Origin of the sequence: Thermosynechococcus sp. B3, assembly GCF_030323045.1 — a bacterium.
Lineage (GTDB): Bacteria > Cyanobacteriota > Cyanobacteriia > Thermosynechococcales > Thermosynechococcaceae > Thermosynechococcus.
The window spans coordinates 2,204,772-2,262,442 of sequence record NZ_CP097584.1 but is presented as its reverse complement, the minus strand read 5'-3'; the positions used below and the strand labels follow the sequence as shown (position 1 = coordinate 2,262,442).

Here is a 57,671-nt window from a genome sequence, read left to right as displayed (position 1 = left end):
GGGTGGGGGTTCTGAGGGCGGTTTCATAGGCTTGGATGGCTGCCGGCCACTCACCGCGTTCGGCATAGAGATTGCCCCGTTGATAGTGGAGTTCGTAGGCAACGGCGGGGGGGACGCTTTTGACCTTTAGCCCCTGCTCCAGACAGTGCTGAGCCTGCTGCCAAGCTCCTTTAGCCAGATACACCCCTGCCAATTTACTCCACAGGTAGGCATCCTCAGGGTGCTGCTCAAGGTGGCGGCGCATGATCCGCTCCGCCCGTTCCTGCTTTTGTTGTCGCTGGGAACCAAGGTAGCCACTGTGCACAATGGCCACACGGTTAACTTGACCAATTTGCCAATGGGGTTCCCGCTGTTGCAGGGCAAGAACGCTGTCATCAATCGTTTCGTGGTACGGACGCTGAAAAAAGAGGTCGGGATGGTGACGAAAGAGGCGCGACACATAAGTATAGGGGGGCACAACGCCCAATTCCTGCCGCAGCAATATCACCACCAGCCAATTCGGTTGTCGACAGATCTCAGGCAGCACGGCGGCAAAGGACGGTGTCAGCGTTTCATCCGCATCGAGAACCAGTACCCACTCGGTAGTGACATATTGCAGGGCAATGTTGCGAGCGGCAGCAAAATCCTCTTGCCAAGGAACTTCATAGACCCGTGCTCCCCACTGGCGGGCGATCGCCACCGTTTCATCCTGTGACCCCGTATCCACAATCACCGCCTCATCCACCACACCAACCACACTGGCAAGGCATCGGGGTAAGCGTGCCGCCTCATCCCGGACAATCATACAGAGGGTAATGGCCATAGCAACTAGGCAAAGTCACCAATCAGCTTCACTTCCGGCTGCAACCACACGGACCAGTGATCCGCAACAGCAGCTTGTACATGGCGAATCAAGCGATAGACATCCATCGCTGTTGCGCCGCCACAGTTGAGAATAAAGTTGGCATGTTTTTGGGAAACTTGGGCGCGGCCAATCTGGTAGCCCTTCAATCCCGTTTGCTCAATCAACCAACCGGCCGCCTGCTGCTGAGGATTGCGAAAGACACTGCCACAGTTGGGGAAGTCGTAGGGCTGCGTCCGCAGGCGATCGCTCAGGTGTTTTTGGGTGTCTGCTTTGACCTGGGCTGGATCATGTCCCGGTTCCAGCTGCCATGTGGCCTGCAACACCAATCGCTGGCTGTTCTGAAGACAAGAGGTACGGTAGCCATAGCCCAACTCCCGTGCCGCCACCACCGCCAACGTGCCATCGGGTTCTAAAATCACTGCTGACACCAACCGCTCCGCTGTACAGCCGCCGTGGGCACCCGCATTCATCACCACTGCCCCGCCTACGGTACCGGGAATGCCAACAATCCACTCCAGACCGCGCCAGCCCAGTTTTGCGGCATAGTGAGCCAACTTGGGCAAGGGATACCCCGCACCCACCGTCAGTTGTCCAGTTTCTAGATCACTTTTGAGATAGCGCAGATGCTTGGTTGCGATCACAAGACCCGCCACACCGCGATCGCTCACCAGCAGATTAGACCCTGCCCCCAAAACCGTAATTGGCAGTTCCTGTTCCTGCGCCCAAATGTAGGCTGCCTGCAATTCAGCGACCGTACGCGGTTCCACAAACCATTCAGCACAGCCACCCACATTCAGGGTCGTAAACTCGGCAAGGGAGATGTGGCGTTGCAGAGGGCACTGGGTTTGGGGCAAGCAGGGCAAGGTCATAGGGCGATCGCCTCAGTGAGGGAAGAGACACTTAATTGTTCTTGATCCGCCATTACAGACGGAATCAGTTGATTGAGGTTGCCAGCCCCAAGAAAGATCACCAGATCCCCAGGTTGCAGCAGATGCGCCAAGCGAGTTTGTACCGCTTCAAGGGTGGCGCAATAATCCACTGCAGCATGATACTGACGGGCACAGGCGGCCACATCGGCACCACTAATTGTGCCGGGATTGGGTTCACCCGCACTATAGATATCCGTCAAGATCACGTGATCCGCTGCGGTGAAGCACTGGCCAAAGGCCTCGAGAAAGGTTTGGGTGCGGCTATAGCGATGGGGTTGAAAGACTGCCACGATCCGTTGCCAAGGGGCGTGCGTACCCACCTGCAGGCGGGCTGCTTTTAGGGTAGCTATAATTTCGCTGGGATGGTGGGCATAGTCATCAATAAAGCGAATCCCATTCACCTGTCCCCGTTCTTCAAAGCGGCGGCGGGCACCGCGAAACTCCAATAAAGCAGCAGCAATGGTGGCAAAGTCAATGCCAAGATAACGTCCCACTGCAATCACCGCCAGAGCATTTTGGAGATTGTGGGCACCTAAGACACTCAGTTGCAGAATGCCAAGGGACGTGCCCCGCTCCCAAACCCGTGCCGTGGTGCCCTCAGAGGTGTATTGAATATGATCCACACAGTAGTCCACCGTCGCTTGTCGCTGAAGGCTATAGGTCAACAGGCGCGGATGATGCAGGCGATCGTGGATATTCGGACAATCGGCACAGCCAATCACAATGTCTGCCTGATCAGCAAACTGCTGAAACGTGGCCACCACCTCTTCCAAGGAATTGTAGTGATCGGGGTGGTCAAGCTCGATATTCGTAATGACGCCAATATGGGGATGGAATTTGCGCAGGGAGCCATCGGACTCATCCGCTTCAGCAACAAGGTAAGGACCTTGACCCACGCGGGCGTTGCCCTGCCACGCCGCCACTTCACCCCCGACGATAATCGTTGGATCCAGCCCGGCTTGCAACAGCAAATAGGCAATCATGCTGCTGGTGGTTGTCTTACCGTGGGTACCGGCAACGGCAATACTTTGGTGACGGTGCATTAGGGCAGCCAGCAGATCGGAACGATGAAAAATTGGACAGCCCAATCGTTGAGCCGCTTGATATTCAGGGTTATCGCTGCCAATGGCAGTGGAGGAGATGACTTGAGGCAGCGGGGCAAAGGGATACCTTTCAAGGTTGGCCGCACTCTGACCAATAAAGATCTGCACACCTAACTCAGCCAGTTGCTCGGTCAAGCGGTTGGGACGCAAATCGGATCCAGACACCCTAAAGCCCTGCTTGGCGAGAATGTAGGCAAGGGCTGACATACCAATACCACCAATGCCAATGAAGTGGAATGGACGCTCACTAAACTCCATCACTGGCTGATTTGCCACAAACAACTCCTTTGCTCCACCAAAAAGAAATACGTTAATCAATAATTAATATCAATAGATTAGTATCAATAGGCATAAATCCTTAGGCTCATCATAGCAGGTCACCCTCAATCCTCATGGGCTAATACTGGCAGATCCAAGGCAAATATGTCACTCTGAGCCAAAAATTTTTTGCAAACAGTTTATTCAGCCCGTGGCACCCTCTTCCTTGGGGATCAGCAGTTCGACAAAGAATAAACTCTAGCAGAGACAAATTCAGTGCGGTGTAAGGTAGAAGGTTGATACCGCCTTGTCGGTGTGCCGTTATCTTTCTGAGGACTGGGAATGCTGACGAACTTGCTGGCTTGGAGTATGGCGATCGCCAGTTTAGGCTTGTATCTGTTGGGGTTCTTCCTGCCGGAACTGTACCGTAGGTTTGATCTGGTGGCCAGTGGCGCGGGATTATTCTTTGCCCTGACTCTGTGGATCTATGGCGATCGCATTGGCGGTGGATTGCTCCTAGGAACAGCAGCCGCAGTGGCCTTAATTCTCTGGTTGGGTTGGCAGACCCTCAGCTATCGCTGGCAACTCACCTACCCGGGCGATCGCACCGACACCCAAAAAGCTCAAGCCCTCTGGCAAAAAGTCCAGTCTCTGCTGCCCGAAGGTACCTTTGCAAAAATCGGTGAGCAACTGCAAGGCTTCATCAGTAGCTTGCGCGATCGCCTCCAGAAACAGCCGGATCGCCCCCAGCTTCCTGTGGATACCCCACCACCGCCGATGGATACTGGCGACATTAAAGAAGATCTGTGGACAGGGGAAACCAGCACCCCCAGTACCGTTGCCGAACAACCCACCCCAGCCACTGAGGAAGCTGCCGCAGTCCCAGAAGAATCTGCTGAACCAGCGCCAGTCGCAGAAACAACAGCCAGTCCCACCGCAGACACTCCTACAGACGCACCGGCTGATCTGCCGTCCGAAGGGGTTGCCGAAATGACTCCCCCAGAAACCCCTAGTGTTGAAACGCCGCAGCCGCCCACTGCCAGTACCCCAGAGGAGTCAGAACCAGCAACGGTTACTGCTTCAGAAGAACCAGCTCCTCCTGAGACAACAGTTGACGCTCCAGAACCCACAGTGACCGCCGAAGCACCAGAAGAGCACGCATCTCCTGAAACGGCAATTGAGACTCCAGAATCCACGGTGACTCCTGAGGCAGTGGCAGAACCAGCCCCTCCTGAAACGGCAGCAGTGACGCCCCCTGAGACAGTCGTTGATGCCCCAGAACCCACGGCAACTCCTGAGCCAGTGGCAGAACAGGCAGTTCCTGAAACAGTGGTTGAGACTCCAGAACCGACGGCGACCTCTGAAGGAGTGGTTGAACCGCCTCTAGTCTCTGAATCTGCTCCCGATGCTGAACCGACAGAAACGCTGCCTCCAGTGCCAGAATCGCGCACCGCTGCCGCCGATCTCCTAGGGGATATTCCCGAAAGTAGTGATATTGAGGATGAGGGAATATCAGAGGGGACAACCATCGAAAATCCAGAACATACTCCCCCTGAAGATGATGACTGGCCGCCCCCTGAAGCCCGTCTATGACCTCTCACGCCATCGGGTACAGGGCAGGACTTATCGCTCCGCGAATCCCGCAAAAGTTAATAAAGTCATGAATCCCTGACTTTTGCTGCTTTTATTTTCTCTGAAGCGAACCTTAATAGAACCTTAATTTTCCCCTAACTTTCCCCAAAAATTCCCCAATTTTCCCAAGGTTTTCCACAGATTGGGGCAAAGTTTTCCACAGGCCTTGACGGTGTGATCGGATTTCAAGACATTTCTGGGGATAACTGCTGCTGGAGCCTTGGGGAAAATGCAAGGAGCGCCAAAAGTCCGGAAACGCTTATTCTGTCGTGGATTGCGATCGCCAAGATGGGTGAAAACAAGGATTGACAGACCCCAAGACAACCCAGACAATGGAGTTCCACGGATAGAGATTCACTTGCTCTGAAACCTTGTGAATGTAGGGCTAAATCCCGCTCTGAGTCAGGGGTCTGGGGATTTGGTCAGAACTTTTATGGGAGTTTTCCACAGGTTTACCCAGGGCGAGCTGATGGCGCCTGCAATTTTGTCTTGGTTTTATTGAGGTAACTCACGGTATGAACGCTCAAGCCACGATTAGTATTCTTGCCGAGATTCCAGAGGAGCTACACGAGACCCTGAAATACTACCTCGAGCGGCATCCCGATTGGGATCAGGATCGCGTCTTTGTGGCCGCACTGTCCCTCTTTTTGCTGCAAAATGGAGAATGCGATCGCCGCACGGCACGGGTCTATCTCGACTCGTTGTTCAAGCGATCCTAAACACGTTGGAGGGTAGCAAAACGGGTGAGTGAAGTAGATGTCGCAATTGTGGGTGGTGGCCTCAGTGGCCTAAGTCTGGCTTGGCGGTTGCAGCAAAGCGCCCCCCAGTACAGTGTGGTTCTCCTAGAGGCCAGCGATCGCCTTGGGGGGAATATTACGACACAAGCAGCGGAGGGCTTTGTTTGGGAACTGGGCCCCAATAGCTTTGCACCGACCCCTGCCCTGTTACAACTCATTGCTGAGCTGGGCTTGCAGTCGGAACTGATTCGGGGCGATCGCCACCTACCGCGCTACATCTACTGGCGGGGACACCTCTACCCCCTAGAACCCACCCGTCCCCTTGCCTTAGCCACCTCAAATCTCCTCAGTCCTTGGGGAAAAGTGCGGGCAGCCCTTGGTGCCCTTGGGTTTGTGCCCCCCTATCTGGGCAGTGGCGATGAATCAGTTCATTCATTTTTCCGTCGCCATTTGGGGCAAGAGGTGGCTGAACGGCTGGTGGCGCCCTTTGTCTCTGGGGTTTATGCGGGTGATCCACAACAACTGAGTGCCGCTGCTGCTTTTCGTCGTATTGCCCAACTGGAAAAACTCGGGGGTGGCCTCATTGCTGGTGCCCTGCGCCTACGGCGTCAACAAGCCCCTAAACCGAAGCCGCCTACGGGTGTGCAGATGCGACCGGGGGAACTTGGCTCCTTTAAGGAAGGCTTGGCTGTGCTACCTCGGGCGATCGCCCAACAATTGAAGGCACCGATTCACCTGCAAACCCCGGTTCAGGAAATTACCCCAGAATCCAAGGGTGGCTACCTGCTGCGCAGTGGTGAGCAAACGTGGCACGCCCGCAGTGTGGTCTTGGCAACGCCCGCCTATCAAACTGCAGAGTTGGTAGCACCTTTTCAACCAGCGATCGCCCGTGTTTTGGCTACCATCCCCTATCCCACCGTGGCCTGTGTGGTCTTGGCCTACCCCGCTGGACTCGGGCGCAGTGTCCGCCCCGGCTTTGGGGTACTCATTCCTCGCGGTCAGGGCATCCGCACCCTTGGCACCATTTGGTCGTCCTGTCTCTTTCCCCAACGCACTCCCGCCGGTTGGCAAGTCTTTACGAGTTTTATTGGCGGTGCCACGGATCCTGATTTGGCTAGCCTCAGCGAAGAAGCCATTGTCCAGCAGGTGCAGCAGGATTTGAGCCGACTCCTTGATTTACCTGCAGCCAAGGCACGCTTACTCGGTATGAAGGTTTGGCGACGGGCGATTCCCCAATATATTGTCGGCTACCCTGAGCAGTGGCAGCAGGTGACCCATGCCCTCAGTCAAACCCCCGGCCTTTTCCTGTGTAGTAACTATGCTGAGGGTGTCGCCTTGGGCGATCGTGTTGAACATGGCAATCGAACCGCTGCTGCTGTTGCTGCCTACCTTTCAGGAGGCCAGCCCTAGGGATGTCGCTGTCGGACTATATGAATGCGGCTCTTGAGCGGGCTATCTATCACTTCAATGCAGAGGATGGACTGATTTACGGTGAAATTCCAGACCTTGAGGGGGTCAAGGCCCATGGCAAGACAGTGCTTGAATGCCGCGAGCATCTCTCCGAACTCTTAGAGGATTGGATCTACTTCCATGTCTCGCGGGGCATTGCCGTACCCGTGATTAACGGCATTGAAGTTCCCGTACGGGAGATTTTTTGAATCTCACCCTCTTTGGGTACCCCTTATCTATAGAACAAGGACTGTATTCTCAATAGGCCAGCGATCGCTCCCCTGTAACATAAACGAGCAAACATAGCCTAAGATTATCGGTAAGGTTAACGAAGCGATACATCCGCTCTACTAAGGAGGACATAACCCTATGGCACTCGTACCCATGCGCTTGCTGCTCGATCACGCAGCCGAAAATGGTTACGGCATTCCCGCCTTCAACGTCAACAACATGGAGCAAATCCAAGCCATCATGCAGGCGGCCCATGAAACCGACAGTCCCGTGATTTTGCAAGCATCGCGGGGTGCCCGTAAATATGCTGGGGAAAACTTCCTGCGTCACCTGATTTTGGCTGCGGTGGAAACCTACCCCCACATCCCCATTGTCATGCACCAAGACCATGGTAACGAGCCTGCCACCTGCTACTCCGCCATTCGCAACGGCTTTACCAGTGTGATGATGGATGGCTCCCTTGAAGCCGATGCCAAAACCCCCGCCAGCTATGAGTACAACGTGGCCGTCACCAGCGAAGTGGTAAAAGTCGCGCACTCCATTGGTGTTTCTGTGGAAGGGGAACTCGGCTGCCTTGGTTCCTTGGAAACCGGTAAAGGGGAAGCCGAAGATGGTCATGGGTTTGAAGGTGCCCTCGATCACTCAATGCTGCTCACTGACCCCGATCAAGCTGTGGACTTCGTGGAGCGTACCCAAGTGGATGCCCTTGCAGTGGCCATTGGTACCAGCCACGGTGCCTATAAATTTAGCCGCAAACCCACGGGTGAAATCCTCGCCATCAGCCGCGTGGAAGAAATCCACCGTCGTTTGCCCAACACCCACTTGGTGATGCACGGTTCTAGCTCCGTACCCCAAGACTTGATTGACATCATCAACCAGTACGGTGGCACGATTCCTGAAACCTACGGCGTGCCTGTGGAAGAAATCCAAAAAGGCATCAAGAGCGGTGTCCGCAAAGTGAACATTGACACCGACAACCGCCTAGCCATTACCGCTGCGGTGCGCGAAGCTCTCGCCTTGGCACCCAAGGAATTTGACCCCCGTCACTTCCTGAAGCCATCCATTAAATACATGCAAAAAGTCTGTGCCGATCGCTATCAGCAATTTGGCACCGCCGGCAACGCCAGCAAAATCAAGCAACTCAGCCTTGATGACTATGCTGCCAAATATGCCAAAGGCGAACTGAAACAAGTGACTCAGAAAACCGTGGTGGTCTAAGCACTCTGCGATCGCTGAGCAACGATAAGCAACGTGATAGAGGGTGGCTACGGTCACCCTTTTTGATTTGAATAAAAAATAATAGCTCTATAGTTTTATTCAGCTTTACTCAACGGGCTTGGAGGGACTCGAACCCCCGACCTGCTGATCCGTAGTCAGCCGCTCTAATCCACTAAGCTACAAGCCCAAGTCAAGAACAATATCCTAGCATGAATTCCCAGAGAGATCAAAGGGGCGAAAGGAAATTTGCGCACGGGTGTGTCATAGTCGGGAGCGGAGACCCTTGACTCAAACGGATAGATGCTGAAGAAACTCCACCGCTGGTTCTTGACCACTCCTCATCTGCCGCGATCGCTGGTGGCTTTTGGTCTGAGTCTGGCTGCCCTTGCCCTCTTGGATAGCAGTGCTAATCTTGTCCTCGCTCATCTAAAAGCAACTGCCCCAAGGTTCTTTGCTGGCTTGGTTGCTGGTACCTTTGACACTGGCTTTGCCCCAGAGGTGTGGCTCTCGGTGATTGGCCTCACCCTCGGCACGTTAATCATTGTGATTTCCATTGCGGCGCAAAATATCCCCAAAATTACTGAACTGTACATGCAGGACTGGACGAGCCTGATCTATGTCTGGTGTCTGGTTTTGGGGGGTGCCCATATCTTCTACATCAAGATTTTGCAGGACTTGGGCAGGCATCCTGTGGGTAGCATCCTGTTGAATTTATACGGCCTCTTGCCCTTGGCAATTTTGACGGCACTACCCTACATCTTCTACATCCTCAAGTCCATCCAGCCAGAAAGTGTGGCTCAGCAAATTTACCGCCGCCAGTATCACTACATGAGTCGACTGGGCATTGTTCTCAAGGATGGGGTGTCCTATCAACCGCAGTTTTTGCGCCGTAGTCAGGCTCACCTGATCGCGGGATTGAACCAATTGGATGATTTGCTGGCCTATGTGGCGTTTCGCGGGGCGCAGGCTGAAATTATTGGTGTAGTCAGTGAACTACTGCAGCACTACATCAGTTGCAAACCCAGCTACCCGGCCTATTTCTTTCGCCTCAGCGGTGCGGTGATGGGGGATATTGCCTTCAAGACCATGTTTGATCAATTTGGTCAAATTGAAGAGAACCATACCTTCTACGAGCAAAAGTGTTTTCGGCTCCTTGGGAATGCCTATGTGCGCTTTTTGGAGGAGGAGCAGTTTCCTCTCGCGTCGCTGTGTGGCTCTGAGATGTGCGCGATCGCCCACCGCATTCTCAGTAGGGGGGATGACATTTTACTGGACCTAATCATTATTCGCTTTAATACAATGATGCGCTTTGCCATTAAACACGGCAGTCGTCACAACGAGGCACGCAATCTCTATAACTTGGCTTTTCACTATCGGCGGTTTATTGAGAGTCTGGTGCATTACCAGCGACCCCACCTCACCCAAAAGTGTGTGAATTATCTACGTGCCTACGGGAATGAAGTCTATGAGTTAGCACAGAATAGTCCTGCACTGTATTTCATTGTTGATGTCTTTGCCGCTGAGCTAAAGAAGGTCTTAATCTTGGTGAACGAGCAGCAGTGGGAGGAGCGACTGCAACTGGAACTCTTGGAGGAAATGCTGCGCCTAGATAATCCGCCGGAACTGCGGCAACCCCAAAATGGCGATCGCCCCTATGGCAAAAGTACAGGGGTTCGCCTACTACAAATGGGACTCGCCCTCTTTTACTTGGCACGGCAGCAACCTCAGTTTGCGCAGCGGATTGTTGAGGATATGGTGGAGGATGCAGCGGTTCTCGGCTTGGCGGGGTTTAAGCGTCTCTTTCAGCAAAATTGCGATCGCCTGCGCCAGGCTCAGCCCAAGTTTTGGGAGGACACCGATCGCGGCAATGCCAATTTGTACTACTCAGAACACACCGAGCAACTGCCTGCCCTACAGACCCTTGTGGATCGCGCTTGTCACGCTCTGGAGATAACTCAGTCGTCCTAAAGCATGGTATAGTAATAAGTCTGAGGGCGAGTGGCGAAATGGTAGACGCACTACACTCAAAATGTAGCGGGGGTTCCCCATGTCAGTTCGAGTCTGACCTCGCCCATTGACTTAGCCGCCACCAAAGACTTGGATATTGGCAAAGGCACACACCGGTGAAGCGTGACCGACACGAATGGCTTGGTTGGGTTCTCCCTTGCCACAAAACGGTGTACCAAAGATGCCAAAGGTGGAGACATCTCCCACCGCAATGAGGCTGTGCCAAAATTCAGGCGTGGTGCCGCGATAGTTGGGATTGCGCAGGGTTTGGGTCAGGCGGCCATTTTCAATGCGCTTGGCATATTCGCAGCCAAACTGAAATTTGAGGCGATAGTCGTCGATTGACCAAGAGCGATTGGACTCCATGTACACCCCTGACTCGATGTTGCCGATAATCTGATCAAACGATTGTGTGCCCGGCTCGATATTCAGATTGGCCATCCGGTCAATGGGGGGACGATTCCAAGAACAGGCACGGGCATTGGCAACTCCGGCAACCCCGGCTCGCTGCTGACTTTCAAGGCTGCCCAGACCGCGCAGGAGGCGTCCTTCCTTGATGAGATAGATGCGTTCAGCCGCCACCCCCAAATCATCAAAGGCATAGCTGGCCAGTTCACCGGCAACGGTCGGATCAAACGTGACGTTCAAGAGGGGGGAGCCGTACTGCCGCTGCCCAAAGTCCTCAAGGCGAATAAAGCTGCTGCCGGCATAGTTGCGCTCATCCCCCAAAATGCGGTCTAGCTCTAGGGGATGACCAATGCTCTCGTGGATTTGCAGCATCATTTGATCGGGGGCAAGTACCAAGGTTGTCGTTGTTTCTGGGCACTCTTGGGCACTGAGGAGTTCAACGGCCTGCTCGCCAATGTGATGGGCGCGATCGCTCAATTGATCAGCCGTCAGCCACTCTAGCCCCCCTTGATAGCACCGCGCTAACCAACCATGATCGGTTCGCTGCTGAACCACCCCTGCCCCCTGAGCCGTGGCGCTCATATCGGTGAGCACTTGATAAAATTGCTGTTCAATTTCACCGCCATCACTGGTGAACCACTGGCTAGTGGTCTCGACGGTCTGCACAAAAGCACGGGTTTGGACAATATCGTCACTAACCTTGAGCCAATGGCAAAGGTCTTGGAGTAAGTGATTCAATTCAGCGGCTGAAAGTTGGTCAAAAGGTTGCCGCTGGGGCGATCGATAGTGTCCCTTGCCCTTGCCCCGTGCCGCTGGCGTAAAGTTAAAGACTCGCCAATGGGCAGCGGTTTTCGCCTGTTGATAGGCCTGCTGAATCGCCCGATGGATAGCACTGGGTTGCAAATCTGGGGTTGCTGTATAGGCAAATTGACCATCGACGAGCACCTCAACCATGACGCCCCGCTGGCGCGATCGCTGGTTCATTTCAGGATTTCCATCCCGAGCACTGCGAGTCGTGACAATCTCCTCAACGTAACGCAGCCCTAGCCAATCGAGGGGTAAATCAATCTGATTCAAGATGGCAGTGAGATTCGGTGCAGTCATGACAGCGTGCTACTTTAAGGAATGGTAAAGTTTGAATCCTTTCCTATGCTAACGGCTTTTACTGCGGGGCTGTCCCTCATCGCGATTTCTGAGCTGGGAGACAAGACCTTCTTTATTGCCATGGTTTTGGCGACCCGTCACAGCAAGCGGTGGGTTTTCCTAGGGTCATGGGCGGCTTTAATTGTGATGACACTGCTTTCAGTGGCCGTGGGCAAGGTCTTTCAACTTTTACCGCGAGAGTTCACCTTCTATGCGGCGATTTTGCTCTTCACCATTTTTGGTCTCAAGATGCTGATTCAAGGCTGGCGGATGGGGGATAGCCCCTGTGAGGAGGAGTGTGAAGCGGCAGTGGAAACCGTTGAAAAGGCGGAAGCCAATCTCAGCCGTTGGGGCAGTAACCCTGCTTGGGCGACTTTTGTGGAGGCTTTTAGTCTCACCTTCATTGCTGAATGGGGCGATCGCACCCAAATTGCCACCATTACCCTTGCTGCCACCAGTCATGCCCTAGGGGTTGCCCTCGGCGCGCTTCTTGGTCACGGCATCTGTGTGGCGATCGCGGTTCTAGGCGGCGGCCTGATGGCTGGACGCATCTCCGAACGGACATTGACCTTGGGCGGTGGTGCCCTATTTTTAATCTTCGCGATTGTTACCGCCTTGCAAGGGGTGCCAAGGGCTTCTTGAGCCGCTTCTGAATCTAGAATCCAATTGGTTATAGGAGGCGGCCAGAGGTGGCAAACTCCTGCACCGCAGTGCGAATAAAGTCTTCAAGGGAGCGCACCCCGGCTTGATCCTCGAACACCTTCGGCAGATTGTTTTGAATTTTTTCGCGGATAAATTGGCGATACTCAGCGCTTTGACCCAGTTCAATGGCTTTTTGAATATAGGCAGAAACATCTGGCGCAATTAATTCCGGTAGCTCTAGGAGTGTGAGAATACCAGCGGTATGCCGCCCCCGCATAAAGCGTCCTGGTGTGGTCACCATAGGGACTTGGGCATAGTAGAGGGCTTCAAGGGTAGAATTTCCCCCTGACCATTCAAGGCTGTCTAGGAAAACATCGAGACAATGCAACATGGAGGTAAAACCATAGAAGTTTAAGGGGCGTGAGAAAAAGCAGTACGCCCTATAGTCAAGGTTTTTGGCAGCAAAAGCTCGTTCTAGACGTCCTTCAAACCGCTGGCGGCTGTTTTTGGTCATAAAGTGGGTAATAAAAACAAATTGGCAATTCCCGACTGCTGCGGCAATTTCGGGGTAGATGTGGTCAAACTGTGGCAGGTACTTAAAGACACTTTGCAGGCAACCGTAGATAACGGCATCGCTTTTGAGGCCGAATTCCTCCCGCGTAATGGGCGATCGCGGATCGGGTGGCGGGGGACTAAAGGCAATCCCCAGATTTTTTAGCCTGATCAGCTTTTCTGTGTAATGCGTTTCGCCATCAGGGGGTTCCATCAACTCACTACTGAGGAAATAATCAATTGTGGGTAAGCCAGAGGTGTCGGGATGCCCCCAAGACATACATTGAATCGGCGCTAATTTCAGAGCGGCAATCTTGATCAGTTCCAGATCCATGCCCAGTTCGGGGAAAATCACTAGATGTAATTGATCGGCACGAATCTGCTCAAACCATTCTTGAGGCGATTTAGTGCCCATGACAAAGCGATGGCAATAGCTCTCTGCGGCCCCTGTCCAGCGATCGCGATAATCTCGCACGTAGTAGCCATAAAGCTGAAATTGTGTTTTATCAAGATGTTTAAGCCAGCCGTGGAGCAGCAACTTCCAAACCGTATGCGCACGAAAGTGCCCTGAAACAAACCCAATCCGTAGGGGTTCATTGACCTTCACTGGTGGCATTGGGGGGTGTTCTTTGGCGGCTGGAATCACACTGGTCATGATTTCGTAGATCATCTGCCCGTACTGTTGTTGGACATCGCGGGTTTCTTTCCCTTGATAGGGCAGTAAAAATGTGTTCACATTCCCCAGCCACTCAGAGAGATATTGTTTCTTATCTAAAGAGAAACTTTGAAACGTTTGATAGAACTCGGCAACGGATTCTCTGATTTTTTGACGGCAATCCTGTAGCTCTTCTACATCTTTATAAACGTAAATCAAGTACCTCGTACACTTGAGAAAGTCAATGCCAATTTGCCAGTCAGGTCTCAGTTCAATCGCTTTTTTGTAGGCTGCTAGTGCCTGTTGTAAATCACTATCAACACCACTGATCATGCCCAACAGGTACCAACATCTTGCCATGGTGGGATCCATTGCTAAGGCATGGTTGAGGGCTGAGATCACTGCTTGATACTCATTCATCCTCCACTTATCAATCGCCAGTTTTTCCCACCCCTTGGCAAAGGCAAGGTGGCCTTTTTGTTGAGTCGTTCTTGCAATGAACTCTTCGATACACCCCATAACCTGAAACTTAGCAATCCCGACGGTATAAGCGCATGTATTTGAGGATAATCTCCCGTGCCTTCGGGCGTAAATCCCGTTTCAGTTGCGGATTTTCATCCACGTGATTCACCGCTTGCCAGACTTGACACCAACTGACATCAAAGAGGGTTTGTGCTTCCACAAGGCCGCGTACCATCGCGATCGCATAGCTTTCGGGGTCACGTTCCTGTGCCATATTGAGAAAAGACATCCCCCGCTGTGGTTGAAAGTAGTTGTCCATTGCTGTGAGATACCCTAGGGCCATTAACTCATCGGCGGTAAGGCTTTCCAGCGGGATATTTTCAGGGGTCGTACCCTGTCTTAGGGCAAGATAGGCGCGGTAGGCTTGACCATTGGCTTTGCCGTTGAAATCCCAGCCGAGGGCATTGATCAGGGCAGCTTTGTGATCTGTGGGAACCTGCGGCGAAAAGAGCCACTCCGACATTTTCAGATCAAGGCGGCCACTGCGCTTGGCTCGCATCACCATGGGGACATCGGTATAGGCTTCGTAGAAGGGGGTGGAGGTCAAGGGCGAATCTGCTCGCCCACTGTACTGAAGGCAGACCACCGTTGTCAGGGCAAGGGCAGTCGCTAAAAGAGGAGATTTCATGGACTTGGCCTCCAAAGAGTTATTGGGTTTGCAGTTGCGATAGACCCGCCCCCGGATAGTAGGTGCCTAAAATTTGCAGGTGGTTATAGCCGCGCTTGCCCAGTTCATAGGCACCTGTTTGGCTCATGCCACGCCCGCCAAAGACATCGCGCACAATGTCGTCGGTTGCTGCATACATCGAAACCATCACTCGTCCACTTTTGGTGAGGACAATGCCCCGCGTGGCTTGGACTGCCGCTTGAGTGGTGTTCCACTCGGTTTCAATCCCACGATACACCTGCCAACGCTCGTCGTTCCCCAGATCAAAAAAGCGGCTAGCGGGTTGAAACATTTGGGCAAGGGCATAGGAACGGGCGGCGATCGCCTGGGCTTTGAGGGTTTCCATTGGCCAGTCGGGATAGACCTCTGAACCCACGACACTGACGAGGTATTGTTCCAAGTCCACTTGATTGACGGCTGTAACCGTGTTTCCTTGGGCAATGAGGCGCACCACACCGCGATACCATTTATCGCCAACAAACGCAAGTTGATTGCTGGGGCGAATCCAGAGGGAGGGGGCAAGGGGTTGGCCATTCCAGAGCAAAAAGCCATCGCGGGCTGTGACCACGACCCCTTGGGAAGGGGTAAGCTGCGTCATCACTTGCTGTTGATCATTGGTGACAGCGGTAGCTACGGCGGTGCCAACGGTCAGTTGACTTTGATCGCGGGCGATCGCCACCCGCACTTGGGGTGCAGGACCTTGGCTCGGAGGCACGGGTTGCAGAGCAGGAGGGGGCACTGTGGGCAACATTGCCTTGGCGTGGGTAGAGGTAGCCGCTGATGGTTGGGGGGCTTGATTGGGGACAGTTGCTAATAGGGGATCGCGGCCATCCAAAATCGGCCGGGGCAGAGGTCGTTCAAGTTGAACTGGGTCAGGTAAAGGCATTGGTTCTGAGAGAGCCATCGGTGTTGGGGACAGGCTCCGCAAAAACCAGAACCCTAGACCCGCACTAGCGATCGCAGCCATCGTAAAGGAAATGAGCAAGGGTGAGTGTCCTCGCTTTGTCCCTTGGAACAGAACCCAGCCCATCCAAGTGTCATCTCCACTAGCACCTTGCCTATTGTATAGGGGAGCACGGAATTTGCCATGCAACATTTGCTGGTTTAGGGCAGAGAGGAAACTGCTACCCGTTGTAGCCATTGCTCCACCCTATCCCCATAAACAGCTAAGCTATACTCCTGTTCCGCCTGCTGCCGACAGGCCGCCCGATCAATTTGATCAATCTTGCCAATGGCAGCAATTAAGGCCTCGACAGAATCCGGGGTAATGAGAAACCCGGTTTGACCATCACGGACAATTTCACTCGGCCCACCGCGATCGTAGGCAATGACGGGAACGCCACAGGCAAGGCTTTCGATGACCACATTGCCAAAGGCTTCAACCCAGCGGGAGGTGAGTAGGAGAGCACGACACCGCCGCAAGCGTGCCTGCATTTCCTGAGTGGAGAAAAATCCCAAATATTCAATGGGGGCATTGGGGTAGTTGGCTTGAATGCGCTGCCAATAGTCTATATCTTGCAGTTGCCCCATGATTTTCAAAGGGGTGCGGGTGACATTGACGGCGGCGACAGCATCTTCGAGTCCCTTTTCGGGAGCAATGCGTCCCAGCCAGCACAGGGAATCCTCTGGCTCTGCACAAAAGTCATAGAGGGAAAGATCCAGACCACTGCCCAAACACACACAGCGATCGCCAAAGGGGAAGGTGGCCGCTTGGGTACGGGTATAGACACTAATGGTTCCCGGATAGTCATCAATGACACGGGCGATCGCCTGATCCATCACGTCTGAAACCGAGGCCATGCTCACCAAATGCCCCACCGGCCGACTCAAAAAGGGAGTGAGGTAAAAGGGCAGCCAGTCGTAGGCAAAGTTGACAATGACATCAAATTCCTGTTGAAGCTGCCGCACCCGTGCCCACATATTGGCTAACACACTATTGGCCGGCAGGGTAATGGGTTGATCGCGGCTTTGATGCTGCGCTGGCACTTGAAGGGCACCCGCTACTGGTTCAATGGTTGTCGCCACTGGCAAGTGGGAACCCTCGGGGGCCAGGATGTGAATGGTATGCTGGCGATCGCCCAAGGCCTGAGCCATATTGAGGATCGTCAATTCAACACCGCCCCCTTTTCCTGTGCCTAGAGGGCCAACCGAAGTGGAAACAAAAAGCAGCTTCAGAGGTCAACTCCTAGCGCAGAGCCTCAGCACCCGCCACCACTTCGAGAATCTCTTGGGTAATGGCGGCTTGACGCGCTTTGTTGTAGGAGAGGGTGAGGGTCCCAATCAGCGCTTGAGCATTATCGCTCGCGTTATTCATTGCTGTCATCCGCGCTGCCAATTCCGAGGCGGCGGCCTCTTGCAGTGCCCGTAGCAACTGGTTATTCAAGTACAGGGGCAGCAGGGCATCGAGAATTTGCACGGGATCCTGCTCAAAAATCATATCGGAGGGCAAAGCGGGCAAGGTTGAGGTGACTTTCTCGCGGTTAACTTCCAGATGCGAACCCCGCGTCGTCAGCCGAAAAATCTCATCATCGGGCGCCTCTAGCCCTTGGGGATCGAGGGGGAGCAGGGTTTGGACAACGGGCTTTGAACTAATGAGGGAGACAAACTTGGTGTAGATGAGTTCCACCCGATCCACCGTTTCCGAAAGAAAGAGGGAAAGCAGTTCACTGGCAATTTGACCCGCTTCACTGGCGGAGGGGATTTGCTCTAGGCCAGAGTACACGGCATCAATGGGATAATTACGGCGCTGGAAGTATTGGGCTGCCTTGCGACCGACAATGACAAGAATATACTTGACGCCCTCGGCTTCCAGTTCTTGGGTACGCTCCTTGGCACGGCGAATGACGTTGGTATTGTAACCGCCGCACAGACCGCGATCGCCCGTCACCACCAGCAGCGCCACCGTCTTCACAGGACGCTTGGCCAATAGCGGTAAATTGGCATCCTCAAAGCGCAGTCGGGTTTGCAAGCCATAGAGCACCTGGGCTAAGCGATCGGCAAAGGGACGGCTCGCCATGACCTGCTCTTGGGCACGGCGAACTTTTGCTGCCGCCACGAGGCGCATAGCTTCAGTGATCTTGCGGGTATCTTTGATTGTTTTGATGCGATCGCGAATAGCTTTGAGATTGGGCACGGTAATCTAGACTCCTAAGCAAAGCGTCCCTGCCCTAAGATTTTAGCCCAGAGGGGGATCGCCTAAGCAGTCTTTTCACTTGACCCACCCCTACCAACCAGCGTTGTGATCACAGGAACTGCCAAAGCGGCGACAGGGGGAATGATGCGGCCAATGGGCTGCGGCAGATTTAAGCTGACGCTCAAAGCAGAAACCACCGTTGCCGCAATGCCACTGATCCAAAGCACGGTGTCACGCCGCCGTTGTTGTCGCTTTAGTTGGCGATTTTCTTGGGCAGCAAGGGTGAGTTCAGTGGGGACAACGGTTGCGGATTGGTTGCGCAGCACCTCTAAATCGTGCTGCAGACCGAGCAGTTCATTTTGCGCTTGGGCAAGTTCCTCTTGCAGGCGATCGCGCTCCCTTTCCACTTGGGTGAGTTGCCGCGTTATCTCCGCCAGTTGTTGGGCAAGGCCGGCGTCTGGGGGATTACCGAGAAGGGCGGTATCCTCCAAAGGAGCGGGTGGTGAAGCAGCCAATACCGCCTGAAGTTGTTGTTCGAGAGCTGTTTTTTCTGTTTGCAGTGAGGCAAGTTGATCTTGAAGTTCTTGAATTTGTGAGACTTGGGATTGCAGGGTTGCCACTTGACTTTGCAGTTCCTGAATCTGGGAGGCTTGCAGTTGCAGTGTCACCAGTTGCTGCTGAAGTTCATCTTGCTGAATGAGAGCCTGGGCCAGTTCCTGTTCAAGATTTTGCCGCAGGCCGCTCAAGGTGGCATTTTCTTCCTGGAGGCGAGCAAGGTCTTGGCTCAGTTGATCTCGCTGCTGTTGAACGTTGTGCAGTTCTGCGGTGAGCTGGCTAATTTGCTCCTGTAGGGCTTGGTTTTGGGCGATCGCCCGCTGTTCTGCGGTAAGGGTGAGTGACTCCAATTCAGCCGTCAGGGAGTTGAGATCAATATCCTGTGCGGGAGGCTCGTCCAACTCACCCAAATCAGTAATGATGTTTTCTAGGAGATCGTCGGGTTGGTTGCTAGGGGGTTCTGGACTGGCCATGATCCTGATACCTGCGCGCGTGCTAAGAATTGCTCCAATTATAGCGATCGCCGTCCCTATCCTCTAGGCTAGAAGGCGTTCGTTCCTAGACCGACTCGACTAAAATGCTCAAACGCGAATTGGGGCTGTGGGGCGCCACTTTAACAGGTCTAGGTTCCATGATCGGTACGGGTCTGTTTGTCAGTTTAGGCATTGCCACCGACCTCGCTGGCCCTTGGGTGTTGATAGCCCTGATCCTAGCAGCCGCGATCGCGCTGTGTAATGGCCTCAGTAGTGCCCAATTGGCTGCCTCCCATCCTGTGAGTGGGGGCACCTACGAGTATGGGTATCGCTATCTTTCTCCCCCTTTCGGCTTTACAGCGGGGTGGATGTTTTTACTGGCCAAATCGGCTTCTGCAGCCACTGCTGCCCTTGGCTCTATGGCCTATCTCTTCCAATGGCTCGGCCTAGAGGACAATAGCGGGCGCTGGCAAATCATGGCTGCTCTGGGGCTACTGGCGGTCTTGACCTGTGTGGTGCTTTTGGGCATCCGGCGATCGGTGCAAGTGAATCTGGGGATTCTCCTAGTCACGTTCACCAGTTTGTTGCTCTTTGTCGGCATTGGCCACGTCCAACAACAGGGAGGGCTACTTTGGTCGGCAGCATCGCAACCACTCTCGCTCAAGAATCTTCTCCAAGCAACGGCACTGCTCTTTGTCGCCTATGCCGGCTATGTCCGTATTGCTGTGCTGGCGGAGGAGGTCAAGACTCCTCGGCGAACCATTCCACGAGCCATTGCCCTAGCCATTGGTATTGTTGTTCTGCTCTACTTCAGTGTTGCCTTGATTGTTCTGGGGAGTCATGGCTCTGGGAAGTTGACCACGGCTGCCTCTTTAGAGATTGTCGCCAGTGAATTGAGTGTCTCTTGGCTGCCGCCTCTGATTACGCTGGGGGCGATCGCGGCCATGGTGGGGATTTTGCTCAATCTGTTGCTCGGCCTCTCCCGTGTGGTGTTGGCAATGGCGCGACGGCGAGATTTACCGGCAATTTTGGCTCAGATTCCAGCCCAAGGAAAACAACCTGTTGCTGCCATTCTTGCGGTGAGTGGGGGGATTGCCCTCTTGATCCTGATTGGCAATGTAAAAACTACGTGGTCTTTTAGTGCCTTTAGCGTGCTGATTTACTACGTCATTACCAACCTTGCCACACTGCAACTGAAGGAGCCACAATTTCCCCGCTGGCTTGCGGTTGCAGGTTTAATCGGCTGTCTAGGGCTGGCTTTTTGGGTCGAAGTCCAAGTGTGGCTGTCGGGGTGTGGTCTCATTCTTCTTGGACTTGCTTGGCACTACTGGGTGCGGAGGGCAAAGGCCGTTTGAAAGTCTTGCCGGGTCATTGGTTGCGTCACCTCTAGCCCCTCACCCCCTAGGACGCGCAGGGGTTCACCCCCAATGGAAATCCAAACTGGCGCATTGGGATTACTCACTGTTGCTGTGTACAGTACCTGTCCTAGGCGTGCTTGCATCGAAGCACTTCCCCCCCCTTTGGTAAACTCTGGGGAGAGATCCACATGGATGCCATCGGCCTTGACTTCTACCCGATTGACACGGGTATTTTCCGGAATGCTGGTAGTGACATCTTGATTGGCAGGACCCGCCAAAAGCCGCTCGAGACGAGATTGAATAAAGAGTTCTGGCCGCGTTGCCGGGGTATTGATCCGTACCGTAGAGGGCACTAAAACGAGGCTATCCCCTTCATTCTTGACCCAAAAGATTTGAGTTTCCTGCTGCTGGGCAACTTCCGCCGGATTAGGAACCGGATCTCCCTGCCGGGGGGGACTCAAGGTTAGCCATGCCGCTGTGCCAGCCGAGGCAAGGCCAATAACCGCCAGCACAATCAAGGCGGGGCGGGAGCGGGTGACTTTTGCTACCATCACGATCTCTCCTTGGCGGGATGCACCTGCCTTTACCTTAGACGCTATGATTCAAGGGTAAAGTTCCAGTGCCTGTGGCCTTAGGGGCAGTTGCCCACTGCTTAAACTAGAGGATAGTTCTCCCCTTAGATCAAGTTTAAGTCATGGTGCAAACGACTCCCCGTGCAGAAGAACTAGCCACTGCCCTCCTTGATGCGGTTAGGATTGCTCCCCAAGATTGGCATCGCCTCAAAGGAAATCGCCGTGCCCGCGCCCTCGAACAGGCGGCTGCCGCTCTGGTCTATCTCCTCAAGGAAAATGATGCTGAGGCACTGGCGCATCTCCAACAGGCAGTGGGTTGGCTCGATCGCTCCATTAGTGCGCCGCCTTGCCCTACGCACCACCATTAGCGGTGCCAGCGTCGCCACCGAGAAACCACCAGATCGCTGGTGACATGAAGCAGTGCCGATAGCTCTAGGCCAAGGGCGATCGCAACTCCCCAGCGCCAGTCAATTCCCGGCCAACGATGTAGCCATTCCTGCACAAGGGAAAGGTGGCCTGTGAATGCGGCGACCCCGGCCACAAGACCCAGTCCTAACCCCAACCAAAAGCTGAGATAGAGCAACCGAATCACCGTGCCCACCACTGGGCCATGGGTCCAAAAGGAACGATGGTGAAAGGCTTTTTGGTAGGGTAGCCATATTGCCCGCAACCAGCCCCAACGGTAGTAGGGTAAAGAGGCGGTATCGAGGTCTGGACTGAGGAGAAAGCCGCCAATACCAAAGCTACTGCTGGCAATTGCCCCCCAGATCCAATCACGGGTGAGGGCACTGGCGGTGAAGCCCACAAGGGGCATGCCGATCCAAGTCAGGCGATCGTGGGTAGGGCCACTGGGCATTGAGGATTCCGCAGATATTTCCTAGGGCAAAGCTACGGCAAAACGGGCTAGATCATGCAATCGGAGAACTCATTGGCACCCGTGTGCGTCTAAGTGGACTTGAACCAAGCTGAAATTTGAATCTGATGAAGGGCGATCGCGCAAAACTAAATCGCAGGGTGTGCCAGTTCACATACCTGTCCCCGATCAAGTATGCTGAGCACGTTTGAGCGAGCGGCTTGGCTAGCCAACTCGGCAGTGTATTGTGCATCGCTGGTGGAGGAAGCGTGAATGGATCAACCGTGGCGTTCTTGGCAATTTCGAGCTGTAGTGAGTTTGCTATGGGCACCTGCCGCTGCACTGGTCATGGCTCAGCCTGCTTCAGCCAGCCGTCTACAATTGTGGCGACTTAACCCTGCCACCAATCAACTAGAAATTCGCACCGAACGCGCTGTTCAGCCCCGTGCTGAGTTGGTCTATAACCCGACCCGCCTTGTCATTGACTTGCCGGGTGTCGTTCTCGGTAGCCCCCAGATCAGTCAAAACTACAGTGGTGCCATTCGCCAAGTGCGGGTTGCTCAGTTTGACCCCCAAACGACGCGGATTGTGGTGGAATATGCGGCTGGTTTTACAATTGACCCGCAGCAGGTGCGCTTTCGGGGAGTCACGGCTAATAACTGGTTGGTGCAACTGCCTACCCCCCAGCAGCAAACAGTTTCGCTACCGCCGCCACCCCCACCGTCTCCTCCTTCTGCTCCTCCCGTAACGCCCACAGGGCCGCTGCAAGTGCGAAGTTGGCGGGCAGATGCCACAGGTTTTCTAGTGCTAGCCGATCGCCCCCTGCCCGAAGGAAGCTACACTATTCGCCGCCCTCGGCGCGATCGCATTGAAATTCTCCTCAGCAATAGTGAATTGATTCGCAACTTTAGTCCGCGGCGCTTGGAACTGCGCCGCTTTGGTCGGGATCGTGTCCGGGCAGAGGTACGGACTCAGAGCAATCGCCAAGTCCAAATTACCCTCGACATTGACCCTCAAGATGCCGATTGGCAAGTGACGCCCCGTAATGATGGCTTTGTGATTGTGCCTTCAACCACGGCCATTACACCCCCACCTCCGCCACCGTCCCAACGCCCTAGTGTGATTCCTGCAGCCAGTGCTCAAACTCCTGTCACAACGATTCAGCGCGTTGACTTGGGGGGACGAGAGTTGCTGATTCAGGGCGATCGCACCCTTTTCTATAACGTGGGCTGGGAAGGCAATCGCTATCGCATTCGCCTACGGCAAGCACAGTTGGACAGTAATCTGCGCGAACCCCGCCTAGTTACCGGTAGTCCCTTAAGCAACATTGAATTTCGTCAAGAGGATAACCAAACCGTCTCGATTCTGCTCACCCCAGCGCCCAACTTTCGCATCCTTGGCCCTCGTCCCCTGTCAGCTGAAGCGTTTGTGGTGCAAATTCAGGGAGCAAATGACCCTCCGAGCAGTACGCCCACCCCAATTGATATTCCCCCCACAGCAACCCCTCAGCCCCCCAATCAGCCCGTCCCCCGCGGCCGGTTTGTGGTGGTCATTGATCCCGGACATGGCGGACGCGATCCCGGTGCCATTGGTATTGGCGGCATTCGTGAAAAGGATATTGTTCTCGATATCAGCCTGCAAGTTTCCCAATTTTTGCAGCAGCAAGGTGTGCAGGTGATTATGACCCGCACCACAGACATTGACTTAGACTTGGCTCCTCGGGTCGCCATTGCGGAACGGGCACGGGCAAATGCCTTTGTGAGTATTCACGCCAATGCTATTAGTCTGGCTCGCCCCGATGTCAATGGTTTAGAAACCTACTATGCCCCCGGACGCTCCAGTCGTTTGGCATCTGCCATTCACAATAGTATTCTCAATTCCTTGAACATTCGCGATCGCGGGGTGAGGGCGGCACGATTCTATGTGATTCGCAATACGTCAATGGATTCTGCCCTTGTCGAGACAGGATTTGTCACGGGCGCAGAGGATGCCGCAAACTTTCAAAATCCTGCATGGCGGACGCAGATGGCACGGGCGATCGCCCAAGGCATTTTGAACTTTTTGCATGGAAGATGATGGAGCTGACGGGAGTCGAACCCGTGTCCGCCCTAGCTATTCATCGACTGCTCCTTCACAGGTTTAGCCTTTCTGACCCTCAGGCGGGAACTGTTCCTTATCCCGAACAGTAGGATGCTCTGGTAGAGTCTTTGCTAAACAGCCCACCAGAGAGAACTGCCTAGCGCATCCGTTGGGGTCAACCCGCTGCCCTTAACGGAGTCGGACAACGAGTGCTCGAACCTGTTTAGAGGTCTTAGGCTACCGCAGCAGCTTTACGAGCGAAAGGAACGATGTTGTTCGCAGTTACTTTTGGTTTGGACTCTGGATTAACGAGAGATAGCCCACTCTCGACCTGCATCACAGCCCAACTTTCACTAGGACGTCGAAGCCGTTTCAGCCCCTTGTGTAGAGCTACTCCTAAGTTAGCGCATTTTTTTGGAGTTGACAACGGCTAATTATTCAAGCGATCGCCGGCCAATGGTTCGCGGTTTAGGACGGGGTGCCGGGCCTGCCATTGCCACCATGCGATCCAACTGTTTGTGGTGGGCAAAATACTCTTGCCACAGGGCAGGGGCATCCAGCGTGTCACCCCCATGAGTTGTTAAGCGTTGCCGCACGCGACAGAGGACAGGCGTATTCACACAGGCACCCGCAATAATCACTTGCCCCTTACTCAGGGCAGGGAGTTCCTTGAGCAGATCTCGGCCAGCGGCTTCGACCCCATGTTTAAGGCTCTCTTGATCGACAGGGTTGACAATCCGCAGCATAAACTGGCTCATACACTGGGAGAGCACATCGCTATCCAGTTTGCCAGGACGCTGGGTAATCAGGCCTACCCCAAGGCCAAATTTACGGCCCTCACTGAGAATCGTGCGCAGTACCTGCTTACATTGGGAAGATTCATGGGCGGGGGCAAAGCGGTGCGCCTCCTCAATTAAGATGAACACCGGGTAGGGGAGGTACTGCTCATCCCCCTCAAAGACGCGGTCTTTTTGGGTATTCATGCGGGCATGGTTGGTTTGGCGCAAAATTGCCGTGGCAATCACCTGCTGCTCCTCAAGGGGAATCTCATTCATTTGCAGGATGGTGACTTGGCCGGGGGCAAACAACTCGCAGGGGGGCAAATGCTTGTAGGCATGGAAATAGTCAGAGCGCTGCATTTTTTCCAGCTTCCAAGCCAAGGCATCAGCCGAGGAACCCTGCTTGACATTGCCCTCTTCATCCTCAACGCGATCCACAGCATAGACCGCTGCAATCAAGTCTTCGGTACTCCAACGGCCATCTTTGAAACGACCGCGTACTTCGTCATAGGCTTTTTTGAGAATGGCCTGCTGGCGATCGCTCATCGGGGGGAGCAGCGTCAGAATATCGTAAAACTCTAGGGAAGAAACACGAATTTTGACCTCTTGGGGCGTAATAATTCTCACTTGGGGTTGATAGCCATCCGCCCCTTGAAAAGCGGGGTGTCCCCTCAGCTGCGCCAGCGTGTGGTATTCACCATGGGGGTCGAGGATCAGCACTGCGGCGCGATTTTTCGGCGACAGCAATTCCTCCACCAATACCCCTGCGGTATAGGATTTCCCGGAACCTGTGCCGGCTAGAATGGCCACATGCGTACTCACCAGTTCCTTGACATCGAGGGCAATGGGCACAGCACCCTCCTGCCGCAACAACAGTGAACCGATATGGGCAGCCCCCACCTCCTCTGGCTTTTTCTTATTGAGGACATGCCGCAACAGCGCATCGTCAGCTAAATAGACCTTGGCACCCGGCAGGGGAAGCCGCCGCAAATTATTAAAGCCAAAGACCTCATGAAATTCCCCCATCACTTCTACGGTCATTTCGTAGAGTTCCGCCGGTTCACAGGTAAAACCAATCAGGGCAGCCACCGCACCGGGATTCAGTTCGTGATCAGCAAACATCCGATCCGGTAGATGCTCAATCAGACGGCAGCCAGTAATCTTGCCCAAGACTTGGTGAACAGCAGCAGCATGGGAGTTTGAGGCCACACTTGGGGAATGGCTCAACTCATAATAGACAAATTCACCCATTCGCACAGGCTGGGCATCGGCAGTAATAAAGACGTACTCGCTACCGCTGTCTCCGGGGCCTTTGACAATGCCGACAATGTGACGCGAGGAATGATGACTATTCATAGCACGGGACGGGTTCCCCAACCAAGGGTGTAGTGTAGTTAACCCCAATCCTACGCGATTTTCTGATCAAGGGTCTGCAAGGTGCCTATTCCTCAAGCACTGGCGGCGGCCCACTGGGGGCAGGAATTAAAAAGGCAACAATGGCACCCAAGGCAAAACCAGCAACATTGCGCAGAACGGGTAGCCATTCTTGGGTGCGCACTAGAACAGGACCAAGGCCAAAGGCAAAGAAAAGCATCCCCCACAGGGGCGAAAAGAGGAGAATCCACGTCCAAGCCACTTTTTGATCCGCACGGCGGGGACGAGCCACAAAGCCCAAAATGATGCCGCCAAAGATGGAGGTGGCAAGGGTGAGAAGCCATTGCTCTTGGGGTAATCCCGGTACGGCACGGCACCCCCCTTGGGCAAGGCAGGTTTCAATGGCATGAAGCGATTGCAGGATGGCCTGATCTTCGCCGTTGTCACGGACAAAGTATTGATTGCCAAAGCGGGTTTGCAACTCAACCCAAAAGGTGCGCTGGAGGACGCGGTAGGCGGTGTCACCAACATTGAAGTTCAAAAGATTGCCGCCGCGCGTATCGGCCACCAGCAGAATACTGCGATCGTCTAAGTCCCAAAAATCCCGCACTGCTAGGCCGGGGGTGCGATCGTACTGGGTGAGGACGCGCAACTTCCAGCCCGTCTGTGCTTCAAATTCTGCCAGTTCGCTGTCAAGGCGTTCCTTTTGAACGGGTGTCAGAATCTGCGCTAAGTCAACGACATTGGTTGGCTCCGCGGGCAACAACTCTGGATTGTTGAAGCTGTGGGCAGGGGCGATCGCTCCCAACCAGCAGAAGCTCACAAGCACCATCACTAAACCAATTTGGCGAAACCAGCGCCGAACTTGTTGAAGCATCGTAATAAAAATTTACAAATAGGGCATCTTTTTTAATTATCTTAAGGGTATGCTGCGAAACATTGCAATCAGCCTCGGCGTCTTCTCAGATAATATGCAGCTTTTGTTAAACTCACCCTATCCTGAGAATCCCATTGCTATACTGCAAGTCTAAAAGTTTTGTTGTCCCTGCCTCATCAGTCACTCCTCACGTGCGATGCCCTACTCTCCTCAACTACTGCAATACCTTGAACAGGAACTGGCACTGCCGCCAGAGAGTATTGCGATGGCTTTGCGTCAGTGGCAACAGCAGCGCGGATCTTTGCCGATTATTCTTTGGCAGTATGGCTTCATTACCTTGGAGCAGTTGGATCGGATTTTTGAGTGGCTGGATCAAACGCGGGGCGATCGCCTGCCTAAGGCTCCGTAAGTGGCAAACTAAGTTTTCGACAACAATCCTCGGTGCCGTAGTAGAGGTTCAGTAATGGGTTCACGGCCGCGGAAGGCTTTGAAGATCTCCATCGGGGGTTGGCTGCCGCCAAGGGCAAGCACGGTTTCGCGATAGCGTCGTCCCATTTCAGCAATGGCTTGCTCGTTGTCTAGGCCTGCTTCCTCAAAGGCGGCAAAGGCATCGGCACTGAGAACTTCTGCCCACAGATAGCTGTAGTAACCCGCAGCATACCCCCCAGCAAAAATGTGGCCAAAACTACAGAGAAAGGCATCCTCGGGCAAGGGGGGCAAAATGGTTGTTGTCTGCGCTAGGCGATCGCGCACCTGTTGGGGGGTTTCTCCTTGCCCCGGTTGATAGCGATGGTGCAGTTCTAAATCTAACAAACTAAAGTGCAACTGCCGCAATAGGGCACTGCCTGCGCGATAGGTACGGGCAGCAACCAGTTTTTCATAGTAGTGTTCTGGCAGGGGTTCCCCCGTTTCATAGTGGCGTGCCATGCCAAAGAGCGTTGGCCGATGGTAGCACCAGTTTTCCATAAATTGACTGGGAAGTTCGACGGCATCCCACTCCACATTGTTGATGCCCGCTGCCCCCGCTTCATCCACCTGCGTCAGCATGTGGTGCAAACCATGCCCAAACTCATGGAAGAGGGTTTCCACTTCGCTAAAGGTCATCAGGCTGGGCTTGCCATCCACTGGGGGGGTTTGATTGCAAACCAAGTAGGCAACGGGTAAGCGGGTGCGCCATTCCCCCTGAATGCGATATTTGGCACGGCCAAGGCAATCGTCCATCCATGCCCCACTGCGTTTTTCGGCAGGACGGCTGTAGGGGTCAAGGTAAAAGTGGGCGATCGTCAGATGATTTTCATCGAGGATGGCAAAAAAGTGCACATCAGGATGCCAAACGGGTACTTGACCATCCGCAGGCACCACCGTCACCCCAAACAGTCGCTTCACTAGGCCAAATAAGCCCTCCAGCACTTGGGGGAGAGGAAAGTAGGGACGCAGTTCCTCATCATTGAAGTCAAAGAGCGCCTCCCGCTGCCGTTCAGCCCAATAGGGAATATCCCAGTGCTGCAGATCGGTGGCTTCGGGTGCCCCTTGGGCAGCAGCAAAGGCTTTCAGTTCTTCCAGTTCTTGCGCCGCCGCACGATAGCTGACTTGCCGCAGTTCCTCGAGGAGCTTTTCCACACTGGCCACACTATCGGCCATTTTGCTGGCAAGGCTGAGTTCAGCATAGGTGTTGAATCCCAAAAGCTGTGCCTCTTCGACCCGCAGGGCAAGGATGCGCTCAAGAATGGGACGGTTATCCCACTCACCACTGCTGGCACGGGAAATGTAGGCGCGATAGAGCTGCTCCCGCAAATCCCGCCGTTGGCTGTGCTGCATAAAGGGGCCAAAGCTGGGGAAGTCGAGGGTAATGTGCCATGGCCCTGTTTCGGGGGTGGCGGTCTCAATGCCATCTTGGCGAGCGGTTTGGGCAGCCAGCGCCAGTAGGCTGGGGGGAAGTCCAGCCACTTCATCGGGTTGGGTGAGCTTGAGGCGAAAGGCCTTGGTGGCATCCAAAAGGTTATTGGAAAACTGGGTGGATAGCTCGGCCAATTCCAGTTGAATGGCATTAAAGCGTTCCTTGGCAGCACCCGTTAGGCTGACACCACTGTGTTCGGCGTTGCGAATGGCGGCTTCGACAATGCGTTTACGCGCAGGGGAAAAGGTTTGGAACTCAGGACTGGCAGCCAGTGCCTTAAAGCCTTCATAGAGGGGGCGCGATTGACCCAAACGGGTGTAAAACTCCACTACTTGGGGTTGAACGGCTTCGTAGGCTTGACGCAATTCGGGACTATTTTTGACGCCGGTGAGATGACTGACAATGCCCCATGTCCAACCGAGGCGATCGCTCAAACGTTCGAGGGGTTCCACTAGCCCTTCCCACGTGGGCGTGAAGGATTGCTCGAGGGTCTCTAATTCTTGGGTGAGTTCCTGCAACAGTTGGCGCACGGCTGGCTCAACATGGCTCACCTCAATCTGATCAAAGGGGGGAAAACCATCGCCCCGCAAGAGGGGATTATCGGTGTGAGGGGAAGTCGCAATAACCATCGGTATCCTACTAACTGCGATTCGATTGCTGACGCGCTTGGGCGATCGCCTGCTTTAACTGTGCTAAGGCCAATTCTAACCGCGCTTCGGGGGCAACGGGAATCAACCCCTGAGCCGTCATCTCATGGATTTCAAAATGCAGGTGCGGACCTGTGGAGTTGCCAGTACTGCCGACAAGGCCAATAACATCCCCCTGCTTCACCCATTGACCGGGATTGACAAAAAGCTGTGAGAGGTGGGCATAGAGGGTTTGGTGCTGTTCTGGCAGGTGTTGCAAAATGACGGTGAGGCCATAGCCCCCCAGCCAGTTCGACTCAACCACACGACCATCAAAAACTGCCAACACGGGTGTCCCTTGAGGAGCGCCCAAATCGGTTCCCGAATGGAAGCGGCGATCGCCAAAAATGGGATGGATGCGCCAGCCAAAAGTTGAGGTAATGGGCACCGGAAACGGCAAGGGAAAGAGCATTTGGCCATTGTTGACCTTTAGCCAACGCAAGGGATTCGGTCCCGGAAAGGGCTGGCGTACATAGGCCGGCGCAGCCGTTTGGGCAGATGGCACAAAATTTCTTGGGTTTGCAGCCACCAAGGGGCGATGGGAAGCTGGAGCAGAAGGTGATGTAGCCGTGGGGGTCACTAGGGGGTGTGGAGCACCTTGGGCTTGGCAAATGTTGGGGGGAACGCCCTCGCTAACGATCGCTTGACAGCCTGTCGAGCGTTCTTGGATCACCACGGGGATAGAGCGGGCAGGCTTCAGGTTTTCAAGGGGTTCGCTGCCGGGAGGTGGATCCACGGGGTCTGTGGAGAAAACAAGAGGCTCACTGTCCACCGGTTGAACAGGATTGACAAGGATCGGTGCAGCCGCTTCTGGTTCAGCAAGAATCGTTTCAGCAACACTCTGGCGAGTCCCCAAGGCGGTTGTCAAGAGACCTATTGTCAGCCCAAGGGCAAGGACGCGCTGCTCGATCATGGTTCACCCCATCACACGCATTCCTTCAAATTCTAGGCGCAACCTTGGGGAATGACAATCTGCTTGGCCGCAAGGGGCTAGCGATCGCGAATTTTCATATAGGTCTGAATCACTTTGAGCACCATCGGACCTGCCACAGACCCACCCCCACCACCAGAGTTTTCGGCAAAGGCGACGACCACAATTTCCGGTTTGTCTGCAGGGGCATAGGCACCAAACCAAGTGTGGTTAGGGCGAGGTGGGTCTTCCCCGGTACCACTTTTGCCGGCGATCGCAACCTCAGGAACATTCAGGGCAGCCCCTGTACCACTGGTCACTACCTGCCGTAACCCTTGGCGCAGCACTTGAATGGTAGAGGGCTTTAAGTTCAATGATTGTCGCCAGCGATGGGGATTGTCGGAAGCAATCAGGTGTGGCCGCACTTTATAGCCCCCATTGGCAGGCACTGCAAACATGACCGCGGCTTGAAGCGGACTCACCTGCAAGGCCCCTTGACCAATGGCGGTAATCAAGGAATCGCCGTCGTACCACCCCTCGCCAAAGGTTTCTTGCTTCCACTGGGGGGTTGGCACAAATCCGGGAGCTTCACCGGGTAAGTCAATGCCGGTTTTAGACCCCATTCCAAAGCGATGCGCCCAATGAATCAGGGTTTCAGGTCCAATGCGGCGCGCCACTTGACCAAAAAAGGTGTTACTACTCCATGCCATGGCACCGGCAAAGCCCAGAGGGCCAAAGCCCGCCCGGTTCCAATCGTGGAAGGCAAAGCCCCCTGTGTAGAGGGCAGGATAGGTCATCAGTACCGTATCAGGGCTAAACTTCCCAGACTCCAGACCCGCCACCGTCGTTACGATTTTGAACGTACTCGCGGGAGGGAACCCTTGGAGGGCACGGTTGACAAAGGGAAATTGCCGCCGTTGTAGCTCGTCCCACTGGGCTTGGGTCATGCGGCGGGCAAACCAATTGGGGTCAAAGGCAGGATAGCTGGCAAGGGCAAGAATCGAACCATCGCGGGGATCCATGGCCACGATCGCCCCCGGCCGACTCCCTAGGGCTGCTTCCGCCGCTTTTTGCAAGTCCAAATCCACTGACAGCGTGATGTCATTCCCCGGTCGAGCCACCTTTTGGCCTAGAATGCGAATCACTTTACCTTGACCATCCACCTCCACCTGCTGACCGCCCCATGTCCCCCGTAGTACCTTTTCATAGGTGGCTTCGACGCCCATTTTGCCCATGACATCGCCAAGGCGGTAGCCCTGATCCCGGCGTGCTGCTAGTTCCTCCTCATTCAGTTCGCCGATGTAGCCAATGATGTGAGCTGCCGTTTCGCCGTGGGGATAAAAGCGCATGGCCTCGCGGTCAATTTCGACCCCCGTCAGGAAATTGCGGTGTTCTTCAAGGGCAACAATTTGCGCTTGGCTAATCCCTTGGGCAATGCGAATCAACGAAGGAGAATTCACCCCTGCTTGTTTGACCCGCGCTTCGATCTCACTGGCAGGGATATTGAGCACCCGCGAGAGAATGTTCACCGTCTGCGGCCATTCGGGCTTTTTCGCCGCAAGGGGCCAGAGAAATACCGAGTAGGAGAACTTATTTCCCGCGAGGATCCGCCCTTTGCGATCCAAAATCTTCCCCCGCTCCGGCGGTTTGGGAATTAGGCGAATGCGGTTTTCATCGGCCATCTGGCGGTTGCGATCGCCCTCAACAATTTGCAGATACCCCAAGCGGGCACCAATGCCCCCCAGCAAAAATATGGTCATGATCGAGAGCAACACCAAGACCCGACCCTGTTTGCCAACCACACGATCGTAGGCTTGGTAGGTGAGGGGACGAGGGGGACGGGTTTTTAGCATTGCCATAGGCAGGGGGGAGTTGAAGAATTGATCACTGAGGCTATTCAATTGCCACTCTATCAGATGCGCTAAGACCAGAGGTCAAGAATTCCGATAACCTAGAAGAAGTCTCTGTACTGCCGCTTCATGAAGCGATCGCGCTGCCGTCCCCAAGTCCAAGCCCCCAGTCAAAATCTGGACTCGTTCCTCGATGTCCTCACCAATACCGTGGGGGTGATGATCTTTGTCTGCCTCTTTGCCAGCTTGACAGCAGCAGTGTCTCCTGCTCTTGTGCGCACGCCCATTGCCCGCGAAACCCGCAAGCAGGTGTATTTCTTTGAGTGTCGTGAAAATCGCGCCCTGCCCCTTGAGGAGGATCAAGTCAGTGAGGCCATTGATCGCCACCTGCGGCGCATTACAGAAAATCCTTTTGCAGATCCCCACCAAATTCAGCAACAACTAGAGTCCTTTCGCCACCGTACCCGCCACTACGATGTGCGCTTGAGTCTGGTGCACAGCCAAGGGCAACCAATTTTGCAAACCCTTTTTGAACCCCGCGATCGCAGCGGTGGCGAATCCTTTAGCACGCTGGAAAAACCCGCGTCCAACTTTCGGCGTACCATTGATCGCCTCTCCCCCAGCCGCTATTCCCTTGTCTTTTTTGTGCGTCCCGATAGCTTTGATTGTTTCCGGGCAGCCCGTGCGGTGGCTTGGCGCAGTGGCTTTGATGTCGGTTGGGAACCGATGGCGGAGGGTCGCGCCATTATCTTTGTCAGTGGCGGGGGTCGCCGTGTCACTGTGCAGTAGTCCCAAGGAGGCTAAATGCTTGCCAAACGAATTTTGCCCTGTCTGGATGTGAAGGCGGGTCGCGTCGTCAAGGGCGTGAACTTTGTCAACCTGCGCGATGCCGGCGATCCGGTTGAACTGGCGCAAGCCTACAATGCAGCGGGTGCGGATGAGCTGGTGTTTCTCGATATTACGGCCACCCATGAAGAGCGGAACATTATTATTGATGTCGTCTATCGCACCGCGGATCAGGTGTTTATTCCCCTGACGGTGGGGGGTGGGATTCAGTCCCTGACGATGATCAAAGACCTATTGCGCGCCGGGGCAGATAAAGTCAGCCTGAATTCGGCGGCAGTGCGGCAACCCGATCTCGTGAATCAGGCCAGCGATCGCTTTGGTGCCCAATGTATTGTTGTCGCCATTGATGCGCGGCGCCAACTCCACTGCGATCCAGACCAACCCCGTTGGCAAGTCTATGTGCGCGGCGGACGGGAAGCTACGGGGCTAGATGCGATTGAATGGGCGGTGGAAATGGCTAAACGGGGTGCGGGCGAACTGCTGGTGACCAGTATGGATGCCGATGGGACACAGGCGGGCTACGACCTCGAATTGACGCGGGCGATCGCTGAGCGGGTGGAGATTCCTGTGATTGCCTCTGGGGGGGCAGGTACCTGTGAGCATATTCGCGCGGCTCTTGTGGAAGGGAAAGCAGAGGCGGCACTGTTGGCTTCGCTTCTACACTATGGCCAACTGACGATCGCCCAGATCAAGGACTATCTCCATCAGCACCAAGTGCCCGTGCGCCAAGAAGAACCCCTCCCTTGCCGATAAGCGAAGAGAGGGGCAGAACATCAACCTAGAGGATCAAGCTAAAATGGCCAAGTCCAGTGGCTAAACTCCGGCTTGTCCACACCGTACTCGTAGGCGTAGTTGCGGGCTTCAATTTGCATGTTGCGGAATTTCTCCTTGGCATGGGCACCCGCCACTTGAAGACCGGGGAGGCGATCAATGGCATCAATGGCAAGACTAAAGCGATCAATCTCATTATTGATGGCCAACTCAAGGGGGGTGTTAATGTTGCCCTTTTCTTTGTAGCCGCGCACGTGCAAATTACGGTGATTGTGACGGCGGTACGTGAGACGGTGGATCAACCACGGATAACCATGGAAGTTAAAGATAATCGGGCGATCGAGGGTAAAGAGACTATCAAAGTCGCGATCGCTGAGGCCGTGGGGGTGTTCGGTTTCCGGTTGCAGCTTAAAGAGATCCACCACATTGATATAGCGAATCTTCAGCTCTGGAAACTCCTGCCGCAGGAGGGCGATCGCCGCCAACGCCTCTTGGGTAGGAATATCCCCCGCACTGGCCATCACCAGATCCGGTTCACAGCCTTGATCATTGCTGGCCCAATCCCAAATGCCTAGCCCCTTCGTGCAGTGGATAATTGCCTGATCCATCGTCAGGTACTGCAAGTGCAACTGCTTGTCGGAGACAATCACATTCACATAGTTTTTGCTGCGCAGGCAGTGATCCGCCACCGACAGCAGTGAGTTGACATCAGGCGGTAAGTAAATGCGCGTAACCTTTGCACTCTTGTTGCAGACAATATCCAAAAATCCCGGATCCTGGTGAGTGAAGCCATTGTGATCCTGCCGCCACACCGTTGACGTAATCAGCAGGTTCAACGAGGCAACATCCGCCCGCCACGAGAGTTCATTGCAGATGCTCAACCATTTGGCGTGTTGGTTAAACATCGAGTCAATGACATGGACAAAGGACTCGTAGGTGGAGAAGAAGCCATGGCGACCCGTCAGCAGATAGCCCTCCAGCATCCCCTCCATGGTGTGCTCGCTGAGCATTTCAATGACGCGACCATTAGGGGACAATTCACCGCCATCGGCGTCCTCCTCAAAGTATTCCGCAATCCAGAATTTCTTGCTGACCTCGTAAATGGCATTGAGTTTATTCGAGGTATTTTCATCGGGACCAAAGACACGGAAATTGGTCATGTTATTGCGCATCACATCCCGCAGGAAGACCCCAAGGGGACGGGTATTTTCCACCTCAATTTGGGCGGGTTTCTCAAACGTAATGCCGTACTGCCGAAAGTCGGGCATTTTCAAATCCTTGCGCAATAGCCCACCATTGGCGTGGGGATTCATGCCCATACGGTAGTTGCCGGTTGGCGCCAAGGCCTTGAGTTCAGGACGAAATGTGCCATTCTCATCAAAGAGTTCTTCGGGGCGGTAGCTGCGCAGCCAATTTTCAAGGAGCTTAAGGTTTTCAGGGTTGGTGTGGACATCGGCCATGGGCACTTGGTGTGCTCGCCAGAAGCCTTCCACTTTGTGGCCATTCACTTCCGCGGGGCCTGTCCACCCTTTGGGGGTGCGCAGCACAATCATCGGCCAACGGGGCAAGGTGGTGACGCCCTCTTCCCGAGCTGCTCGTTGAATCTCCTTAATTTTAGTCACGCAGTAGTCGAGGGTGGCGGCCATTGCTTGGTGCATTGAGGGGCGATCGGAACCTTCCACAAAGCAGGGTTCATACCCTAGGCCCCGGAAGAAGTTTTCCAAATCCTGATGGGGAATCCGTGCCAAAATCGTCGGGTTGTTAATCTTGTAGCCATTCAAGTTGAGAATCGGCAAGACTGCCCCATCGCGCGCCGGGTTGAGGAATTTATTGATGTGCCATGAGGTGGCCAAAGGCCCCGTTTCTGCTTCCCCATCGCCAACCACTGCCGCCACAATTAAATCAGGATTGTCAAAGGCAGCACCACAGGCATGGGAGAGGACATAGCCCAATTCTCCCCCTTCGTGTATCGAGCCGGGCGTTTCTGGGGTGCAGTGGCTCCCAATGCCACCGGGGAAGGAGAACTGCTTGAAGAATTTTTTGAGGCCGTGGGCATCCTCACTAATGTTGTGGTAAATCTCGGTGTAACTGCCTTCAAGGTAAACAGGTGCCAAGACCCCCGGTGCCCCATGACCGGGACCCGCTAGGAAAATCACCTCCTGTTGGTACTTTTTAATAATGCGATTGAGGTGAAGGTAGCAAAAGGACAGACCTGGACTCGATCCCCAGTGACCAAGGAGGCGTTTTTTGATGTGTTCAGGCTTGAGGGGTTCCTTGAGTAGGGGGTTATCGAGCAAATAGATCATGCCCACGGCCAGATAGTTACAGGCACGGAAGAAGGCATCCATGGCCTCAACTTCACTATCACTCAAGGGCTGTCCTTGAATCGTGGCGCGAGCCGGCCCAAAGGCATGAATATCAGCGGTGAGTTCGGTGGGACGGGGAGGAGAGCTAACCATACAGTATCCTCGTCAAGTCAGCATGAGTATCAGGAAAATCAACTTAGATCAATAGATCAAAGTAAAGTGCCAACGGCATTCAAAAGAGTCCACAGGTTACTAAAAGCATTTGCTAATTAAGGACACATCCTAAACAGCCGTCTTTAGCCTACAGCCCCATCCTAGGATGCTGAAATGGCTAGGCTCGCAAATGCGCTAGATTTTTTAACGTTGATTCGACTCAGTGAATGCCCCAATGCCTGAAAAATTTATGCGGCAAGTTCAGCGGGCAGCGGTAAGCGAAAGAGCTGACAGGCGTTGAGGGTGGTTTGCTGTTCTAATTCCAAGAGGTCACATTGTCGCAGACGGGCGACGGCTTCAGCCACAAAGCGCACATAGCTGGGTTCATTGCGTTTTTCGCCGCGTTTGGGCACAGGGGCAAGGAAGGGGCAATCCGTTTCCACCAGTAGGCGATCGCTGGGAACCATTTGTGCCGAGGCATGAATTTGTTTGGCGTTCTTAAACGTGACGGTGCCGCTAAAGCTGATAAAAAGACCCAGATCGAGAAACCACTCCGTTTCTTCGGGGGTACCGCCCCAGCAGTGCATCACTCCTTGCACCTGCCCGCGATCGCGAACAAACTGTTGAAGCAAATCCCGCGCGGCAGCAGCTGCTTCCCGACAGTGGATAATCACTGGCAGATTCAAGCTGTGGGCAACCTCCAACTGTGCCCAAAAGGCCGCTTCCTGTTCTTCGCGATTCGTGGCTTTGTAAAAATCTAAACCCGTTTCGCCAATGGCCACCACTTTAGGATCACTGGCGGCAAGGCGGGCAATTTTTTCCTTGAGATCCGGCTGCCACTGCTCCGTATCTAGGGGATGGAGACCCACTGCCATAAAGAGTTCGGGAAACTGCGCGGCAAGGCTCTGAATGGTGGGAAATTCACTGGGTTCAACGCAGGAGTGAACCAGCCGCACCACTCCCGCCGATCGCCAGCGTTTAGCCACTGAGTCGAGATCGGGCGCGTACTCTGGAAAGTTGAGATGGACGTGGGTATCCACCAACATGGGGATTAGGCAGCCGGTTGCAGCGTTTTGTTGAGGATACGGGTCAGCCGCGCTTTACGACGGGCACCGGTGTTGCGATGGAGAACACCGCGCTTAACGGCTTTGTCAATTTTGCTAAAGGCCAAGTTGAGTCGCTGCTGGACTTCCGCCAGTTTTTCCGGAGTGGGATCGGCAGCATACTGACTAATAGCCGTCAAGTAGTTTTTAATCAGCGTCCGCACTGCCGAGCGATAGGCTTTGTTGCGAAGACGGTTGCGCTCAGCAATTTGGGCACGTTTAGCGGCAGATTTGATGTTAGCCACAGGTCACCTGATGATCAATCACACATTAAGAACAAATAACCATTATAACCGTTGACTGAGCGATCGCAAGATCTTGGCTGCCAGCATTGCCGCCCCAAAGCCATTGTCAATATTGACGACACCAATGCCGGGGGCACAGGAGTTGAGCATTGTCAGTAGCGCTGCCAAACCGCCAAAGTTCGCGCCATAGCCAATACTGGTGGGCACAGCAATCACGGGCACTGAGACTAGCCCCGCCACCACACTGGGCAGTGCCCCCTCCATGCCAGCAATCACAATGAGCACGGCCATCTCCTCTAGGCGATCGCGCACACTCAACAGCCGATGAATCCCCGCCACCCCCACATCCCAAAATCGCTCAACCCCAAATCCTGACAGTTGCAACGTCACTGCTGCCTCTTCGGCCACGGGCAGATCCGCTGTGCCCGCACAGACCAAGCCCACCGGCAGGGGAAACTGCGGCGGCAAAATGGGGGCTGTACTGCAAATCCGTGCCTTTTCAAAATAGTGCAGTCCACCAACGCGCGATCGCAGGGCCTCAAACACCTCGGGAGAAATACGTGTGGCCATTACACAGGGATAGTGGGGACGCATCCGCTCCAAAATCTCGGCAATCTGCTGCGGGGTTTTGCCGGGTCCCCAAATCACCTCTGGAAAGCCGGTCCGCTGCTGCCGCTGGTGATCAATGCGTGCAAAATCGCCAATGGGTTCGTAGGACAGGTGTTGCAGTTGGCGATAGGCGGTCTCTACGCTCAGTTGCCCTTGGGCGATCGCCGCCAAAATCTGCCGCAGTGAATCGGGCATTTAGCCTCCAATTCCCAAGCGACCCGCTAGCCCCGGCGCCATCGGGATCAAGGTAGCGGCCATCAGGAACAATAGCAGCAGACCAAGACCAGCACGGGTATCATCGGGTTCGGTGATCTCATCGAGACTGGGCTGATCCATATCCCGCTGCAACAGCAGAATCACCAACGCCCAATACAAGGCCAAGGGGTTGACGATCGCCACCAAGCCCAAGACCACAAGGGTCATAATCGTCAGTCGTTTGGCGGTTTTGGTACCGTAAATGGCTTGAATAATCCGCCCCCCATCCAGTTGTCCTGCGGGCATCAAGTTTAAGGCCGTCATGATCAAGCCCAGCCAGCCCAGAATCACAAAGGGATGCACCATCACCACTTCACTTTGCAACTGCTGCCCCAAAAAGAGCTTGGCGATCGTCCCCACCAAAATCGAGCCTTGGAAAAAGAGGGTCGGCACCTCTAACCCCTGGCTCGTGGGCGAGAGAACAAGGCCAATGGCCAACAGCAGCAGCGAAACACTACCGGCGGCGATCGCCCCCGCTGCACCAATGTCAAAGAGTTGACTGCGATTGGCAAGGAAGGATTCAATGCGGGTCATGGCCCCAAAAGTCCCCAACTGCCACGCGGGTAAGAAAATGGGCGGCCCTAAGCGCGCTCGATAGCGGTTGGCCATTAGCCAGTGACCCCCTTCCCGTATAGCAGCAATGCCAAAGAGACCCAAGGCAAAGGGGAGCGATCGCTGGAAGAGGCCAGTGGTTGGATTTCCCAGTAAGCTAAACCCCTGCAGGATGGCACTGGTCTCGAGACAGGTTCCAAGGGTGGCCACCGCCAAGAAAACCGCTGCCAGCTTCTGAAGATTGCCCGAGCGAATCGGTTCGGTCGTCATCGGTAAAATCACGACCATCGGCTTGCCATCCCCATTGGCCACCATAAAGAGGCGATAGCGATCGGGCAAGGCGGCCTGTAGGCGTTCAGTGAGTTGCTGATGCACCACTTTGGCCTCTCCCCGCAGATTCCCCGGGCAGATCACGCCCCCTTTGTAGGGAATGTAGTCGGTGGCGAAGTAGGTATCAACGCTAAAGATATTTTGAATGGCTTGTAGGTCTTCAGCGGGAAGGCTGGGTCGTGCAGTAGGCTGGGCTGGGGTCGTCTGCTCTGTGGTGGCTTGCTCTAGTTCCGAACGGCCAGAGGGAGCAGAGGGTAGGGGCAATTCGGCGGTGGCCGCCAGCGATCGCAACCAACGGCCAAGGGCAACATAGGCCACAATCGAGAACACCAGCCCAAAGAGCACGGCAGCAAAGTTAATCACAATCCCAAAGCTGAGGCTGCCAAAAACCACTAGCCAAGGGAGCATCAGGACAAGGGTTTGCAACCAAGCCACAATCCCCAGCTTGCCGTAGGGCAGGTTGCGGTACAGTCCCCACGCCAGTAGGGCGATCGCCCCCGCCAATAGGCCTACCGTAATAATCATGCGTTACCTCCCGCGTTTGCAAACGTTAGCGCGTGGCCATCGTGGTCAGTTGGGTCAGAACTTGACTGGCACGCTCTGTAAATTGCTGCATACCATTGGCATCAAAGCCCCGCTGTGACAATAGAGCCAAATCGTAGATATACTGACACAGCTTTTCGACCAATGCACCCGTTTCTGAGGTGCCGCTGGTTTGAATAATCGTGCCTTGGTTGAGGCTGAGGAGATTTTGCACCAAGGGATGGGCGGTATTGACAACAAGGGTATGCTCCTCCGGCAACTGCGCATTAGGTTGCTGCTGCATCATTGCCATCATTTCCTGCATCCGCCGACTGGTTTCGGGCAACAGGATCATTGCCGGAGGGGCATCGGCCTTGAGGGCTTCGGTGCGAATGGTCAGTTTCGGCTTTTTCAGCACGGATTCAAAGAGGGATTTGATCTGCTCGCTGCGGGTCTTCTTCGTGGTGGGATCCACTAGTTCGCTCTCTTTGTTTTTGTCAATGAGCGTCTCATCGAGTTCTGCATCCACCCGCAGAAACTTGACATCGCTGTAGTTCTGCTCCAGCCACGGCACAAAGTGGGTATCAATGAAACTGTCCATAAACAGGACTTCAATCCCTTGGCTTTTAAGCAGTTGCACGTAGGTGGCTTGGTTCACCTCATCGGTGCAGTAATAGACGCGCTTGCCTTGGCGCTCTTGGTTGCGCTCGAGGTACTCCTTGAGGGTGGTGTAGGTTTTGCCATCCACTTGGATGCCCCCCTCACTGGCCCAGACATCTTCGCTTTCTTTAGAGGTTAGTTCAGCGGTGGTGCGGTAGATGAGAATGTCCTCCACCTGCTTTTTGAACTTCTCATCGTTGATGGAACCGAATTTGACAAAGGTGCCCAAGTCTTGCCACGAGCGTACGTAGGCCGCCGGGTCTTCGCGGTATAGCTCCTTCAGGCGATCGCCCACCTTTTTGGCAATGTAGTCGGCAATTTTGCGCACCGTGCGATCGTTTTGCAGGAAACTGCGGGACACATTCAGGGGAATGTCGCTGCTGTCAATGACCCCCCGCAAAGGCAGCAAAAAGCGCGGGATCACCTCTTCGCAGTTATCGCTGACAAAGACTTGGTTGCAGTAGAGCTTAATTTGCCCCTTAGTGACATCAATATCGGGGCGCAGCTTGGGAAAGTAGAGAATGCCATTGACCACAAAGGGATAGTCGGTATTGAGGTGAACCCAAAGCAGCGGGTCTTCTTGAAAGGGATAGAGATAGCGGTAAAACTCTAGGTAGTCCTCTTTGCTGAGGCTATTGGGGGCACTCTTCCAAGGGGCAATTTGCTTATTAATTTGCTCACCCCCTAGCTTAATTGGCACCGGCAAAAAGTCACAGTATTTGCGTACCAATTCGCGAATGCGGCCGGGTTCTAGGTACTCCAACTCACCCTCTTGCAGGGTTAGGGTGACGGTTGTACCAACACTGGTGCGCTGACCATCGGAGAGGGTAAATTCAGTGGAACCATCACAGGTCCAATGCACGGGGACGGCACCTTCGCGGTAGGAGAGGGTATCAATTTCCACCCGTTCTGAAACCATGAAGGCAGAGTAAAACCCCAGCCCAAAGTGACCAATGATTGCGTTTTCCCCTTCCCCTTTGTACTTTTGGACGAATTCCTCGGCACTGGAAAAGGCCACTTGGGTAATGTACTTTTTCACCTCCTCGGCGGTCATGCCAATGCCGTTGTCGGCGATCGCCAGCTTTTTATTTTCTTTGTCAATCGTGATCGTCACTTCCGGGTGATCCACATCGCCGCTATATTCCCCAGAGCGTGCCACCATCCGCAGTTTTTGAATGGCATCTACGGCGTTGGAGACCAGTTCCCGCAGGAAAATCTCATGATCGGAGTAGAGCCACTTTTTAATAATTGGAAAAATGTTCTCAGTATGGATTGAAATGGTTCCCTGTTCCAACATGATGCTTCCCGTGAGTGTATTCTTGGTCAGACAACCTCTAGTGTATCGGTAGGGGTTGCCCTTGCTGTTGGCGGAAAACCGATCTCTCCATCGCCTCCCAAAGAGTGACAATGACGGTATTGGCCATCAGAAATCCTTCTGGCTGGGTCAAGTGCAGGCGATCGCCCGTCAAAGAAAGCATCTCTGGAGACATGTTTGCCGCTGCTGCTTGTAGGGCTTCAACCCACGACATCGGAAATTCATCCGCTAGAGCAGCTAAAGAGAGGCCATCCCTGAGGCGCAAGCCCAGCATGAGGGTTTCCAACCAGCGATCCCACAGGGCATCTGGACTGACTTGATTGAGGCTCTCGGGTAAACTTTGCAGCCATTGATAGTATTCCCGGCGGGTACGCGGACGGCTGAGGCGACGATGCCCGAGATAACTGGTGGCGCCCATGCCAAAGCCATAGTAGGGTTGATTGCGCCAATAGACTTGATTGTGACGACAGGCAAACCCCGGTCGGGCATAATTGGAAATTTCATAGTGCTCATACCCTGCTGCTGTTAGCCTCTTGTGGGTAAGGCAGTAGGCGGCAGCGGCTTGCTCTTGAGTGGGTAGGGAGTCTGTTTCGGGTTGATAGCGTTTGCTAAAGACGGTTTTGGGTTCAATGATCAGGTCGTAGATGGATAGATGGGCAGGGTTGAGGGCGATCGCTTGCTCTAGGGAGCGTTGCCAACGCTGCAGGGATTGATTCGGTAGCCCCAAAATGAGATCCATGCTCCAATTTTTCACCCCAACCTCGTGAATCAGAGCCACTGCACGCTCAACATCGGTCACATCGTGACTACGGCCACATACCCGCAATAGCTCATCGTCAAAGGCCTGTACACCCAAGCTGACGCGATTTACCCCTACTTTGAGATAGCCCTGCAATTGTTTTAAGTCAAAGGTTCCCGGATCCATTTCCATAGAAATTTCTGCCCCTTGGGCAATGCCTATTTGGCGATCGAGGGCTTCCAGCAGTTGGCCAATGTATTGCGGCGGGACTAGAGACGGTGTTCCCCCCCCAAAAAAAATCGTTTGGAGCGGTAGCCGCTCAGCAGGGGTATGGGCAATTTCTTGACAGAGTGCAGCCACATACTCTTGGATAAGTGATTCTGCCAGTGTCGGAGAATCCCCCACTACCGTAATCGGAAAGTCACAGTAGAAGCAGCGGCGCCGACAAAAGGGTAGATGAATGTATGCGGCTCTAGTCATTGTTTTCTTAACTGGTTTGTGATGAAATCTGGCTAGGCAGCCGACCTTTGGCAACCAATAGCTCCCATGCCCGCAAAACAGCGACCAAATCAGAGGCAAGGCGGTATTCATTGGCTTCAGCAAAGCGCACCGTTGCGGTGGGGGTCGAGACGAGATGAATAGGCACCGGTCGTTCTACGGGTGTGGGTACAAAGTCAAAGCCATTGAAGCGCTCAAACCGGCGATCGCTCAACAATTGATTAAATTGACTGACTTGAGCAGGTGTCACTGTGCGTAGGGTGCGGCTGAGGGTTTCCCCGCGAGCATTGGTGGTTTGCTGCACAATCCGACCATCGTTATAGAGCAGTGTTGTTGTCGTTGAGGGTGAACGATTTCCAGAGGCATCACTTTGCCGAATCACGCGAAAACTTACACCCTCAGGAAGGGGGGGCGGCAACTCTTCTGGACTCAGGCGTTGGGGGCGCTGAATCAGGGTGCCGATCATTCGACTGCCAGCGGCATCCCAAAGAATCAGGGAACCACTTTGATTGGTGCGATAGACCCACTGTTGGGGATAGGGAGCATTGCGATTCGTCAGGGTAATTTCCCAACCGGGGGTTAAACGCTCAGCACAATCAACCCGCAATCCCCCCAAGCCCAAACAGCCATCGGACCAAACTTTGGGCTGAACTTGAACCACGCTAATTTGCTCTAGTTCCTCACCAAACTGCTCGGCAGCGATCGCGATCGCCCGCGTAATGATCTCTGGAGCTGGTGTTGCTGCTTGCACCACAAGAGGCACTGCCACTGCCAAGAGGGATGTCCAACCATTCATTAACAAAGTCTCTACCCTTTGACCATCATCATAAAAAAAGACCGCCCCCGATGAAGAGGCGGTTCCTTTAACTAAACGCTAGTTAGAGTTGCTCTAGGAATTAGCCGTTGATGCTAGGAGCAATCATGGCCACAGGAGCAGACTCAGCGCTGGCCAAGTCGAGGGGGAAGTTGTGAGCATTGCGCTCGTGCATCACTTCCATACCCAAGTTGGCACGGTTGATGATGTCAGCCCAAGTGTTGATCACGTTGCCTTGTGCATCCACAACGGAGTGGTTGAAGTTGAAACCGTTGAGGTTGAAGGCCATCGTGCTGATACCCAGAGCGGTGAACCAAATACCGATCACCGGCCAAGCGGCGAGGAAGAAGTGCAGCGCACGGCTGTTGTTGAAGCTGGCGTATTGGAAGATCAAGCGACCAAAGTAACCGTGGGCAGCCACGATGTTGTAGGTTTCTTCCTCTTGACCGAATTTGTAACCGTAGTTTTGAGACTCGGTTTCGGTGGTTTCACGGATCAGGCTGGAGGTCACCAGCGAACCGTGCATGGCGGAGAACAGAGCACCACCAAAGACACCAGCCACACCCAGTTGGTGGAAGGGGTGCATAAGGATGTTGTGCTCAGCTTGGAACACAAGCATGAAGTTGAAGGTACCAGAGATACCCAGGGGCATCCCGTCAGAGAAGCTGCCTTGACCAATGGGGTAGATCAAGAACACAGCGGTAGCGGCAGCCACAGGAGCGGAGTAGGCCACGCAGATCCAAGGCCGCATACCGAGGCGGTAGCTGAGTTCCCACTCACGACCCATGTAGCAGAAGACACCGATCAAGAAGTGGAAGATGATCAGTTGGTAAGGGCCACCGTTGTAGAGCCACTCATCAAGGGAAGCAGCTTCCCAAATGGGGTAGAAGTGCAAGCCAATGGCGTTGCTGGAGGGGACAACCGCACCCGTGATGATGTTGTTGCCATAGATCAAGGAGCCAGCAACAGGCTCACGGATGCCATCGATGTCCACAGGGGGAGCAGCGATGAAAGCAATCACGAAGCAGATGGTAGCAGCGAGCAGAGTGGGGATCATCAACACACCGAACCAGCCCACATAGAGGCGGTTGTTGGTGCTGGTAACCCAGCTACAAAATTGCTCCCACAGGTTCAGTTGCTCGCGACGTTGTAAAACAGTCGTCATAGTGATAAGTCCTGTTGAACAAGATGAATGAATGTTACAAACCGTTTACACTCCCAAATCGAGTCCCTGAGAGGCCTTAGGCGCACCCGCTGGTGTTGTGCAACGGAATGTAACCTTATATTAACCAATCTCTCAGAAAAATGTAAAGGGTTGTGTCTGAATTTTATATTCTGTTAATGATTTCTCAGGGATCAGGGGTGTCCTCGCGCGATCGCTGGCTGGGAATCCAAGTAATGGGTAAGGTCAATAGATAACTGGTTAAGGTGGCGATCGTAATCAAGGGCAGCATTGATGTATGGGAAATCACCGTCAGAATCACCGCCAGCCCCAAAGGTGTTTTGGTCACCACCACCGTGATTGCCGCCATCATGCCAGCCAAGGCCACACTCAAGGGTGTATTCGGGAGTGCCTCATGTACGGCCATGCCCACACAAGCACCTACAAAAAATAGGGGAAAGACGACCCCCCCACGGAAGCCCCCCCGCAGACAGAGACTCAGGGCAACCAGCTTAAAGAAAGCGACGCTCAGCAGAATGCCAATGCTGTAGCGGTTGACCACTTGGATGACTTGTTCAATTTGCCGCTCACCGTAGAACAGGGTGATCGGATGCATCAGGGCAATCAAACCAATCAGAAAACCCACCGCCACAATTAAGACAAGAGGATATTGTCGATAGGGGTTCAGCCAGCGTTGAATCTGCCGATCTACAAGGATAAAGAGTGTTCCCACCGCCGCACCAATGATGCCGAGCAACACTGCAAAGCCAATATCCTCAGGACGCAGCGTATCGTAGGCAGGGAACCGATAAATGCCACCAATGGTTGTGCCTGTAATGACCCGAAAAAGGGTAAACCCAGCAGCCGCAGAAATCAGGGCTGGAATGATTGCCTCATAAAACTCCACACTGCGGCGATGGGGGACTTCCAAAACAAACAGTGTGGCGCCGAGGGGGGACTCAAAAAACACGCCCATGCCCGCTGCCATACCGCAGAGGGTGAGAATACGGGTGCTCTCTGGGGGTAGATGCAAACGCTCCGCGAACCAACTGCCCAAGCCGCCATTGATATCAATCATGGGACTTTCAGGGCCAGCACTACTGCCAAACAGCAAAGATAGGCTAGAAGCTAATGCCATACCCGGTAGAAAGCGATAACTTAACCGACCCTCGTGGTGTAACTCTGCGATCGCATCCGCGAGTCCCTCCGTTGCCCCCAAGAATTTGACCGATAAGCCCACCAACAAGCCACCAAAGGCCGTCAAAAGCGGCATGTAAGGATAGAGGTGCGCCCACGTGCCAATGCTCACTTGGCTAGGATCAGTCCCCCACAACAGCGCAAACCCCAGCTTAAGAGCGAGATAAAAGGCCGTGGCCACGCAGCCACCAAGCAGACCAACGATTAGGGCATACAGGAGCAAACAAGGGTAAGGGCAGGAGGCTCTGGCCATAGAAGAAGAGTTAGCGGCGCCGCCACCAGACAAAAACGGCTGAGCCAAACCCGACAAGGGGCAGCAGAAAGACACTGATAATCTCTAGCCAACGACTGGTGGTGACATTGAGTTGCAGGCGGCGATTGGTGGTTTCACGCGGCCGAATCGAGAGTGCCTTTTGGTCGCGATCGCCCAACCAGAGCACGGAATTGACAAAGAGATCACTATTAATCCCTTGGTAGGCAATCACGCCATCGGTGGCAAACTCCGAATCCCCAAAGACCACCAAGCGGGCTTCCTTCGGTGGGTTATCACTCAACTGACGGGTAATCGCTACACCAATCGGCAGCGGCCCTTTGGTATCTACACCTTCAGTGAATTCAAGGTTGCCCGACTGCCAGTCGGTTTCCGCCCAAGTTTGCGGGCCCGAGAGGACAATTTCCACAATGTCATCATCCTTCACAGGATCAATGCGAATGGCTTGCGCGCGGGGAAAGACACTCGGACCTTGGGCAAAGCGTTGAGTAATCGGGTGATTGCCATAGGTGGTGACAATAATCGTATCGGGACCGAGTCCCACCTGTTGACCCACACCAGAGCCATCAATGACCCAGCGATTATCGAGGGTGAGTCCCCAGTTTTTCAGTAAATCATCCAGACCGGCGTTGACATCAACATCGAGCATTAGCAACAGGCTACCACCCCGATTCAGGTACGCCTTGAGCAGATCCTGCTCCAGACGCAAAAAGGGTTGCCGCGGTCCAGCGACCACAATGACATTGGCATCTTCGGGAATTTTGCCCTTCTCCAGCAAATTCAGGGGCAGGAGTTCCACATCTCGCTGCTCAAGAAGTTTAGCCACTTCACTGAGACTGGCGGAGCCACCTGTGAGGGGAAGTTCATTGTGCCCCGTGGTGAAATAGGCACGGATCGTGCGATCGCTCGTCACACGAATCAGGGCAGGGGTGAGGTTACTTTCGGAAAGGTCTTCATCAATGCGCTGAGTTTTCTCGCCCGCCACAACAATCACTTGCCCCACTTGCGTCACGTTGTACTTTTTAGCAAGGGCGGGTTGCTCTTGGGGGTCAATGAACTCGAAGGAAAATTGGTTATTGGCCTGACGGCGGTACTGTTCCAACAGCAGGCGATCGCGACTGGCGGCATTGGCATCAAACACCAATACCCGCACCGGCTGCTCCAGAGTTTGCAGAACATCACGGGTTTCCGCTGCTAAGGTAAAGGCACGGTTTTCGGTGAGATCGATTTCAACCCTGTAGCGATCGGCCAAAAAATTGACGATGCCCAATAGAGCAATCACCGCAATCACAGTCAGGATGGCATTCGTACTGGTTTGGGTAGAACGCCGCCCCCAAAACCCTGTGGAGACACGACTTTGCTGGATCAGCCACAGCAGTAGGGCAATCCCCCCCAAAGCTAAAAGGCTCAAGGGTAACCAATTCCAGCGATTGGTGACGATGCCAGCACTCAAGCCAGCAATGATCAAAAGTGGCGCCGCCCACAGCAATACCGTGGTCAATCGTTCAGGTGAGCCTAGGGCAAAGCGTTTCATGACCGGTACCCCCTAATTGCGCTGGTAACGAAAGGCATCAATGGACTGTGCCGTGAGGAAAATGCCGAGGAAAATATAACTACCAAAGACAACAAGACTACTGCTGCGGAAAATTCCCCGTGTCAGGTTGGTAAAGTGCTCTAGGGGTGAGACGTAGGTGAGGATATCACTGAGATTCCCGCCGGTATTTTTAGCCAAGACATCGAGTACCCAGAGAATCAGCAACACCGCAAACCCCAAAATGGCCGCTAGGATCGTGCTATCGGTCAAGGATGAGAGAAACATCCCCAAGGAGAGAATGGCTGCTGCTAAAAGAATCAATCCGCCATTGCCCGCAAGAATTAGCCAAGGGGAGAGGGGGGGCGTACTCTGTTGGAGCGCCACAAACTGATAGACAATCACAGGCAGCAACAGCGTGGTATAAAACGTCAGCACTGCCAAGAGTTTACCCGTTGCCACACACCAGTTCGTAATCGGTGAGGTGGCTAAAAGTTCGAGGGTGCCGCGTTTGCGCTCTTCGGTGTAGAGTCCCATCGAGAGCATGGGCAAAATGACTTGGGAAATGGAGCCGAGGAGTCCAAGGAAACTTTCGAGGATGAGCTTGGGAACGTCAATGGCTTGGCTCGGCGCCCCAAACTGTTGTTGCAGCAAATCCTGCTGAGCTACTTGGCTAATAATTGTCGTCATCACAACGAGGAAAAACAGGCCGCTGAGCAGCCAGAACACCCCGGCAATCACATAGTAGAAGGGGGCACTAAAGTAACTCTGGAGTTCGCGGCGATAGATGGCAAGAATGTTAGCAAGGAGGACACGCAGCCCGTGGAGGGAAACGCTAAGCACGGGCTTCTTCGGTGGTATCGCTGGGTTCATCGGTCGTTAGCTTCAAGAACACCTCCTCTAGGTTGGCACGGGAGCGGCGCATTTCAAAGAGTTGCACCCCATTTTGGACAAGGAGAGTGGCGAGATCGGCACCGATTTCTGAAGGACTGCTGACCTGAAGTTGCTGTCGCCCTTGGGGAGTGCTATTGCCCCATGTGATCTGTTGCAGAGCAGGCAACTGTTGGAGGAGGGATTCAATAGCGGCGCGATCGCCCAAGAGTTCGAGGTCATAGGTGTAGCTACCGCTGAGGCGTTGCAGCAGTTCATCCAGTTTGCCAATGCCCGCCACTTCGCCTTTATTGATAATCACGGCGCGATCGCAGGTCATGCTCACTTCCGCCAAAATATGGGTGGAAAGAATCACTGTATGCTGTCCCGCCAAGTTTTTAATCAGGTTGCGCACCTCAATAATTTGACGCGGATCGAGACCCACCGTGGGTTCATCCAGAATGATGGCTGGCGGATCGTGAACGATCGCTTGGGCAATGCCGACCCGCTGCCGATAGCCCTTCGAGAGTTTGCGAATAATGGTCTGTTGCCGATCCCAGAGGCCGCAGCTTTTGAGGGCATATTCCACCCGCTGGGGGCGATCGCCCGCACTGACGCCCTTGATGCGAGCCACAAAGTGCAAATAGCCCGCCACCGTCATTTCCGTATAGAGGGGGGGATTTTCTGGCAGATAGCCAATGCGCTGCCGCACCGCCATCGGATTCGTGTGGACTTCATAGCCTGCAATAGATGCTGTGCCACTCGTTGCCGGTAGATACCCCGCCAAAATCCGCATTGTGGTGGTTTTGCCTGCGCCATTGGGGCCGAGGAGACCGAGAATCTCACCACTGGCCGCTGAAAAGCTGACATCCCGCAGCGCGACGGTTGTACCGTAAACCTTGGTCAGGTGTTCGACCTGAATCATGGCGTTTCCTCAACTCGTTCTACGGGAAACATTGACACACAATGTAGCCGTTTTCCTCATCAAATACTGAGGACTTGGATAGTGGTATTTTGGGGCAGATTGGCTGCCGATAGACTGAGGGAGGCACCCCCACTGCGGCGAACCGGGGTTCCCTCCATAACTTTCAAAAAGTCCTCTAGCCCTGTCAGATCACAATTATTGGGGTCAGCCGCTGCCGTCCGATAGTGGGAAGGAATGACCAAACGGGGTTGCAAAACTTCAACGGCTGCCTTGGCCTCCTCAGCCCTATAGGCTTTGTCACTTCCTCCCACTGGCACAATCATCACATCAGGCCGTCCCATGAGAATGCGTTGTTCAATCGTGATCGGCATGGCAATGCCGCCCATGTGCAGGAGATTGATGCCCCCCTGCTGCCAGCGCCAAACCACGTTGACGCCAAAGCGAAAGCCACCGACGCGATCATGACTGGTGCGGATGCCCTGAATACTCAAACCATTGACTTTATAGGAACCGGGTTGAAAAAGCAGTTTAGGCCGACCGGGTAAGCCTTCGATGTAGCCCTCGTCTAGGAGGCGACTACTGATCATGACAATATCCGCAGTGACACGGGGAGGCCGCAATCCTTTGGTGCAACCAATGGGACGGAAGGGATTCACCAGTACCCGCTGACCACTGCCGGTGAAGAGAAAGCAGGTGTGGCCAAACCATTGCAGAGAGAGACCCCCCCCTTGGGCATGGGCTGCCCAGTGTCCACTCAGGCTGGCGATCGCCCCAACTTGAGCCAAACGCAAGAACTGCCGCCGTTCCATTTTCTCTCCCCACACTCCTATTCCAGCTCAGTGTACCGAAAAGTGGCTGGCTCACAACGATGGACTGGACAGCCGTCGCAAAAAGTTCCGTAGCAGGTCTTTGCCGCAGGTGGTGAGAATGCTCTCCGGATGGAATTGCACCCCTTCCAGCGTCGGATATTGGCGGTGGCGCACCCCCATAATTAGGCCATCCTCTGTCCAAGCCGTAATTTCCAATACATCAGGGCAACTGTCACGATCAATAACAAGGCTGTGGTAGCGGGTTGCGGTAAAGGGTTGGGGCAAATTTTGGAACACCCCCACACCACTGTGGTAAATTTCTGACGTTTTGCCGTGCATGAGGGTTGGTGCGAGCGTCACCGTGCCGCCGAAAACTTCACCAATCGCTTGATGTCCCAAGCAAACCCCCAAGATGGGTAGTGTGCCAGCATAGGTGCGGATCAGGGCTTCGGAAATTCCAGCGTCCGCAGGGCGACCCGGACCAGGAGAAATCACAATACCCGCAGGGGCGAGGGCAGCGATCTCATCGAGGGTGATCTTGTCGTTGCGAAAGACCCGCAGATCCGCAGCAATTGGGAACTCCTGCGCTAGCTCTCCTAGGTACTGGACAAGGTTGTAGGTGAAGCTGTCGTAGTTATCAATAACGATAATCAAGGGAGAGGTGTCCTCATCATCTTCGATGCTTTGTGTTTTGATCCTACTACCCAAGGGGTTGAGGCAATGGTGCAGCTATGGTGTCAGGGACGCTGTTTTCCCTCGGTAGCAGCGGTGATCTTTGATAAAGATGGCACATTAGCAGATGTTGCCCATTACCTGCGGTGGGTGGCGATCGCCCGCGCTGTGAAAATTGCTGAACACTTTCCCAACCTCAAAGCGTTGCTACTTCAGGCCTTTGGGGTGATCGGCGACCATCTCGATCCCACTGGATTACAAGCGGTGGGGACACGGCAGGAGAACCAAATTGCAGCTGCAGCCTTGGTTGCTACCCAACAGGTTCCTTGGGTTAGCGCCCTAGAACTGGTGCGCACTGCCTTTGAAGCAGCAGAACTGAAGTTTACGGCCAAAGCAGCGTTTACACCACCCCTGCCGGGGGTCATTGAACTCGTGCAACGGCTCCATGGGCGAGGATGCGCGTTGGCGATTATCTCTAGCGATCGCAGGTCGGAAATCGAGGCTTTTTTAGACACCTATCACCTGAAGCCCTTTTTCCAATGCTGGCAGGGGGGAGATGAGCCACCCACGAAGCCCGATCCGCAGGTACTCCTGAGGGTGTGCGATCGCCTTGGGGTGCGACCCAATCAAACCGTGGTTATTGGCGATGCCGATAGTGATGGCCTCATGGCACAGCGGGGGGGTGCAGCGGGCAGCATTGGTGTTACGTGGGGTTGGCATCGGCCACCAGTGCTCAATTACTGTGATTGCATCCTTGCCTCACCCTTGGAGATGCAGATTAGTGCTGACTGAGAACTAATTAGACTCAGTGGTGATTGAGGGTTACTCGCAATGAGTCAAGCATAATTAAGGCGGTAGTGGAGATAAACCTCATTGCCCACGGGCAAGACATTCAGGAGCATCAACCTCCCTGAGAAGGCAATCTCCTCTGGATAGAGGCTAGGCGCTACCGACCCTAGGAGGAGGGGGCAGAGGGTCAACCACAACTCGTCAATGGCAGCCATCTGCAACAGGGAGGCGAAAAGCTGTCCTCCTCCCAACACGGCCAAGGTTTGCACACCAGCCTCTTGAATGTGCCTAAACGCCTGCGGCCAGTCAATCTCCGCCACCCCAGCAGACCAACAGTGATCAAAGGCAGTGGATCCTTGCCAGCGGCTGGCGCCTTTCTCGGTGGTCAGTAAGGCACGGTGAATCGGCTGGCGAAAGAAAGGGAGATTGAGATCGAATTCACCACTAGCGGAGCAGACAATTTGCAGCGGTTGGGGCGATTGCCCTTGGTGCTCACGCTCAGCAATCAGATGGGGAGACTGAAGGCGCATCGCTGTCCCCCCCAAACGCAATGTTGTCGCCCCAAAGAGTACGGCATCCACCTGTGCCACCTGCTGTTCAAGGTGCTGAAAGTCATAGGCCGAGGCAATGCGCTGACCCAAAGCATCGGCGCGAGCAAGGCGGCCATCTAAACTACTGGCCAAAACTGCAATTGTGTAGGGGCGAGAAATCGGCTGGAGCTGGCTCAAGGGATCATGACTTTTTCAGTCGCTGGCGCAGGCGTCTCATTGAGCAATTCTAGCCGTTGCTGGCTGACGGGATCACTGGGAAAAAAATTATCTCTCCCCTCTTGCACCAGTAGCTCCGTACAGGGGATCATGTCGGAGAGAATTGCACTTGCCATCATGCCGCTGTGAACTTCCAGTTGTCCTGCCCGTGGCGATTCAAATACCAGTCGCTGCCCCGGAAAAACAACCCGCTCGAAATACCAGTTGGCAATATTTGTAATCCGCACCACCTGAATTTTGCTGGTGGCGTTGACATAACAGCAGAGGATGCGATCGCAACTATCGCTAGGGACAGGATCAAAGATTTGCGGCATAGGAAGTAATGGTTTGTTATAGGACGTGTCTTTACCCTTGTTAGCCTAACATTGCCAATTCGATCCAGTTGTAAACTCAACTACAGGATGGACAGTTCATCCTTTCCTTGAGTTCCCGTGATCCCCTGTTGGAAAGGCGCAAATGTGTTACAACCTAAACAGCGATAGAGATTTATTAAGAATTTAGCGTTTCCATAGATCTTGGGCTAGCCTATGTCCCCGCGTGTCCTCTACGTCCGTCTCCCCTGCAATCCCATTTTTCCCATTGGTGTCGTCTATCTTGCGGATTATATCCATAAGCAATTACCCAGTGTTGAACAACGCATTTTTGATTTGGGAACGGTGCCCCCCCTTGATTTTCGCCGTGCTCTTGCCCAAGTGATTGATGACTTTGAACCCACGCATCTTGTTTTTTCTTGGCGGGATATTCAAATCTATGCCCCTGTGGGGGGACGGGGGGGCAATCCACTGCAACATGCCTTTGAGGTCTATTACGCCCGCAATCCCTTGGTGAAGCTGCGGGGGGCGATCGGGGGTCTGCGGGTGATGAGTGCCTACTATGGTGAACTCTGGCGAAACCTCAATTTAATCCGTTTGGGACGCCACCATGCCAAGCGTCACCATCCGCAAGTCACAACCATCGTCGGTGGCGGTGCGGTCAGTGTCTTTTATGAACAATTGGGTTCTCAACTGCCCAAAGGCACCATTGTTTCCGTTGGTGAAGGGGAAACGCTGCTGCACAAAGTCCTAACGAGCCAGCCAATTGCCGGGGAGCGTTGCTACATTGCGGGTGTGGAAAAGCCCCGCGATCGCCTCATCCACGAATGGCCAACCCCCATCGAAAAAACCGCCTGCAACTACGACTACATCGAGACGATTTGGCCAGAATTTGAGTATTACCTTCAGGGGGGCGACTTTTATATTGGGGTGCAAACCAAGCGCGGCTGTCCCCACAACTGCTGCTACTGCGTCTATACCGTGGTTGAAGGCAAACAGGTGCGCATTAACCCTGCTGAAGAAGTCGTCGCCGAAATGCGCCAGCTCTACGATCGCGGTGTGCGCAACTTTTGGTTTACCGATGCCCAGTTTATCCCCGCTCGCAAATTTATCCCCGACGCGATCGCCCTGCTGCGGGAAATCCTGAAAGCAGGCATGAAGGATATTCACTGGGCAGCCTACATCCGTGCCGACAACCTCACCCCCGAATTGTCTGAGCTAATGGTGCAAACGGGGATGAACTACTTTGAAATCGGCATTACCAGTGGCTCCCAAGAACTGGTGCGGAAAATGCGCATGGGCTACAACCTGCGAACGGTGCTGCAAAACTGTCGTGATTTGAAAGCCGCCGGGTTCAACGCCCTCGTTTCTGTGAATTACTCCTTCAATGTCATTGACGAACGCCCTGAAACGATTGCCCAGACCATTGCCTACCACCGCGAACTGGAACGCATTTTTGGTGCAGATAACGTTGAGCCAGCCATTTTCTTTATTGGCCTGCAACCCCACACCCATCTTGAGGCATATGCCCTCGAGCGCGGCATTCTGCGCCCCGGCTACAACCCCATGAGCCTCATGCCTTGGACTGCTAAGAAATTGCTTTGGAACCCCGAACCGATGGGATCCGTCTTTGGGGAAGTGTGCCTTGCGGCTTGGCGCCTCAATCCCAATGACTTTGGCCGCACCGTCATGGATCTACTGGAGGAGCGCTTTGGCTGTGCCCCCTTGGCGGAGGCCTTGTCTGCGCCTCTTGAGGAACGCCCTTTGGTGCATCGTTAAAAAAAGCGCGATAAAATGACCATTCCCCCTTAGAATGTTTCCTAGATCATTTCTGGCAATGAGTTAGTAAACAGAGGAAGGGATCAGGTGGTTAGAGTCGCTATCAATGGTTTTGGGCGCATCGGTCGGAACTTCATGCGTTGCTGGTTACAGCGGAAAGCCAATAGCAAGCTAGAGATTGTAGGCATCAACGATACCTCCGATCCCCGCACCAATGCCCATTTGCTGAAGTATGACTCAATGTTGGGCATTTTCCACGATGCCGAAATCAGTGCTGACGACGACTGCATCTATGCCGGTGGCCATGCGGTCAAATGTGTGTCCGATCGCAACCCTGAAAATCTGCCCTGGAGCTCCTGGGGAATTGACCTCGTTATTGAGGCCACGGGGGTCTTTACCAGCCGCGAGGGCGCGAGCAAACACTTAAGTGCAGGGGCAAAAAAAGTTCTGATTACCGCGCCCGGCAAAGGCAATATCCCCACGTATGTGGTCGGGGTGAATCACCACACCTACAATCCCAGTGAAGACATCGTCAGCAATGCCAGTTGCACCACCAACTGCTTGGCGCCGATTGTCAAGGTGCTCCATGAAACCTTTGGCATTCAGCAGGGGATGATGACGACGACCCACAGCTACACGGGGGATCAACGCCTACTCGATGCCAGTCACCGCGATCTGCGGCGGGCACGGGCAGCAGCGATGAACATTGTGCCCACCTCTACGGGGGCTGCTAAGGCAGTCGGATTGGTGATTCCCGAGTTGCAAGGTAAGCTGAACGGGATTGCCCTGCGGGTACCCACCCCCAATGTTTCTGTAGTGGACTTTGTTGCTCAGGTGGAAAAACCCACCATTGCTGAGCAGGTGAACCAAGTGATCAAAGAAGCCTCTGAAACCACCATGAAGGGGATTATCCACTACAGTGAATTGGAACTGGTGTCTTCCGACTATCGCGGTCACAACGCCTCCTCGATTTTGGATGCGTCCCTCACGATGGTGATGGGGGGCAATCTAGTGAAAGTGGTGGCTTGGTACGATAACGAGTGGGGCTATAGCCAGCGGGTTCTGGACTTGGCAGAGCACATGGCCGCTCACTGGGCTTAGTCGTTTCATTTTAAGGATTGGTTCGCAACTCACGATGCAAGATAAATCGATGTTAATGATTCCGGGTCCGACGCCGGTACCGGAGTCAGTTCTTCTGTCCCTCAGCAAACATCCCATTGGCCATCGCAGCGGTGACTTTAGCGAGATCATGGCGGCGGTGACGGCAGGGTTGAAATGGCTGCATCAGACTACGAACGATGTGCTGATTTTGACCGCCAGTGGCACAGGGGCAATGGAGGCCGGGATCATTAACTTTCTCAGTGCGGGCGATCGCGTCCTTGTGGGCTGTAACGGTAAGTTTGGCGATCGCTGGGGGGAAGTGTGCGATGCCTACGGCCTCAAAACCGAGCGCATTAGCGCCCCTTGGGGACAACCCCTCAACCCCGATGACTTCAAAGCCGCCCTTGAGGCGGACAGTGCCAAAACGATTAAGGCGGTCATCATTACCCACAGTGAAACCTCCACAGGGGTGATCAACGACTTAGAGGCGATCAACCGCCATGTCAAAGCCCACGGCCAAGCCCTGATCATTGTGGATGCCGTCACCAGCCTAGGAGCAGTCAATGTCCCCGTTGATGAGTGGGGGTTGGATGTAGTTGGCTCTGGCTCCCAAAAGGGCTATATGATTCCGCCGGGGTTAGCCTTTGTTAGTGTGAGTGCCAAGGCATGGGAAGCCTACAAAACCGCTACACTACCGAAGTTCTATCTTGACCTTGGCAAATACCGCAAAGATGCCGCCAAGAACACAACCCCCTTTACGCCACCGGTGAATCTCTTCTTTGCCCTGAAGACCGCACTGGAGATGATGCAAGCGGAGGGCTTAGAGAATATCTTTGCCCGTCACCAGCGCTTGATGCAGGCCACCCGCGCCGCCATGAAGGCGCTCAACTTGCCCCTCTATGCGCCAGATCACTGTGCCAGTCCCGCGATTACGGCGGTGGCACCCCAAGGGGTGGAGGCCGAAAAGATTCGCAGCCTGATGAAAAAACGCTTTGACATTGCCCTAGCTGGCGGTCAAGATCATCTCAAGGGGCAAATTTTCCGAGTCGGTCACTTGGGCTTTGTCAGCGATCGCGATATTTTGGCAGCCATCAGTGCGCTTGAAGCCGTGCTTGGCGAATTGGGGTACAGCAACTTTAGCCCCGGCGCTGGGGTAGCCGCCGCCAGTCGTGTATTGACCACGGCCTAAGTGATGGAGCCTTGGTTACAACCACTGGCCGTCCAGCAGGCACGACGCATTTGCGCCAGTTTTCAACAGTGGACAGGGCGATCGCTCCTGCCGCATCCTGCTGAGGATGATTTGGGTTTGGCGCAACAGTTGTTCCACTGGTCACAACCAGTGCTGTCCCACGGCTGTGAGACGGATCCCGTTCTCA

At 54.2% G+C, this 57,671-nt stretch carries 52 protein-coding genes, 2 tRNA genes and 1 other RNA gene (2 of these 55 cut by a window edge); 19 read left to right on the top strand and 36 right to left on the bottom strand.

Annotated features, from left to right (window positions below; genetic code table 11):
* The 3 genes in view from M0646_RS11195 to murC are tightly spaced (at most 5 nt apart) and all read right to left on the bottom strand, a layout consistent with a single transcriptional unit that may run on beyond the window.
* Positions 1–802, bottom strand: partial view of a TPR domain-containing glycosyltransferase gene (locus M0646_RS11195; protein ID WP_286649647.1) — the 5' portion only. 275 nt of this gene lie to the left of the window's left edge; only the first 802 of its 1,077 coding nucleotides appear in the window; it begins with the start codon at positions 800–802; its stop codon lies off the left edge, out of view.
* Between the two features lie 5 nt (positions 803–807).
* On the bottom strand, positions 808–1,713 hold the full coding sequence (gene murB / locus M0646_RS11190) for a UDP-N-acetylmuramate dehydrogenase (RefSeq protein WP_149820875.1): 906 nt from the start codon (positions 1,711–1,713) through the stop codon (positions 808–810).
* Positions 1,710–3,134: a UDP-N-acetylmuramate--L-alanine ligase gene (gene murC, locus M0646_RS11185; RefSeq protein ID WP_190278349.1), complete on the bottom strand. Its 1,425-nt coding sequence runs from the start codon at positions 3,132–3,134 to the stop codon at positions 1,710–1,712. The genes murB and murC overlap by 4 nt, the downstream gene beginning before the upstream one ends.
* A 342-nt stretch (positions 3,135–3,476) precedes the next feature.
* Between murC and M0646_RS11180 the strand changes: the two genes are divergently transcribed.
* From M0646_RS11180 to fba, 5 genes are all read left to right on the top strand, one after another.
* Entirely contained in the window at positions 3,477–4,727 is a 1,251-nt protein-coding gene (locus M0646_RS11180; RefSeq protein WP_286625745.1) for a Ycf66 family protein, read from the top strand.
* A gap of 554 nt (positions 4,728–5,281) precedes the next feature.
* Entirely contained in the window at positions 5,282–5,485 is a 204-nt protein-coding gene (locus tag M0646_RS11175; protein ID WP_011056228.1) for a DUF2811 domain-containing protein, read from the top strand.
* A 24-nt stretch (positions 5,486–5,509) separates the two neighbouring features.
* On the top strand, positions 5,510–6,913 hold the full coding sequence (hemG, locus tag M0646_RS11170; protein ID WP_286625740.1) for a protoporphyrinogen oxidase: 1,404 nt from the start codon (positions 5,510–5,512) through the stop codon (positions 6,911–6,913).
* 2 nt (positions 6,914–6,915) lie between these two features.
* Positions 6,916–7,161 (top strand): type II toxin-antitoxin system HicB family antitoxin, encoded by a 246-nt coding sequence (locus tag M0646_RS11165; RefSeq protein WP_286625738.1) that lies wholly within the window; start codon positions 6,916–6,918, stop codon positions 7,159–7,161.
* Positions 7,162–7,321: 160 nt separating this feature from the next.
* Positions 7,322–8,401 (top strand): class II fructose-bisphosphate aldolase, encoded by a 1,080-nt coding sequence (gene fba, locus M0646_RS11160; protein ID WP_149820867.1) that lies wholly within the window; start codon positions 7,322–7,324, stop codon positions 8,399–8,401.
* A gap of 113 nt (positions 8,402–8,514) precedes the next feature.
* Here fba and M0646_RS11155 read toward each other — a convergent pair.
* A tRNA-Arg gene (locus M0646_RS11155) sits at positions 8,515–8,588 on the bottom strand.
* 113 nt (positions 8,589–8,701) lie between these two features.
* On the opposite strand from M0646_RS11155, the gene M0646_RS11150 reads away from it, so the two are divergent.
* Entirely contained in the window at positions 8,702–10,369 is a 1,668-nt protein-coding gene (locus tag M0646_RS11150; protein ID WP_286625737.1) for a hypothetical protein, read from the top strand.
* A gap of 24 nt (positions 10,370–10,393) precedes the next feature.
* Positions 10,394–10,475: transfer RNA gene (locus M0646_RS11145), tRNA-Leu, on the top strand.
* A 5-nt stretch (positions 10,476–10,480) separates the two neighbouring features.
* On the opposite strand, the gene M0646_RS11140 is transcribed toward M0646_RS11145, so the two are convergent.
* Complete coding sequence (locus M0646_RS11140) at positions 10,481–11,920, bottom strand: TldD/PmbA family protein (RefSeq protein ID WP_286649646.1); 1,440 nt, start codon at positions 11,918–11,920, stop codon at positions 10,481–10,483.
* 45 nt (positions 11,921–11,965) lie between these two features.
* Here M0646_RS11140 and M0646_RS11135 point away from each other — a divergent pair, with 45 nt between their 5' ends.
* Positions 11,966–12,601 carry a TMEM165/GDT1 family protein gene (locus M0646_RS11135; RefSeq protein WP_286625733.1) on the top strand — a complete coding sequence of 212 codons (636 nt, stop codon included), beginning with the start codon at positions 11,966–11,968 and terminating at the stop codon, positions 12,599–12,601.
* Positions 12,602–12,629: 28 nt separating this feature from the next.
* On the opposite strand, the gene M0646_RS11130 is transcribed toward M0646_RS11135, so the two are convergent.
* The 6 genes from M0646_RS11130 to M0646_RS11105 all read right to left on the bottom strand — a co-directional run bounded on the left by M0646_RS11130 (position 12,630) and on the right by M0646_RS11105 (position 19,158).
* A complete protein-coding gene (locus tag M0646_RS11130; RefSeq protein ID WP_286625732.1) occupies positions 12,630–14,228 on the bottom strand; it encodes a hypothetical protein in 1,599 nt (532 codons plus the stop codon).
* Between the two features lie 109 nt (positions 14,229–14,337).
* Positions 14,338–14,958 (bottom strand): hypothetical protein, encoded by a 621-nt coding sequence (locus M0646_RS11125; protein WP_286625730.1) that lies wholly within the window; start codon positions 14,956–14,958, stop codon positions 14,338–14,340.
* A 19-nt stretch (positions 14,959–14,977) separates the two neighbouring features.
* Positions 14,978–16,027, bottom strand: coding sequence for a SpoIID/LytB domain-containing protein (locus M0646_RS11120; RefSeq protein ID WP_286625729.1), 1,050 nt, complete (start codon positions 16,025–16,027; stop codon positions 14,978–14,980).
* A 74-nt stretch (positions 16,028–16,101) separates the two neighbouring features.
* Positions 16,102–17,091, bottom strand: a complete 990-nt coding sequence (locus M0646_RS11115) for a glycosyltransferase family 4 protein (protein ID WP_286627190.1) — start codon at positions 17,089–17,091, stop codon at positions 16,102–16,104.
* Positions 17,092–17,182: 91 nt separating this feature from the next.
* Positions 17,183–18,130 (bottom strand): F0F1 ATP synthase subunit gamma, encoded by a 948-nt coding sequence (locus M0646_RS11110; protein WP_149820854.1) that lies wholly within the window; start codon positions 18,128–18,130, stop codon positions 17,183–17,185.
* 62 nt (positions 18,131–18,192) lie between these two features.
* A complete protein-coding gene (locus M0646_RS11105; RefSeq protein ID WP_149820852.1) occupies positions 18,193–19,158 on the bottom strand; it encodes a hypothetical protein in 966 nt (321 codons plus the stop codon).
* A gap of 104 nt (positions 19,159–19,262) precedes the next feature.
* Here M0646_RS11105 and M0646_RS11100 point away from each other — a divergent pair, with 104 nt between their 5' ends.
* Positions 19,263–20,513, top strand: a complete 1,251-nt coding sequence (locus tag M0646_RS11100) for an APC family permease (RefSeq protein ID WP_286625725.1) — start codon at positions 19,263–19,265, stop codon at positions 20,511–20,513.
* On the opposite strand, the gene M0646_RS11095 is transcribed toward M0646_RS11100, so the two are convergent.
* Positions 20,483–21,067, bottom strand: a complete 585-nt coding sequence (locus M0646_RS11095) for a GerMN domain-containing protein (RefSeq protein WP_190278078.1) — start codon at positions 21,065–21,067, stop codon at positions 20,483–20,485. The two genes, M0646_RS11100 and M0646_RS11095, sit on opposite strands and share 31 nt — an antisense overlap.
* Before the next feature lie 143 nt (positions 21,068–21,210).
* Between M0646_RS11095 and M0646_RS11090 the strand changes: the two genes are divergently transcribed.
* On the top strand, positions 21,211–21,456 hold the full coding sequence (locus M0646_RS11090) for a DUF6439 family protein (RefSeq protein WP_149820848.1): 246 nt from the start codon (positions 21,211–21,213) through the stop codon (positions 21,454–21,456).
* On the opposite strand, the gene M0646_RS11085 is transcribed toward M0646_RS11090, so the two are convergent.
* On the bottom strand, positions 21,453–21,944 hold the full coding sequence (locus M0646_RS11085) for a metal-binding protein (protein ID WP_286625723.1): 492 nt from the start codon (positions 21,942–21,944) through the stop codon (positions 21,453–21,455). The genes M0646_RS11090 and M0646_RS11085 overlap by 4 nt on opposite strands.
* A gap of 270 nt (positions 21,945–22,214) precedes the next feature.
* On the opposite strand from M0646_RS11085, the gene M0646_RS11080 reads away from it, so the two are divergent.
* On the top strand, positions 22,215–24,017 hold the full coding sequence (locus tag M0646_RS11080; protein WP_286625722.1) for an N-acetylmuramoyl-L-alanine amidase: 1,803 nt from the start codon (positions 22,215–22,217) through the stop codon (positions 24,015–24,017).
* Here M0646_RS11080 and ssrA read toward each other — a convergent pair.
* The 3 genes from ssrA to M0646_RS11065 form a co-directional block, all read right to left on the bottom strand.
* Positions 24,015–24,400: a transfer-messenger RNA gene (gene ssrA, locus M0646_RS11075) on the bottom strand. The genes M0646_RS11080 and ssrA overlap by 3 nt on opposite strands.
* Before the next feature lie 54 nt (positions 24,401–24,454).
* Positions 24,455–26,155 (bottom strand): ATP-binding protein, encoded by a 1,701-nt coding sequence (locus M0646_RS11070; protein ID WP_286625720.1) that lies wholly within the window; start codon positions 26,153–26,155, stop codon positions 24,455–24,457.
* Positions 26,156–26,240: 85 nt separating this feature from the next.
* The gene (locus tag M0646_RS11065) at positions 26,241–27,005 is read right to left on the bottom strand and encodes a TPM domain-containing protein (RefSeq protein WP_399363249.1); all 765 of its coding nucleotides are present in this window, start codon (positions 27,003–27,005) and stop codon (positions 26,241–26,243) included.
* Between the two features lie 241 nt (positions 27,006–27,246).
* On the opposite strand from M0646_RS11065, the gene M0646_RS11060 reads away from it, so the two are divergent.
* Positions 27,247–27,459: a DUF2949 domain-containing protein gene (locus M0646_RS11060; protein ID WP_149820841.1), complete on the top strand. Its 213-nt coding sequence runs from the start codon at positions 27,247–27,249 to the stop codon at positions 27,457–27,459.
* Positions 27,460–27,467: 8 nt separating this feature from the next.
* On the opposite strand, the gene M0646_RS11055 is transcribed toward M0646_RS11060, so the two are convergent.
* From M0646_RS11055 to mrdA, 3 genes are all read right to left on the bottom strand, one after another.
* On the bottom strand, positions 27,468–29,576 hold the full coding sequence (locus M0646_RS11055) for a M3 family metallopeptidase (RefSeq protein ID WP_286649645.1): 2,109 nt from the start codon (positions 29,574–29,576) through the stop codon (positions 27,468–27,470).
* A 10-nt stretch (positions 29,577–29,586) separates the two neighbouring features.
* The gene (locus M0646_RS13255; RefSeq protein WP_286625717.1) at positions 29,587–30,546 is read right to left on the bottom strand and encodes a M23 family metallopeptidase; all 960 of its coding nucleotides are present in this window, start codon (positions 30,544–30,546) and stop codon (positions 29,587–29,589) included.
* A gap of 77 nt (positions 30,547–30,623) precedes the next feature.
* A complete protein-coding gene (gene mrdA, locus M0646_RS11045) occupies positions 30,624–32,402 on the bottom strand; it encodes a penicillin-binding protein 2 (RefSeq protein ID WP_286625716.1) in 1,779 nt (592 codons plus the stop codon).
* A 120-nt stretch (positions 32,403–32,522) separates the two neighbouring features.
* On the opposite strand from mrdA, the gene M0646_RS11040 reads away from it, so the two are divergent.
* Entirely contained in the window at positions 32,523–33,182 is a 660-nt protein-coding gene (locus tag M0646_RS11040) for a hypothetical protein (protein ID WP_286649644.1), read from the top strand.
* A gap of 15 nt (positions 33,183–33,197) precedes the next feature.
* Positions 33,198–33,992 (top strand): imidazole glycerol phosphate synthase subunit HisF, encoded by a 795-nt coding sequence (gene hisF / locus M0646_RS11035; protein ID WP_286649643.1) that lies wholly within the window; start codon positions 33,198–33,200, stop codon positions 33,990–33,992.
* A gap of 38 nt (positions 33,993–34,030) precedes the next feature.
* On the opposite strand, the gene M0646_RS11030 is transcribed toward hisF, so the two are convergent.
* The 15 genes from M0646_RS11030 to M0646_RS10960 all read right to left on the bottom strand — a co-directional run bounded on the left by M0646_RS11030 (position 34,031) and on the right by M0646_RS10960 (position 51,530).
* Positions 34,031–36,469 (bottom strand): phosphoketolase, encoded by a 2,439-nt coding sequence (locus M0646_RS11030; protein ID WP_286649642.1) that lies wholly within the window; start codon positions 36,467–36,469, stop codon positions 34,031–34,033.
* A gap of 248 nt (positions 36,470–36,717) precedes the next feature.
* Complete coding sequence (locus M0646_RS11025; RefSeq protein WP_286625711.1) at positions 36,718–37,515, bottom strand: TatD family hydrolase; 798 nt, start codon at positions 37,513–37,515, stop codon at positions 36,718–36,720.
* A gap of 5 nt (positions 37,516–37,520) precedes the next feature.
* Complete coding sequence (gene rpsT, locus M0646_RS11020) at positions 37,521–37,817, bottom strand: 30S ribosomal protein S20 (protein WP_149820827.1); 297 nt, start codon at positions 37,815–37,817, stop codon at positions 37,521–37,523.
* 42 nt (positions 37,818–37,859) lie between these two features.
* Complete coding sequence (gene larB / locus M0646_RS11015) at positions 37,860–38,621, bottom strand: nickel pincer cofactor biosynthesis protein LarB (protein WP_286625710.1); 762 nt, start codon at positions 38,619–38,621, stop codon at positions 37,860–37,862.
* Positions 38,622–40,088 carry a site-2 protease family protein gene (locus M0646_RS11010; protein WP_286625709.1) on the bottom strand — a complete coding sequence of 489 codons (1,467 nt, stop codon included), beginning with the start codon at positions 40,086–40,088 and terminating at the stop codon, positions 38,622–38,624.
* A 25-nt stretch (positions 40,089–40,113) separates the two neighbouring features.
* On the bottom strand, positions 40,114–42,042 hold the full coding sequence (gene htpG / locus M0646_RS11005) for a molecular chaperone HtpG (RefSeq protein WP_286649641.1): 1,929 nt from the start codon (positions 42,040–42,042) through the stop codon (positions 40,114–40,116).
* 37 nt (positions 42,043–42,079) lie between these two features.
* On the bottom strand, positions 42,080–43,279 hold the full coding sequence (gene hemW, locus M0646_RS11000; RefSeq protein ID WP_286625707.1) for a radical SAM family heme chaperone HemW: 1,200 nt from the start codon (positions 43,277–43,279) through the stop codon (positions 42,080–42,082).
* A 7-nt stretch (positions 43,280–43,286) separates the two neighbouring features.
* The gene (locus M0646_RS10995) at positions 43,287–44,093 is read right to left on the bottom strand and encodes a hypothetical protein (RefSeq protein WP_286625706.1); all 807 of its coding nucleotides are present in this window, start codon (positions 44,091–44,093) and stop codon (positions 43,287–43,289) included.
* Positions 44,094–44,193: 100 nt separating this feature from the next.
* Complete coding sequence (gene psbA, locus M0646_RS10990; protein WP_181495653.1) at positions 44,194–45,276, bottom strand: photosystem II q(b) protein; 1,083 nt, start codon at positions 45,274–45,276, stop codon at positions 44,194–44,196.
* Between the two features lie 184 nt (positions 45,277–45,460).
* Entirely contained in the window at positions 45,461–46,723 is a 1,263-nt protein-coding gene (locus tag M0646_RS10985) for a chloride channel protein (protein ID WP_286649640.1), read from the bottom strand.
* A gap of 10 nt (positions 46,724–46,733) precedes the next feature.
* Complete coding sequence (locus tag M0646_RS10980) at positions 46,734–48,275, bottom strand: Gldg family protein (RefSeq protein ID WP_286649639.1); 1,542 nt, start codon at positions 48,273–48,275, stop codon at positions 46,734–46,736.
* Between the two features lie 12 nt (positions 48,276–48,287).
* Positions 48,288–49,091 carry an ABC transporter permease gene (locus M0646_RS10975; RefSeq protein WP_190278347.1) on the bottom strand — a complete coding sequence of 268 codons (804 nt, stop codon included), beginning with the start codon at positions 49,089–49,091 and terminating at the stop codon, positions 48,288–48,290.
* A gap of 16 nt (positions 49,092–49,107) precedes the next feature.
* On the bottom strand, positions 49,108–50,067 hold the full coding sequence (locus M0646_RS10970; RefSeq protein WP_149820809.1) for an ABC transporter ATP-binding protein: 960 nt from the start codon (positions 50,065–50,067) through the stop codon (positions 49,108–49,110).
* Positions 50,068–50,126: 59 nt separating this feature from the next.
* Positions 50,127–50,876, bottom strand: coding sequence for an MBL fold metallo-hydrolase (locus M0646_RS10965; RefSeq protein ID WP_190278075.1), 750 nt, complete (start codon positions 50,874–50,876; stop codon positions 50,127–50,129).
* A gap of 51 nt (positions 50,877–50,927) precedes the next feature.
* Positions 50,928–51,530 carry an aminodeoxychorismate/anthranilate synthase component II gene (locus tag M0646_RS10960; protein WP_286649638.1) on the bottom strand — a complete coding sequence of 201 codons (603 nt, stop codon included), beginning with the start codon at positions 51,528–51,530 and terminating at the stop codon, positions 50,928–50,930.
* 66 nt (positions 51,531–51,596) lie between these two features.
* Between M0646_RS10960 and M0646_RS10955 the strand changes: the two genes are divergently transcribed.
* Positions 51,597–52,340, top strand: coding sequence for an HAD family hydrolase (locus tag M0646_RS10955; protein WP_286649637.1), 744 nt, complete (start codon positions 51,597–51,599; stop codon positions 52,338–52,340).
* A gap of 44 nt (positions 52,341–52,384) precedes the next feature.
* Here M0646_RS10955 and M0646_RS10950 read toward each other — a convergent pair whose 3' ends face one another.
* Positions 52,385–53,065 (bottom strand): RibD family protein, encoded by a 681-nt coding sequence (locus tag M0646_RS10950; protein ID WP_286625698.1) that lies wholly within the window; start codon positions 53,063–53,065, stop codon positions 52,385–52,387.
* A complete protein-coding gene (locus M0646_RS10945; protein ID WP_149820800.1) occupies positions 53,062–53,418 on the bottom strand; it encodes a DUF1830 domain-containing protein in 357 nt (118 codons plus the stop codon). The genes M0646_RS10950 and M0646_RS10945 overlap by 4 nt, the downstream gene beginning before the upstream one ends.
* 213 nt (positions 53,419–53,631) lie before the next feature.
* Here M0646_RS10945 and M0646_RS10940 point away from each other — a divergent pair, with 213 nt between their 5' ends.
* From M0646_RS10940 to M0646_RS10925, 4 genes are all read left to right on the top strand, one after another.
* Positions 53,632–55,194, top strand: coding sequence for a photosystem II high light acclimation radical SAM protein (locus M0646_RS10940; RefSeq protein ID WP_149820798.1), 1,563 nt, complete (start codon positions 53,632–53,634; stop codon positions 55,192–55,194).
* Positions 55,195–55,281: 87 nt separating this feature from the next.
* Positions 55,282–56,295: a type I glyceraldehyde-3-phosphate dehydrogenase gene (locus tag M0646_RS10935; protein WP_149820796.1), complete on the top strand. Its 1,014-nt coding sequence runs from the start codon at positions 55,282–55,284 to the stop codon at positions 56,293–56,295.
* 34 nt (positions 56,296–56,329) lie between these two features.
* Complete coding sequence (locus tag M0646_RS10930; protein ID WP_149820794.1) at positions 56,330–57,484, top strand: alanine--glyoxylate aminotransferase family protein; 1,155 nt, start codon at positions 56,330–56,332, stop codon at positions 57,482–57,484.
* Positions 57,485–57,487: 3 nt separating this feature from the next.
* A protein-coding gene (locus M0646_RS10925; protein ID WP_149821808.1) for an MEKHLA domain-containing protein crosses the window boundary here: on the top strand, positions 57,488–57,671 show its 5' portion. 281 nt of this gene lie beyond the right edge of the window; 184 of the gene's 465 nt are visible here — the first part of the coding sequence; its start codon is at positions 57,488–57,490; its stop codon lies beyond the right edge, outside the window.

What these genes read in the sequence shown, in the direction of transcription:
- murB (WP_149820875.1), bottom strand. Translation starts at nt 1,713, where the DNA reads ATGACCTTGCCCTGCTTGCCCCAAACCCAGTGCCCTCTGCAACGCCAC.
- murC (WP_190278349.1), bottom strand. Translation starts at nt 3,134, where the DNA reads ATGGAGTTTAGTGAGCGTCCATTCCACTTCATTGGCATTGGTGGTATT.
- M0646_RS11180 (WP_286625745.1), top strand. Translation starts at nt 3,477, where the DNA reads ATGCTGACGAACTTGCTGGCTTGGAGTATGGCGATCGCCAGTTTAGGC.
- M0646_RS11175 (WP_011056228.1), top strand. Translation starts at nt 5,282, where the DNA reads ATGAACGCTCAAGCCACGATTAGTATTCTTGCCGAGATTCCAGAGGAG.
- M0646_RS11165 (WP_286625738.1), top strand. Translation starts at nt 6,916, where the DNA reads ATGTCGCTGTCGGACTATATGAATGCGGCTCTTGAGCGGGCTATCTAT.
- fba (WP_149820867.1), top strand. Translation starts at nt 7,322, where the DNA reads ATGGCACTCGTACCCATGCGCTTGCTGCTCGATCACGCAGCCGAAAAT.
- M0646_RS11150 (WP_286625737.1), top strand. Translation starts at nt 8,702, where the DNA reads ATGCTGAAGAAACTCCACCGCTGGTTCTTGACCACTCCTCATCTGCCG.
- M0646_RS11140 (WP_286649646.1), bottom strand. Translation starts at nt 11,920, where the DNA reads ATGACTGCACCGAATCTCACTGCCATCTTGAATCAGATTGATTTACCC.
- M0646_RS11135 (WP_286625733.1), top strand. Translation starts at nt 11,966, where the DNA reads ATGCTAACGGCTTTTACTGCGGGGCTGTCCCTCATCGCGATTTCTGAG.
- M0646_RS11130 (WP_286625732.1), bottom strand. Translation starts at nt 14,228, where the DNA reads ATGAATGAGTATCAAGCAGTGATCTCAGCCCTCAACCATGCCTTAGCA.
- M0646_RS11125 (WP_286625730.1), bottom strand. Translation starts at nt 14,958, where the DNA reads ATGAAATCTCCTCTTTTAGCGACTGCCCTTGCCCTGACAACGGTGGTC.
- M0646_RS11120 (WP_286625729.1), bottom strand. Translation starts at nt 16,027, where the DNA reads ATGGGCTGGGTTCTGTTCCAAGGGACAAAGCGAGGACACTCACCCTTG.
- M0646_RS11115 (WP_286627190.1), bottom strand. Translation starts at nt 17,091, where the DNA reads ATGGCTCAGGCCTTGGGCGATCGCCAGCATACCATTCACATCCTGGCC.
- M0646_RS11105 (WP_149820852.1), bottom strand. Translation starts at nt 19,158, where the DNA reads ATGGCCAGTCCAGAACCCCCTAGCAACCAACCCGACGATCTCCTAGAA.
- M0646_RS11100 (WP_286625725.1), top strand. Translation starts at nt 19,263, where the DNA reads ATGCTCAAACGCGAATTGGGGCTGTGGGGCGCCACTTTAACAGGTCTA.
- M0646_RS11095 (WP_190278078.1), bottom strand. Translation starts at nt 21,067, where the DNA reads ATGGTAGCAAAAGTCACCCGCTCCCGCCCCGCCTTGATTGTGCTGGCG.
- M0646_RS11090 (WP_149820848.1), top strand. Translation starts at nt 21,211, where the DNA reads ATGGTGCAAACGACTCCCCGTGCAGAAGAACTAGCCACTGCCCTCCTT.
- M0646_RS11085 (WP_286625723.1), bottom strand. Translation starts at nt 21,944, where the DNA reads ATGCCCAGTGGCCCTACCCACGATCGCCTGACTTGGATCGGCATGCCC.
- M0646_RS11080 (WP_286625722.1), top strand. Translation starts at nt 22,215, where the DNA reads ATGGATCAACCGTGGCGTTCTTGGCAATTTCGAGCTGTAGTGAGTTTG.
- M0646_RS11070 (WP_286625720.1), bottom strand. Translation starts at nt 26,155, where the DNA reads ATGAATAGTCATCATTCCTCGCGTCACATTGTCGGCATTGTCAAAGGC.
- M0646_RS11065 (WP_399363249.1), bottom strand. Translation starts at nt 27,005, where the DNA reads ATGGTGCTTGTGAGCTTCTGCTGGTTGGGAGCGATCGCCCCTGCCCAC.
- M0646_RS11060 (WP_149820841.1), top strand. Translation starts at nt 27,247, where the DNA reads ATGCCCTACTCTCCTCAACTACTGCAATACCTTGAACAGGAACTGGCA.
- M0646_RS11055 (WP_286649645.1), bottom strand. Translation starts at nt 29,576, where the DNA reads ATGGTTATTGCGACTTCCCCTCACACCGATAATCCCCTCTTGCGGGGC.
- M0646_RS13255 (WP_286625717.1), bottom strand. Translation starts at nt 30,546, where the DNA reads ATGATCGAGCAGCGCGTCCTTGCCCTTGGGCTGACAATAGGTCTCTTG.
- mrdA (WP_286625716.1), bottom strand. Translation starts at nt 32,402, where the DNA reads ATGGCAATGCTAAAAACCCGTCCCCCTCGTCCCCTCACCTACCAAGCC.
- M0646_RS11040 (WP_286649644.1), top strand. Translation starts at nt 32,523, where the DNA reads ATGAAGCGATCGCGCTGCCGTCCCCAAGTCCAAGCCCCCAGTCAAAAT.
- hisF (WP_286649643.1), top strand. Translation starts at nt 33,198, where the DNA reads ATGCTTGCCAAACGAATTTTGCCCTGTCTGGATGTGAAGGCGGGTCGC.
- M0646_RS11030 (WP_286649642.1), bottom strand. Translation starts at nt 36,469, where the DNA reads ATGGTTAGCTCTCCTCCCCGTCCCACCGAACTCACCGCTGATATTCAT.
- M0646_RS11025 (WP_286625711.1), bottom strand. Translation starts at nt 37,515, where the DNA reads ATGTTGGTGGATACCCACGTCCATCTCAACTTTCCAGAGTACGCGCCC.
- larB (WP_286625710.1), bottom strand. Translation starts at nt 38,621, where the DNA reads ATGCCCGATTCACTGCGGCAGATTTTGGCGGCGATCGCCCAAGGGCAA.
- M0646_RS11010 (WP_286625709.1), bottom strand. Translation starts at nt 40,088, where the DNA reads ATGATTATTACGGTAGGCCTATTGGCGGGGGCGATCGCCCTACTGGCG.
- htpG (WP_286649641.1), bottom strand. Translation starts at nt 42,042, where the DNA reads ATGTTGGAACAGGGAACCATTTCAATCCATACTGAGAACATTTTTCCA.
- hemW (WP_286625707.1), bottom strand. Translation starts at nt 43,279, where the DNA reads ATGACTAGAGCCGCATACATTCATCTACCCTTTTGTCGGCGCCGCTGC.
- M0646_RS10995 (WP_286625706.1), bottom strand. Translation starts at nt 44,093, where the DNA reads ATGAATGGTTGGACATCCCTCTTGGCAGTGGCAGTGCCTCTTGTGGTG.
- psbA (WP_181495653.1), bottom strand. Translation starts at nt 45,276, where the DNA reads ATGACGACTGTTTTACAACGTCGCGAGCAACTGAACCTGTGGGAGCAA.
- M0646_RS10985 (WP_286649640.1), bottom strand. Translation starts at nt 46,723, where the DNA reads ATGGCCAGAGCCTCCTGCCCTTACCCTTGTTTGCTCCTGTATGCCCTA.
- M0646_RS10980 (WP_286649639.1), bottom strand. Translation starts at nt 48,275, where the DNA reads ATGAAACGCTTTGCCCTAGGCTCACCTGAACGATTGACCACGGTATTG.
- M0646_RS10970 (WP_149820809.1), bottom strand. Translation starts at nt 50,067, where the DNA reads ATGATTCAGGTCGAACACCTGACCAAGGTTTACGGTACAACCGTCGCG.
- M0646_RS10965 (WP_190278075.1), bottom strand. Translation starts at nt 50,876, where the DNA reads ATGGAACGGCGGCAGTTCTTGCGTTTGGCTCAAGTTGGGGCGATCGCC.
- M0646_RS10955 (WP_286649637.1), top strand. Translation starts at nt 51,597, where the DNA reads ATGGTGCAGCTATGGTGTCAGGGACGCTGTTTTCCCTCGGTAGCAGCG.
- M0646_RS10945 (WP_149820800.1), bottom strand. Translation starts at nt 53,418, where the DNA reads ATGCCGCAAATCTTTGATCCTGTCCCTAGCGATAGTTGCGATCGCATC.
- M0646_RS10940 (WP_149820798.1), top strand. Translation starts at nt 53,632, where the DNA reads ATGTCCCCGCGTGTCCTCTACGTCCGTCTCCCCTGCAATCCCATTTTT.
- M0646_RS10930 (WP_149820794.1), top strand. Translation starts at nt 56,330, where the DNA reads ATGCAAGATAAATCGATGTTAATGATTCCGGGTCCGACGCCGGTACCG.